This is a genomic window from Mycobacterium timonense (assembly GCF_025821985.1).
GTDB classification, from domain to species: Bacteria; Actinomycetota; Actinomycetes; order Mycobacteriales; family Mycobacteriaceae; genus Mycobacterium; species Mycobacterium avium.
In genome coordinates, this window is record NZ_JACKSY010000115.1 from 1 (window position 1) to 56955 (window position 56955).

The 56955-nt window shown below is 70.9% G+C and carries 51 protein-coding genes and 1 pseudogene (1 of these 52 only partly in view); 19 read left to right on the top strand and 33 right to left on the bottom strand.

Annotated elements, in window-relative coordinates:
* Positions 1-122 precede the first annotated feature (122 nt).
* Positions 123-476: pseudogene (locus H7I87_RS27610) on the top strand (integrase core domain-containing protein); the annotation flags it as partial.
* Here the strand turns inward: H7I87_RS27610 and H7I87_RS27615 are convergent.
* The 6 genes from H7I87_RS27615 to H7I87_RS27640 form a co-directional block, all read right to left on the bottom strand.
* Positions 473-1030 carry a pentapeptide repeat-containing protein gene (locus tag H7I87_RS27615; protein ID WP_011726006.1) on the bottom strand — a complete coding sequence of 186 codons (558 nt, stop codon included), beginning with the start codon at positions 1028-1030 and terminating at the stop codon, positions 473-475. The pseudogene H7I87_RS27610 and the gene H7I87_RS27615 overlap by 4 nt on opposite strands.
* Positions 1027-1614: a GTP-binding protein gene (locus H7I87_RS27620; protein ID WP_003874387.1), complete on the bottom strand. Its 588-nt coding sequence runs from the start codon at positions 1612-1614 to the stop codon at positions 1027-1029. Before H7I87_RS27620 ends, H7I87_RS27615 begins: the two co-directional genes overlap by 4 nt.
* Positions 1595-1969, bottom strand: coding sequence for a DUF742 domain-containing protein (locus H7I87_RS27625; protein WP_003874386.1), 375 nt, complete (start codon positions 1967-1969; stop codon positions 1595-1597). Before H7I87_RS27625 ends, H7I87_RS27620 begins: the two co-directional genes overlap by 20 nt.
* Positions 1970-1976: 7 nt before the next feature.
* Positions 1977-2399, bottom strand: coding sequence for a roadblock/LC7 domain-containing protein (locus H7I87_RS27630; RefSeq protein ID WP_009978855.1), 423 nt, complete (start codon positions 2397-2399; stop codon positions 1977-1979).
* Complete coding sequence (locus tag H7I87_RS27635; RefSeq protein WP_033726036.1) at positions 2396-5230, bottom strand: ATP-binding protein; 2835 nt, start codon at positions 5228-5230, stop codon at positions 2396-2398. Before H7I87_RS27635 ends, H7I87_RS27630 begins: the two co-directional genes overlap by 4 nt.
* A 255-nt stretch (positions 5231-5485) precedes the next feature.
* Positions 5486-6091, bottom strand: a complete 606-nt coding sequence (locus H7I87_RS27640) for a class I SAM-dependent methyltransferase (RefSeq protein WP_009978860.1) — start codon at positions 6089-6091, stop codon at positions 5486-5488.
* A 17-nt stretch (positions 6092-6108) separates the two neighbouring features.
* On the opposite strand from H7I87_RS27640, the gene H7I87_RS27645 reads away from it, so the two are divergent.
* On the top strand, positions 6109-6573 hold the full coding sequence (locus H7I87_RS27645) for a tRNA (cytidine(34)-2'-O)-methyltransferase (RefSeq protein ID WP_009978861.1): 465 nt from the start codon (positions 6109-6111) through the stop codon (positions 6571-6573).
* A 70-nt stretch (positions 6574-6643) separates the two neighbouring features.
* Here H7I87_RS27645 and H7I87_RS27650 read toward each other — a convergent pair whose 3' ends face one another.
* Both H7I87_RS27650 and H7I87_RS27655 read right to left on the bottom strand, forming a co-directional pair.
* Complete coding sequence (locus H7I87_RS27650; protein WP_009978862.1) at positions 6644-7291, bottom strand: nitroreductase family protein; 648 nt, start codon at positions 7289-7291, stop codon at positions 6644-6646.
* A 119-nt stretch (positions 7292-7410) separates the two neighbouring features.
* Positions 7411-10692 carry an error-prone DNA polymerase gene (locus H7I87_RS27655; RefSeq protein WP_023862272.1) on the bottom strand — a complete coding sequence of 1094 codons (3282 nt, stop codon included), beginning with the start codon at positions 10690-10692 and terminating at the stop codon, positions 7411-7413.
* Positions 10693-10863: 171 nt separating this feature from the next.
* On the opposite strand from H7I87_RS27655, the gene H7I87_RS27660 reads away from it, so the two are divergent.
* Both H7I87_RS27660 and otsB read left to right on the top strand, forming a co-directional pair.
* Positions 10864-12189, top strand: a complete 1326-nt coding sequence (locus tag H7I87_RS27660) for a wax ester/triacylglycerol synthase domain-containing protein (protein ID WP_033725834.1) — start codon at positions 10864-10866, stop codon at positions 12187-12189.
* Positions 12190-12232: 43 nt separating this feature from the next.
* Positions 12233-13408, top strand: coding sequence for a trehalose-phosphatase (gene otsB, locus H7I87_RS27665; protein WP_023862271.1), 1176 nt, complete (start codon positions 12233-12235; stop codon positions 13406-13408).
* Here otsB and H7I87_RS27670 read toward each other — a convergent pair.
* Positions 13405-14271 (bottom strand): MaoC family dehydratase, encoded by an 867-nt coding sequence (locus H7I87_RS27670; protein ID WP_003874377.1) that lies wholly within the window; start codon positions 14269-14271, stop codon positions 13405-13407. The genes otsB and H7I87_RS27670 overlap by 4 nt on opposite strands.
* Positions 14272-14364: 93 nt before the next feature.
* Here H7I87_RS27670 and H7I87_RS27675 point away from each other — a divergent pair, with 93 nt between their 5' ends.
* The 6 genes from H7I87_RS27675 (at position 14365) to H7I87_RS27700 (ending at position 21697) form a co-directional block, all read left to right on the top strand.
* Positions 14365-15078 (top strand): histidine phosphatase family protein, encoded by a 714-nt coding sequence (locus H7I87_RS27675; protein ID WP_023862270.1) that lies wholly within the window; start codon positions 14365-14367, stop codon positions 15076-15078.
* A gap of 87 nt (positions 15079-15165) precedes the next feature.
* Complete coding sequence (locus H7I87_RS27680; RefSeq protein WP_031348261.1) at positions 15166-17193, top strand: SDR family oxidoreductase; 2028 nt, start codon at positions 15166-15168, stop codon at positions 17191-17193.
* A 45-nt stretch (positions 17194-17238) separates the two neighbouring features.
* Positions 17239-17985, top strand: coding sequence for a 2OG-Fe dioxygenase family protein (locus H7I87_RS27685; protein WP_031348260.1), 747 nt, complete (start codon positions 17239-17241; stop codon positions 17983-17985).
* Between the two features lie 13 nt (positions 17986-17998).
* Positions 17999-19039: a nucleoside hydrolase gene (locus H7I87_RS27690; RefSeq protein WP_023862267.1), complete on the top strand. Its 1041-nt coding sequence runs from the start codon at positions 17999-18001 to the stop codon at positions 19037-19039.
* A gap of 162 nt (positions 19040-19201) precedes the next feature.
* Positions 19202-20461 (top strand): 3-oxoacyl-ACP synthase KasB, encoded by a 1260-nt coding sequence (gene kasB / locus H7I87_RS27695; RefSeq protein ID WP_011726014.1) that lies wholly within the window; start codon positions 19202-19204, stop codon positions 20459-20461.
* 57 nt (positions 20462-20518) lie between these two features.
* Positions 20519-21697, top strand: a complete 1179-nt coding sequence (locus tag H7I87_RS27700) for an alpha-hydroxy-acid oxidizing protein (protein WP_023862266.1) — start codon at positions 20519-20521, stop codon at positions 21695-21697.
* Here H7I87_RS27700 and H7I87_RS27705 read toward each other — a convergent pair.
* Together H7I87_RS27705 and imuA' are read right to left on the bottom strand one after the other, a co-directional pair.
* Positions 21688-23229 carry a Y-family DNA polymerase gene (locus H7I87_RS27705; RefSeq protein ID WP_031348259.1) on the bottom strand — a complete coding sequence of 514 codons (1542 nt, stop codon included), beginning with the start codon at positions 23227-23229 and terminating at the stop codon, positions 21688-21690. The two genes, H7I87_RS27700 and H7I87_RS27705, sit on opposite strands and share 10 nt — an antisense overlap.
* A gap of 48 nt (positions 23230-23277) precedes the next feature.
* Complete coding sequence (imuA', locus tag H7I87_RS27710; protein ID WP_009978879.1) at positions 23278-23967, bottom strand: DnaE2-dependent mutagenesis accessory factor ImuA'; 690 nt, start codon at positions 23965-23967, stop codon at positions 23278-23280.
* A gap of 206 nt (positions 23968-24173) precedes the next feature.
* Between imuA' and H7I87_RS27715 the strand changes: the two genes are divergently transcribed.
* Positions 24174-24332: a hypothetical protein gene (locus tag H7I87_RS27715; RefSeq protein ID WP_003874441.1), complete on the top strand. Its 159-nt coding sequence runs from the start codon at positions 24174-24176 to the stop codon at positions 24330-24332.
* 31 nt (positions 24333-24363) lie between these two features.
* Here the strand turns inward: H7I87_RS27715 and guaA are convergent, their stop codons facing one another.
* On the bottom strand, positions 24364-25941 hold the full coding sequence (guaA, locus tag H7I87_RS27720) for a glutamine-hydrolyzing GMP synthase (protein ID WP_003879026.1): 1578 nt from the start codon (positions 25939-25941) through the stop codon (positions 24364-24366).
* Positions 25942-26135: 194 nt separating this feature from the next.
* On the opposite strand from guaA, the gene H7I87_RS27725 reads away from it, so the two are divergent.
* From H7I87_RS27725 to H7I87_RS27735, 3 genes are read left to right on the top strand one after another with little or no spacing between them, the layout of a single operon-like run.
* Positions 26136-27713 carry a PPE family protein gene (locus tag H7I87_RS27725; protein ID WP_062909449.1) on the top strand — a complete coding sequence of 526 codons (1578 nt, stop codon included), beginning with the start codon at positions 26136-26138 and terminating at the stop codon, positions 27711-27713.
* A 42-nt stretch (positions 27714-27755) separates the two neighbouring features.
* Complete coding sequence (locus tag H7I87_RS27730) at positions 27756-28544, top strand: beta-phosphoglucomutase family hydrolase (RefSeq protein WP_019731770.1); 789 nt, start codon at positions 27756-27758, stop codon at positions 28542-28544.
* Entirely contained in the window at positions 28541-30916 is a 2376-nt protein-coding gene (locus H7I87_RS27735) for a glycoside hydrolase family 65 protein (protein ID WP_023862262.1), read from the top strand. The genes H7I87_RS27730 and H7I87_RS27735 overlap by 4 nt, the downstream gene beginning before the upstream one ends.
* On the opposite strand, the gene H7I87_RS27740 is transcribed toward H7I87_RS27735, so the two are convergent.
* Positions 30910-31485 carry a TetR/AcrR family transcriptional regulator gene (locus H7I87_RS27740; protein ID WP_009978885.1) on the bottom strand — a complete coding sequence of 192 codons (576 nt, stop codon included), beginning with the start codon at positions 31483-31485 and terminating at the stop codon, positions 30910-30912. The genes H7I87_RS27735 and H7I87_RS27740 overlap by 7 nt on opposite strands.
* Positions 31486-31559: 74 nt before the next feature.
* Here H7I87_RS27740 and H7I87_RS27745 point away from each other — a divergent pair, with 74 nt between their 5' ends.
* Positions 31560-32453 (top strand): TauD/TfdA dioxygenase family protein, encoded by an 894-nt coding sequence (locus H7I87_RS27745; RefSeq protein ID WP_009978887.1) that lies wholly within the window; start codon positions 31560-31562, stop codon positions 32451-32453.
* A gap of 2 nt (positions 32454-32455) precedes the next feature.
* Here H7I87_RS27745 and H7I87_RS27750 read toward each other — a convergent pair whose 3' ends face one another.
* From H7I87_RS27750 to guaB, 3 genes are all read right to left on the bottom strand, one after another.
* Positions 32456-34192: a GMC oxidoreductase gene (locus tag H7I87_RS27750; RefSeq protein ID WP_011726023.1), complete on the bottom strand. Its 1737-nt coding sequence runs from the start codon at positions 34190-34192 to the stop codon at positions 32456-32458.
* A gap of 169 nt (positions 34193-34361) precedes the next feature.
* Entirely contained in the window at positions 34362-35489 is a 1128-nt protein-coding gene (locus tag H7I87_RS27755) for a GuaB3 family IMP dehydrogenase-related protein (protein ID WP_003879524.1), read from the bottom strand.
* 7 nt (positions 35490-35496) lie between these two features.
* A complete protein-coding gene (guaB, locus tag H7I87_RS27760; RefSeq protein ID WP_003874394.1) occupies positions 35497-37092 on the bottom strand; it encodes an IMP dehydrogenase in 1596 nt (531 codons plus the stop codon).
* 161 nt (positions 37093-37253) lie between these two features.
* On the opposite strand from guaB, the gene H7I87_RS27765 reads away from it, so the two are divergent.
* Positions 37254-37667 (top strand): DUF5319 domain-containing protein, encoded by a 414-nt coding sequence (locus tag H7I87_RS27765; RefSeq protein ID WP_003879523.1) that lies wholly within the window; start codon positions 37254-37256, stop codon positions 37665-37667.
* Position 37668: 1 nt separating this feature from the next.
* On the opposite strand, the gene H7I87_RS27770 is transcribed toward H7I87_RS27765, so the two are convergent.
* From H7I87_RS27770 to H7I87_RS27780, 3 genes are all read right to left on the bottom strand, one after another.
* Positions 37669-38469 carry an anti-sigma-D factor RsdA gene (locus H7I87_RS27770; RefSeq protein ID WP_011726025.1) on the bottom strand — a complete coding sequence of 267 codons (801 nt, stop codon included), beginning with the start codon at positions 38467-38469 and terminating at the stop codon, positions 37669-37671.
* Positions 38456-39034 carry a sigma-70 family RNA polymerase sigma factor gene (locus tag H7I87_RS27775; RefSeq protein WP_011726026.1) on the bottom strand — a complete coding sequence of 193 codons (579 nt, stop codon included), beginning with the start codon at positions 39032-39034 and terminating at the stop codon, positions 38456-38458. Before H7I87_RS27775 ends, H7I87_RS27770 begins: the two co-directional genes overlap by 14 nt.
* A gap of 90 nt (positions 39035-39124) precedes the next feature.
* The gene (locus tag H7I87_RS27780) at positions 39125-39955 is read right to left on the bottom strand and encodes a hypothetical protein (RefSeq protein ID WP_011726027.1); all 831 of its coding nucleotides are present in this window, start codon (positions 39953-39955) and stop codon (positions 39125-39127) included.
* A 397-nt stretch (positions 39956-40352) separates the two neighbouring features.
* On the opposite strand from H7I87_RS27780, the gene H7I87_RS27785 reads away from it, so the two are divergent.
* On the top strand, positions 40353-40661 hold the full coding sequence (locus H7I87_RS27785; RefSeq protein WP_003874400.1) for a WhiB family transcriptional regulator: 309 nt from the start codon (positions 40353-40355) through the stop codon (positions 40659-40661).
* Between the two features lie 42 nt (positions 40662-40703).
* On the top strand, positions 40704-41468 hold the full coding sequence (locus H7I87_RS27790; RefSeq protein WP_011726029.1) for a superoxide dismutase family protein: 765 nt from the start codon (positions 40704-40706) through the stop codon (positions 41466-41468).
* A 155-nt stretch (positions 41469-41623) separates the two neighbouring features.
* Here H7I87_RS27790 and H7I87_RS27795 read toward each other — a convergent pair whose 3' ends face one another.
* The 14 genes from H7I87_RS27795 to glmS all read right to left on the bottom strand — a co-directional run bounded on the left by H7I87_RS27795 (position 41624) and on the right by glmS (position 56686).
* A complete protein-coding gene (locus tag H7I87_RS27795; RefSeq protein WP_023862261.1) occupies positions 41624-42823 on the bottom strand; it encodes an FAD-dependent oxidoreductase in 1200 nt (399 codons plus the stop codon).
* A gap of 113 nt (positions 42824-42936) precedes the next feature.
* Positions 42937-44553 (bottom strand): chaperonin GroEL, encoded by a 1617-nt coding sequence (groL, locus tag H7I87_RS27800; RefSeq protein ID WP_011726032.1) that lies wholly within the window; start codon positions 44551-44553, stop codon positions 42937-42939.
* A gap of 88 nt (positions 44554-44641) precedes the next feature.
* On the bottom strand, positions 44642-44944 hold the full coding sequence (groES, locus tag H7I87_RS27805) for a co-chaperone GroES (protein ID WP_003873391.1): 303 nt from the start codon (positions 44942-44944) through the stop codon (positions 44642-44644).
* A 205-nt stretch (positions 44945-45149) separates the two neighbouring features.
* Positions 45150-46175, bottom strand: coding sequence for a tRNA (adenosine(37)-N6)-threonylcarbamoyltransferase complex transferase subunit TsaD (tsaD, locus tag H7I87_RS27810; protein WP_003879516.1), 1026 nt, complete (start codon positions 46173-46175; stop codon positions 45150-45152).
* Positions 46172-46642, bottom strand: coding sequence for a ribosomal protein S18-alanine N-acetyltransferase (gene rimI / locus H7I87_RS27815; RefSeq protein WP_003873393.1), 471 nt, complete (start codon positions 46640-46642; stop codon positions 46172-46174). Before rimI ends, tsaD begins: the two co-directional genes overlap by 4 nt.
* Entirely contained in the window at positions 46639-47286 is a 648-nt protein-coding gene (tsaB, locus tag H7I87_RS27820; protein WP_224119967.1) for a tRNA (adenosine(37)-N6)-threonylcarbamoyltransferase complex dimerization subunit type 1 TsaB, read from the bottom strand. Before tsaB ends, rimI begins: the two co-directional genes overlap by 4 nt.
* Positions 47262-47741: a tRNA (adenosine(37)-N6)-threonylcarbamoyltransferase complex ATPase subunit type 1 TsaE gene (gene tsaE / locus H7I87_RS27825; RefSeq protein WP_003873395.1), complete on the bottom strand. Its 480-nt coding sequence runs from the start codon at positions 47739-47741 to the stop codon at positions 47262-47264. Before tsaE ends, tsaB begins: the two co-directional genes overlap by 25 nt.
* Positions 47734-48783: an alpha/beta fold hydrolase gene (locus tag H7I87_RS27830; protein ID WP_011726034.1), complete on the bottom strand. Its 1050-nt coding sequence runs from the start codon at positions 48781-48783 to the stop codon at positions 47734-47736. The genes tsaE and H7I87_RS27830 overlap by 8 nt, the downstream gene beginning before the upstream one ends.
* A gap of 52 nt (positions 48784-48835) precedes the next feature.
* The gene (gene alr, locus H7I87_RS27835; RefSeq protein ID WP_179295700.1) at positions 48836-50002 is read right to left on the bottom strand and encodes an alanine racemase; all 1167 of its coding nucleotides are present in this window, start codon (positions 50000-50002) and stop codon (positions 48836-48838) included.
* Between the two features lie 110 nt (positions 50003-50112).
* Positions 50113-51504 carry a glutamate decarboxylase gene (gene gad / locus H7I87_RS27840; RefSeq protein ID WP_019732664.1) on the bottom strand — a complete coding sequence of 464 codons (1392 nt, stop codon included), beginning with the start codon at positions 51502-51504 and terminating at the stop codon, positions 50113-50115.
* Positions 51505-51526: 22 nt separating this feature from the next.
* Positions 51527-52948: a bifunctional ADP-dependent NAD(P)H-hydrate dehydratase/NAD(P)H-hydrate epimerase gene (locus H7I87_RS27845; protein ID WP_011726037.1), complete on the bottom strand. Its 1422-nt coding sequence runs from the start codon at positions 52946-52948 to the stop codon at positions 51527-51529.
* Positions 52949-53011: 63 nt separating this feature from the next.
* A complete protein-coding gene (locus tag H7I87_RS27850) occupies positions 53012-53743 on the bottom strand; it encodes a rhomboid-like protein (RefSeq protein ID WP_023862258.1) in 732 nt (243 codons plus the stop codon).
* Between the two features lie 66 nt (positions 53744-53809).
* Complete coding sequence (locus H7I87_RS27855; RefSeq protein WP_011726039.1) at positions 53810-54697, bottom strand: DUF4436 domain-containing protein; 888 nt, start codon at positions 54695-54697, stop codon at positions 53810-53812.
* Between the two features lie 114 nt (positions 54698-54811).
* Positions 54812-56686, bottom strand: a complete 1875-nt coding sequence (glmS, locus tag H7I87_RS27860) for a glutamine--fructose-6-phosphate transaminase (isomerizing) (RefSeq protein ID WP_011726040.1) — start codon at positions 56684-56686, stop codon at positions 54812-54814.
* Between the two features lie 13 nt (positions 56687-56699).
* Between glmS and H7I87_RS27865 the strand changes: the two genes are divergently transcribed.
* Positions 56700-56955 carry the 5' portion of a hypothetical protein gene (locus H7I87_RS27865; protein ID WP_139800210.1) on the top strand. 47 nt of this gene lie beyond the right edge of the window, so 256 of the gene's 303 nt are visible here — the first part of the coding sequence; the start codon lies at positions 56700-56702; its stop codon lies off the right edge, out of view.

Here is a 56955-nt window from a genome sequence, read left to right on the forward strand (position 1 = left end):
GACGTCAGTGACCAAAGTGCCGAAACCATTGCCCCCACAGCCGCTCTCACGGCATAGTGGCTACCACAGAGCCACACGCGGACACGCGACCGCTCTTACACCACTCCACGGGACGTGACCCCGCAGCCTTCTGGCTTCGCGCGCAAGCCTGGTTCACCACATGCGGTTTTACGGTACGAAAAGTGTTGACCGACAACGGCTCCTGTTACCGATCACATGCGTTCAGGGACGCTCTTGGCGACATCGAGCACCGCCGAACACGCCCCTACCGCCCACAGACCAACGGAAAGGTGGAGAGATTCCACCGCACCCTGGCCGACGAATGGGCCTACGCACGGCTTTACCGCAGCGACGCCGAACGCTGCGCCGAGTTCCCCCGCTGGCTGCACACCTACAATCACCACCGCGGCCACACCGCACTCGGCGGCCAACCACCTGCCACCCGCGTACCTAACCTCTCAGGTCAGTACAACTAGCCGTCCCCGCCGTCCAGCCGCAGCCCGTGCGCCAGCGCGAAGGCGACGGCCTGGTCGACGTCGACGCGGGCCCCGGCCAGCGACGCCGTCGTCCACAGCGCCGGGTCCGCGGCGCCGCCGCACAGGTCGGCGTCGTCCAGCCGGGTGCCGGTGGTGCGCGCGCCGCGCAGGTCCGCGCCACGCAGCACCGCCTTGCGCAGGTCGGCCTCCACCAGCGAGGTCACCCGCAGCCGGCACCCGCTCAAATCGACGCCGCGCAGGTCGTTGCCGCCGAGCACCGCGAGCGTGAAGTCCACCTCATCGAACGTCACCGGCCGCAGCCGACACTGCTCGAACACCGACCCCAGCATGGTGCACTGCTCGAAAGTGCTGTGCCACAACGATGTTCGACGAAAGGTGCAGTTGCGGAAGGCCGACGCGCGGTGCCGCGACTCGGCCAGGTTGGCGCCGCTGAAATTGCATTCGGTGAACACCACCCGCTCGGTCGACAGCCCGACCAGGTCCTCGTCGGTGAAATCGTGCCGCTCGAATTCGCGGTCGACCCACGCGGTCAATTGGCCGACAGGCTGGCCAGCGCGTATTCGCTGACCGCGATCAGGGCGTCGGTCGCCGACCGGCGGTCCCTGGCGTCGACGGTGATCACCGGGATGTGCGGCGGCAGCGTCAGCGCCTCGCGCACCTCCTCGACCGGGTAGCGGGGCGCCCCGTCGAACTCGTTGACCGCGACCAGGAACGGCAGGTTGCGGTGCTCGAAGAAGTCCACGGCGGCGAAGCTGTCCTGCAGCCGCCGGCAGTCGACCAGCACCACCGCGCCGATCGCGCCGCGCACCAGGTCGTCCCACATGAACCAGAACCGGCGCTGCCCCGGCGTGCCGAACAGGTACAACACCAGATCGTCGGCCAGGGTGATCCGGCCGAAGTCCATCGCCACCGTGGTGGTCCGCTTGTCGGGCGTGGCCTCCAGCGCGTCCACGCCGGTCGAGGCGTCGGTGAGCATGGCCTCGGTGCGCAGCGGCATGATCTCCGACACCGCCCCGACGAACGTGGTCTTGCCGGCGCCGAATCCGCCGGCGATCACGATCTTGGTCGACGCGTGGTCGCCGGAGTCAAGCTGCACGTCAGAGTGCGCGTAAGCCACGCAGGGTCCTTCCTATCAGTTCGTGGCGCTCATCCCTGGTCGAACGCTCGGACAACGTCTTGTGCACCCGAAGGTAGCCGGACAACACCAGATCGCCGACCAGGACGCGCGCCACGCCCAGCGGCAGGTCCAGCCGGGCCGAGATCTCGGCGACCGACGGGCTGTCCAGGCACAGCCGCACGATCCTGCCGCGCGCGTCGCCGGGCGGCCACCGGTGCGTCAGGCCGGCCTGCAACGTCTGGATCGGCGCCTCCACCGGCAGGTCGACGGTGGTGTCGGTGCGCCCCGACGTCAGCGTGTACGGCCGGACCAGATTCCCGCTGCGGGAGGTCGGCCAGGTCTCGGGGGTGTCCATCGGGCGCTCACGAGACGCTGGACCGGCGGGTGGACTGCACCACCCCGCCCACCCGCTCGACGAGGACGGCCATCTCGTAGCCGATCTGACCGATGTCGCAGGACGCCGCGGCGAGCGTGGCCAAATGCGAGCCGTCCCCGACCTGCATCAGCAGCAGGTAGCCGTTGGACATCTCGACCACCGACTGCAGCACCTGCCCGCCCTCGAACAGCTGGGCGGCGCCCGTCGCGAGGCTGGCCAGCCCGGAGGCGACGGCGGCCAGCTGGTCGGCGCGTTCGCGCGGCAGGTGTTCGCTGGCGGCGACGGGCAGCCCGTCGACGGACACCAGCAGCGCGTGCGCGACGCCGGGGACCTCGCGGGCGAACTTCGTCACCAGCCAGTCCAGCGACCGGTCCGGGGCTGCAGACCAGGAATTGTCGGGTGCGGTCATTGTTGGTCGGGTCCTTCGCTGCTCTCCCGGGCGTGCGACCGTCCGGTGCGCACGCCACCGAAATGGCTACTGAACGAGGCGCGGACCGCCTCGGGGTCGCGGGCGACGGCGGCGTGCTGCGGCCGGCGCGGCGCGGGTGAGCGGCCGTTGAGCCCCGGCTCGTCGTCGGGTTCGGCCGCGGCCCCGTGGGCGCCGCCGGGCACCAGCCGGGCGCCGGGGGTGCGCACGGGCAGGCCGTGGTCGGTGGTGTGCGACTCGACGGGCTTGTCCTCGGCGGCGGCCGCCAGAGTCCAGCCTCGGTCCCACACCGACTGCCAGTCCAGGTCGGGGCTGTTGACCAGGTCGTGCGGGTCGCCCAGCATCTCCGAGAGCATGCGCCGGTAGATGACGTCGTCGTCGGCCGGGCCGGTGCTGGCGGCGGGCGGAATGGAGGCTTCCGGCTTCGGCTTCGGCTTCGGGGGCGGTTTCGGGGGCGCCTCGGGCGGCGTCTCGGTACGCGGGCGGGCGGCGAAGAAGGCCGAGGTGTCCGACGCCGCGCGGGCCGGCCGGGGCGCCGGCTGCTGCGGTTCGGGGGCCGGCTCGGGCGCCCGTTCCGGGGCCGGCCTGGGCGCCGGGCTGGCCTCCCACCAGGGCGTCGCCAACTCACGGCGCTGCCGTCGGGGCTGCGGTTCGGCGGGCGGGGCGGGAACCGCGGCAACATCCGCGATGCCGCTGGACCCAGGATTGCGGCGGGGCAGCAGGGTGACCGGCGGTGTGGACGCGTCGCCGGCGTTGCGGCTGCCGCGCGCGGCCGGCTGCTGGGTGCCGTCGTGCCGGCCGCCCTCCTCGGCGGGTGCGGCGATGGCGCTGGCGAGTTTGGCGCTCGGCGACGAGACCGCCCGGATGTGCCGGGGCCCGGACGGCTCGGCGACGACCCGGCCGGCGAGCACCGTCGGCGGCAGGTACACCTCGGCGGTGGTGCCCGAGCCGGATTCGTTGGCCGCCGGGCCGCGCAACCCCACCCGCATCCCGTGCCAGGCCGCGATCCGGCCCACCACGAAAAGGCCGAGATGCCGGGCGTTTTCGGGATGCGGGTCGGGGTTGGCGTCGCCGCTGGCCTGCAGCCGCATGTTGGCGATGCGCCGGTCGGCGTCGTTCATCCCCAGGCCGGAGTCGGCGATGCGCACCACCACTCCCCCGTCGCCGCCGCGCGACGCCGACACCCGGGCCGAGGTGGTCGGCGGCGAGTACCGCAGCGCGTTGTCGATCAGCTCGGCGAACAGGTGGATGGCGCCGCCGGCGGCCGCCCCGAGCAGCGAGCACTCGGGCAGCCCGGCGATCTCGACCCGGCGGTAGTCCTCCACCTCGGACACCGCGGCGTTGATCACGGTGGCAAGCGGCACCGGATCGCGCTGGTCGCGCGCCAGCTTCGCGCCGGCCAGCACCAGCAGGTTGGCGCTGTTGCGGCGCAGCCGGGCCGCCAGATGGTCCAGCCGGAACAGGTTGTCCAGCCGTTCGGGATTGTCCTCGTTGCGCTCCAGCCGGTCGATGAGTGCCAGCTGCTGGTCGACCAGCGAGCGGCTGCGCCGCGACATGGTCTCGAACATGTCGTTGACCAGCAGCCGCAGCCGCGCCTCGTCGCCGGCCAGCAGCAGGGCCTGGGTGTGCAGCTCGTCCACGGCGTGCGCGACCTGGCCGATCTCCTCGGTGGTGTACACCGGCAGCGGAGCCGGAATCGGTTCGGCCCCACCGGCTTTCACGTGTGCGATCTCCTCCTCGAGATCGGTGTGGGCCACCTTGAGCGCGCCGTCGCGCAGCGTGCGCAGCGGCCGCACCAGGGCCCGCGCCACCAGCAGCACCACCGCCAGCGCGATCACGATGGCGGCCAGCACCAGGGCGGTGTCCAGGATGGCCGAGTTGCGCCGTTCGGCGGCCTGCGCGTGCACCGACTTGGTCACCGACGCGGTGGTGTTCTTGATGACCTGGTCGGCAATGTCGTCGGTGGTCTGGATCGAGCGCAGCAGGTCGGGGTTGTCGACCAGCACGCTGGCCGGGTCGGACATGATCGCCATCCGGCTGACCATCTGCTGTTGCAGCGTCTTGGCCTCGGGCGATCCGGCGCCGAGCACCTCGCTCATGCCGAACAGCGTCGACGGTTCGGTGCCGGCCAGGGTGGCCATCGAGGTGCGCAGCTGCGGCTCGGGCAGCTCGGCTCCCCGGGTGACCAGGATCTTCTGCATGGTCATCTGCCCGCGGGCGCCGACCGCCCGGCTCAGGCCCTGGGCCTGCGCCCGGATCCGCTCGTCGTCGACCCGCACCGACGCGTTGATGACGTTTTCGGCGGTCAACAGGATCGGCGCGTAGAAGGTCACCCGTTCCCGTAGGCCGAGGCTGCCCTCGGCCACCTTGTTCACCAGCATCTGGCCGGTGTCCAGCAGGTTGTTCACCCCGGCGCGGACGTCGTCGGTGACGTCGGTGTCGCCCAGCCTGGTCTGCAGTTCGTTCTTGCGGGCCTCGTAGTTCTTCTTCGCGCCCTCGGCGTCGCGCCCGGCGGAGCCCGCCAGCAGCGCGACGTCCAGCGCCGACATGTACTTGGTGATCGCCGGGACGACGTCGGCGCGGGCGGCGGCCAGCCGCAGGCCCGCCGCGTTGGCCATCGCGCCGTGGATGCGCAGCACCCCGAACACCGTCGCCAGCATCAGCGGAACCAGGACGATGGCCAGCACTTTCCACCGCACCGGCCAGTTGCTCAGCGACCATGCCGGCGGGCGTTTGGCCGGCACGGCGCCGCCGCCCAGCGGTGCGGGCCCGGGGGCTTCCGCCGCGGCCGGTTCGGCCGGGCGGCTGAACATGGTCACGTCGTCGCGGCCGCGCGACCGGCCGCTGCGCTCAGTGCTGAAACAAACCCGAGGCTCATGAAACTTCCTGCTTTATTTCGCCATTTCGCCCGCCGCGCGCCAGATCGGCGTGTGCGTAAGTGTGGCAACCCGACGAGTATGACAGCCCGCGGCCCAGCCCACCAGAATCGTCACTGAGCAGACAGGTCCCTCCAAGGTGGCGCCGCCCGGCCGTCGTCGGCCCTGGCAAACACCGCGACGGGCGGAAGGTCAGGCCGGGCGCAGCACCGCGACCAGGAAGTCGGAGTCCTCGGTGAACGGCCGCAGGTCCCAGCTGGACAGCAGCAGATCGGGGGCGAACCCGGCGTCGGCCGCGTCGTTGAGGAAGTCGGTGAACTCGTACTCGCGGTAGGCGCCGAAGCCGATCGCGGCGCGGCCGTCGGCGGCCAGGTGTGCGCGCAGCCGGCTCAGCACCAGCACGCGGGTGCTGGGCGCCAGGAACGTCATGACGTTGCCGGCCGAGACGATCACGTCGAACGGGTCGGTGATGCCGCGGGCGGGCAGGTCGAGCTCGGCGAGGTCGCCGACCAGCCAGCGCGGCCCGGGATGGTCGTGCTCGGCGGCTTCGATCAGCGCCGGGTCGACGTCGACGCCGACCACCTGGTGGCCGGCCGCGGCGAGGTAGCTGCCCAGCCGGCCGGGTCCGCAGCCGGCGTCGAGGATGCGGGCGCCCCGGGGCGCCATGGCGTCCACGAACCGGGCCTCGCCGGCCAGGTCGTCGCCGGCGCGGGCCATGGCGCGGAAGCGCTCGATGTACCAGTGCGAATGCCCGGGATCGGCAGCGACCTTCTGCATCCAGATGCTCTGCTCGACCATGCGACCATTATCGCGTTGTGTTCAAGCTGATGTTCGTCTCCCCGCGCATCGCCCCCAACACCGGCAACGCCATCCGGACGGCGGCGGCGACCGGCTGCGAATTGCATCTGGTCGAGCCGATGGGCTTCGACCTGTCCGAACCCAAGCTGCGCCGGGCCGGGCTGGACTATCACGACCTCGCCTCGGTCACCGTGCACGCCTCGCTGGCCGCCGCGTGGGACGCGTTGACGCCGGCCCGGGTGGTCGCGTTCACCTCGCACGCCCCCGCGTCGTTCGCCGAGCTGCGCTACCGGCCGGGCGACGTGCTGATGTTCGGCCCCGAACCCACCGGGCTGGACGCGGCCACGCTGGCCGACCCGCACGTCACCACCCAGGTGCGCATCCCGATGCTGGCCGGGCGGCGCTCACTGAACCTGTCCAACGCCGCGGCGATCGCCGTCTACGAGGCGTGGCGGCAGCACGGCTACGCCGGGGCGACCTGATTTCGGCGACCTGATTTCATCGCGGCGACCCGCTTCGCCCGGCTGCGCCGCGCTTGCGATCGCCGCGGATTCACCAGCTGTCCCAGTGCGTGACCTGCTCGGCGGGCAGCCGCTTGGCCGGGCGGAAGTCGGTGCCCTTGGTGTAGGCGATCGGGAACAGCCCGCCCTGGCTGTAGCGGTCGTGCGGGATGCCGAGCAGCTCGGCGGCCTGCTTCTCGCCGTCGTTGATCAGGTGCAGCGTGGTCCAGCACGTGCCCAGCCCGCGCGAGCGCAGCGCCAGGCAAAAGCTCCACGCGGCCGGGAACAGTGACGCCCAGAACGACGCGCTCAGCCCCAGCGGCGCGTTCTCCACCCGCCCCTCCAGGCACGGGATCAGCAGCACTGGCGCCTCGTGCATGTGCTCGGCGAGGTAGACCGCCGAGTCCTTGACCTTGGGCATCCGCTCGCCGCGGGTGTCGCCCTCGGGGTACTCGGCGGCGGGCAGGCTCAGGTAGGCGCGGGCGTTGGCCAGGTAGATGTCGGCGATCGCCTTCTTCTTGTCGGCGTCCTCGACGAAAACCCATTGCCAGCCTTGGGCATTGGACCCGGTGGGCGCCTGCAGCGCCAGTTCCAGGCATTCCATCAGGACCTCGCGGGGCACCGGCTTGTCGAAGTCGAGCCGCTTGCGGACCGAGCGGGTGGTGGTCAGGACTTCGTCGACGGACAGGTTCAGGGTCATGCTTGGAGACTACCGTCGGCCGGCGGGTCGGCCCGTCGGTCGGCCCGTCGCCACCGAACGTGCACTCACGGTGACGTTCACGCGAAATTTTCGCCGCCAGTGCACGTTCGGCGGGCCGGTCAGCGGAAGTCGCGGGAGCGCGAGCCGACGGCCAGGGTGATGCGGCCCAACCGTTCGGCGACGACGGTGATGGCGCCGCTGGCGTTTTGCACCTGCCCGCGCACCAGCAACGCCGGCGCGGTGTTGGCCAGCTTGCGATGCCGCGCCCACACCCCCGGGGTGCAGAGCACGTTGACCATCCCGGTCTCGTCCTCGAGGTTGAGGAAGGTCACCCCCTGCGCGGTGCCGGGCCGCTGCCGATGCGTCACCGCGCCCGCGATCAGGACCCGGTCGCCGTCGGGCACCGACCCCAGCCTCGCCGCGGGCACCACCCCCATCGCGTCCAGGTCGTCGCGCAGGAACTGGGTCGGATAGCTGTCCGGGGAGATGCCGGTGGCCCACACGTCGGCGGCGGCCAGCTCCAGCTCGCTCATCCCCGGCAGCGCCGGGATGTGCGAGGACGAACCCACCCCGGGCAGCCGGTCTGGCCGCTGGGTGGCCGCCGCCCCGGCCGCCCACAGCGCCTCGCGCCGCGACATCCCGAAGCAGCCGAACGCCCCGGCGGTGGCCAGCGCCTCGGTCTGCGGCACCGAAAGCTGCAGCCGGGCGGTCAGGTCCAGCAGGGAAGCGAACGGGCCGTTGGCCTTTCGCTCCTGCACCAGCTTTTCGGCCAGGTCGTCGCCGATGTGGCGGACGGCACCCAGGCCGAGGCGCACCTCGGTGCCGGCGTTCTCCAGCGTGGCGTGCGCCAGGCTGGCGTTGACGTCCGGGCCGTGCACCGTCACGCCGTGCCGGCGCGCGTCGGCCACCAGCGACTGCGGCGAGTAGAACCCCATCGGCTGGGCGCGCAGCAGCGCCGCGCAGAACGCCGCGGGGTGGTGCAGCTTGAACCACGACGAGTAGAACACCAGCGACGCGAAGCTCAGCGCATGGCTTTCCGGGAAGCCGAAATTGGCGAACGCCTCCAGCTTTTCGTAGGTCCGGTCGATCACCTCGTCGGGGGCGCCGTGCAGCGCCCGCATGCCGTCGTAGAACCGGCCGCGCAGCCGTCGCATCCGCTCGGTGGAGCGCTTGGACCCCATGGCGCGGCGCAGCTGATCGGCCTCGGCAGCCGAAAAGCCAGCACAGTCCACCGCGAGTTGCATCAGCTGTTCCTGAAACAGCGGCACTCCCAACGTCTTTCGCAGCGCCGGCTCCATGGACGGGTGGTCGTAGAGTACCGGGTCCACCCCATTGCGCCGCCGGATGTAGGGATGCACCGACCCGCCCTGGATGGGCCCGGGACGGATCAGCGCCACCTCCACCACCAGGTCGTAGAACACCCGGGGCTTCAGCCGCGGCAGGGTGGCCATCTGCGCGCGCGACTCCACCTGGAACACGCCGACGGAATCGGCGCGGGCCAGCATCTCGTACACCGCCGGCTCGGACAGGTCGAGCCGCGCCAGGTCCACCTCGATCCCCTTGTGCTCGGCCACCAGGTCGATGGCGTAGTGCAGCGCCGAGAGCATGCCCAGCCCGAGCAGGTCGAACTTCACCAAACCGATTGCCGCGCAGTCGTCTTTGTCCCACTGCAGCACGCTGCGATTCTCCATCCGGGCCCACTCCACCGGGCACACGTCGGCGATCGGGCGGTCGCAGATCACCATGCCGCCCGAATGAATGCCCAGGTGTCGCGGCAGGTTGCGGACCTGGTTGGCCAGATCGATCACCTGCGGCGGGATGCCTTCCACGTCCGGGGAATCCGCCAGCCCGCTCCAGCTGCTGATCTGCTTGCTCCACGCGTCCTGCTGGCCCTGCGAGAAGCCCAGCGCGCGGGCCATGTCGCGCACCGCGATCTTTCCCCGGTAGGTGATGACGTTGGCGACCTGGGCGGCGTAGTCGCGGCCGTAGCGGTCGTAGACGTACTGGATCACCTTTTCGCGCTGGTCGGATTCGATGTCCATGTCGATGTCGGGCGGCCCGTCGCGGGCCGGCGACAGGAAACGCTCGAACAGCAGCTCGTTGGCCACCGGGTCCACCGCGGTGACGCCCAGGGCGTAGCAGACCGCGGAGTTGGCCGCCGATCCCCGGCCCTGGCACAGGATGTTGTTCTCCCGGCAGAACCGGGCGATGTCGTGCACCACCAGGAAATAGCCCGGAAACTGCAGTTGCGCAATGACTTTCAGCTCATGCTCGATCTGGGCGTAGGCCCGCGGCGCGTGCTCGGGTGACCCGTAGCGGTCGCGCGCCCCGGTCATGGTCAACTGCCGCAGCCAGCTGTCCTCGGTGTGCCCGTCGGGCACGTCGAACGGCGGCAGCTGCGGCGCGATCAGCGCCAGCTCGAACGCGCACTGCTCGCCCAGCTCGGCGGCGGCGGTCACCGCCTCGGGGCGCCACGCGAACAGCCGGGCCATCTCCTCGCCGGAGCGCAGGTGCGAACCGCCCAGCGGGGCCAGCCATCCGGCGGCCGAATCCAACGACTCCCGGGCCCGGATGGCGCCCACCGCCATGGCCAGCCGGCGCCGCGACGGCCCGGCGAAATGCGCGGCGGTGGTGGCGACGACGCCGACCCCGAAGCGCGGGGCCAGCGCGGCCAGCGCCGCGTTGCGTTCGTCGTCGAGCGGCTGGCCGTGCCGGGTCAGCTCGATGCTGACCCGCGCCGCGCCGAACCGGTCCACCAGATCGGCCAGCGCCCGCGCCGCCGCGTCCGGCCCGCCCTCGGAAAGCGCTTGGCGCACATGGCCTTTGCGGCAACCGGTCAGGATGTGCCAGTGCCCGCCGGCGGCCTCGGTCAGCGCGTCGAGATCGTAGCGGGGCTTGCCCTTCTCGCCGCCGGCCAGATGCGCCGCGGCCAGCTGCCGCGACAGCCGCCGGTACCCCTCGGGGCCGCGGGCCAGCACCAGCAGGTGCGGGCCGGGCGGGTCGGGCGCCTCGGTGCGCGCACTGGGGCCCAAAGACAGTTCGGCGCCGAACACGGTGCGCACGTCGAGTTCGGCCGCCGCCTCGGCGAACCGCACCGCCCCGTACAACCCGTCGTGGTCGGTGAGCGCCAGGGCGCGCAGGTCCAGCCGGGCGGCCTCCTCGACCATCTCCTCGGGCGTGCTCGCCCCGTCCAGGAAGCTGAACGCGGAATGCGCGTGCAATTCGGCATAGGGAACCGACGAACGGGCCGCCCGGCCCTCGTCCGGCGGCCGGTACGTCGCGCGCCCGCGCGACAGCGGTCCGTCTGGTTCCGGGGCCGGCGACTCGCCGGCGCGGCGCGGCTTGCTGTCGAGCACCCGCTCCATCTCCGCCCAACTCGGCGGCCCGTTGAACCAGCCCACAGACCCGAGTATATCGAACTGATGTTCGATTTAATCGCGGCCCGGTACAACCGTTGTTAAACCGATCTTCAACTCCTAAACAAGGTCTTAACGCTGCGGGGGTTACCGCGGGCGGGGCACTGGACGAATACTGGTACGGGTTCAAAAAAGCGGACACGGGCGGGACCGAGCATGGCGCAGACACTCGATACGGCGTTCCTCAAGGCCCACGATCCGGATCAGCACGCCAGCCTGGCGATCGGGGCGGTCGCCATCGTCGACGGCACCGTGCCCGACCCCGCGCAACTGGAACACCTTGTGGCAGAACGCATCCTGCCGATCGCGCGGTGCACGCAGCTGCTGCGGGCGCACCCGCTGAACCGGGAGTGGGTGGACTGCCCGGACTTCGATCTGGCCCGGCACCTGCGCCGGGTGGCGATCGCGGGCACCGGCGACGAGGCAGAGCTGTCGCGGGTGATCGGCCAGGCGCTGCGCCGGCCGCTGGACCCGGGTCGCCCGCCGTGGGAATGCTGGGTGATCGAGGGCTTGTGCGGCAACCGGTGGGCGATGTTGATGAAGACCCATCACGGCCTGCTGGACGGCAACCCGGCCGCCCGCCTGATCACCCGGCTCTGCGACGACGCCGACGCCGACATGTTCGCCAATAGCGTTGCAACACAACCAGTTTCATCCTCGACCGGCTGGCTCGACGCGCTGAGCCGGGTGTCGTCGCTGACCGGTGGGCTGCTCGGGGCGCTCCGGCTCGCCGGGCGGGCCGAGGCGGTGGCGCCGGTGCGCCGCTACGCCACGGTGCGGGTGCCGATCGCCGACGTCGACCGGGTCTGCCGCAAATTCGGTGTCAGCGCCAACGACGTCGCGCTGGCCGCCGTCACCGAGGGATTCCGCACGGTGCTGCTCGACCGCGGCGAGCAACCGCGGGCCGACTCGCTGCGCACCCTGGTCCCGCTGCCGGTCCGCTCGGCAGTGCTCTCGCACCTGCCCGTCGAACACGACGACCCGGTGCGCCGGCTGCAGACCGTGCACGCCCGGTGCAACCCCGCCGCCGGGACGCAGCCGGCCGGCATCGTCGAATCGGCGCTCGGACTGCTCCCGAACATGGTGCGCGGCAACCTGATCCAGCTGCTGTCCCGGCTGCCGCAGCGTGCCGTCGTCACGCTGGCCACCAACGTGCCCGGGCCGCGCCGACGGCTGCGGGTGATGGGCCAGACGCTGGAGCGGCTGCTGCCGGTCCCCCCGACGGCCACCCAGCTGCACACCGGGGTCGCGGTGCTCAGCTACGGCGACGAACTGGTTTTCGGCATCACCGCCGGGCCGGGCGACGGGTTCGACGTCACGCGGCTGGCCGCCGCCGTCGAGCTGGGCATGGCGCGGCTGGCGGCCCTCGGCGACGATTCCGTGCTGCTGTTCGCCGACCGGCGGCGCCGCCGCGCGGCCCGCCCGCCGCTGGGCCGGGTGCCGCCCGCGCACCCATCGGCGCCCGGACACGCACGTCACTGACCGGCTCGGGGCGCGACCGTGCCGCCGTGAGAAGGTTTTCCTCATGGGCGAATCGGGGCCGGTGGTGATCGACCCGCGCCGCCACGACGCGGTGCTGTTCGGGGTCGGCGACGCGCTGGGCTCGGCACTGACGAGCCAACTGGGACAGATCGGGGTGGGCACCGCGGCGATCGCGGCGGACGAACCGGCGGCGGCGGCCGACCGGCTGCGGGTCCGCCCGGGCCGCTGCGTGGTGGTGGCCGGCGACCCCGCGACCGTCGAGGCGGCCCGCACCGCCGGGTTCGCGTTGGTGATCGGACTGGCGCCCGACGGGCGCGACGGCGACGGGCTGCGCGCGGCCGGGGCCGACGCGGTGATCGCCGAGCTGGAACAGATCACCGTGCGCACCGGCGACCGCCGGATGTCTCAGCTGCCGGATGCCTCCCAGGCCCTGACCGGCGGCGCCGACGGGCTGGCCGGTCGGCACCCGGCGGTGTTCTTCGACTTCGACGGCACGCTGTCGGACATCGTCGACGATCCCGACGCGGCCCGCCCGGTGGCCGGGGCCACCGCGGCGCTGACCCGGCTGGCCGCGCGTTGCCCGGTCGCGGTGCTGTCCGGGCGCGATCTAGCCGACGTGACGAAACGCGTTGGGGTGCCGGGGATCTGGTATGCGGGAAGCCACGGCTTCGAGCTGACCGCACCCGACGGCAGCCACCACCAGAACGACGACGCCGCCGCGGCCATCCCGGTGCTGGCGCAAGCGGCCGGGCGGCTGAGCGACGAACTCGGCACGATCCCGGGTGTTGTGGTGGAGCACAAGCGATTCGGCGTCGCGGTGCACTACCGCAACGCGGCACGCGACCGCGTCGGCGAGGTGGCGGCGGCGGTGCGCGCCGCAGGCCGGCACGACGCGCTGCGGGTGACCACCGGCCGCGAGGTCATCGAGCTGCGCCCGGACCTGGACTGGGACAAGGGCAAGACGCTGCACTGGGTGATCGAGCACCTGCGCCGGTCCGGGTCGGGTGCGCTGACGCCGGTCTACCTCGGCGACGACATCACCGACGAGGACGCGTTCGACGCGGTGCGCGGCGGGCCCGTCCAGGGCGTGCCAATCCTGGTGCGGCACAACGACGACGGCGACCGCGCCACCGCGGCCCTGTTCGCGCTGGACAGTCCCGCGCGGGCCGCCGAGTTCACCGAGCGGCTGGCCGATCAGCTCGAACGCGGCGAGGGTTAGGCGTACTCCACCGCGCCGTCGTCGAGCACCACCCGGGTGTTGGAGCCGTCCGGGTTCGACGCCTCGGTGCGGAACACCGCCTTGCCCGGCTCGGTGCGCCAGATCAGCGTGGTCAGCGTCTCGCCGGGGAACACCGGCGAGGTGAACCGCGACGCGATCGAGGTGATGTTGGCCGCGACGCCGCCGCCGAGCTCGGCCACCAGCGCCCGCCCGGACACCCCGTAGGTGCACAGCCCGTGCAGGATCGGTTTGGGGAAGCCGGCCAGTTCCCGGGCGAACCACGGGTCGCTGTGCAGCGGGTTGCGGTCCCCGGAGAGCCGGTAGATCAGCGCCTGGTCCTCCCGGGTGGGCAGTGCGATCCGCGCGTCGGGCTCGCGGTCGGGGAATTCCGGCGCGATCGGCCGCTGCCCGGGCATCCCGCCGAACCCGCCCTCGCCCCGGATGACCAGGGTGGTCAGCGTCTCGGCGATCAGCTGCCCGGAGTCCGGCTCGGTGCCGCGGCCGCGCAACACCAGGATCGCGTTCTTGCCCTCGCCCTTGTCCTGGATGTCGGCGACCTCCGAGACCACCGAGAGCTTGCCCGCCGGCGGCAGCGGCGCGTGCAGCCGGATGCTCTGCGAGCCGTGTAACAGCATGGCCCAGTTGAACTTTCCGACCAGCCCGGCCGCGCCGAAGGCCGGGCAGCAGATCACCGCGTAGGTGGGCAGCACCTGCTGGTCGATGCCGTGGCTGTTCTCGGTGGTGAAGGCCAGGTCGTCGACCCCGGCGCCGACACCGAGCGCATAAAGCAGGGTGTCCCGGTCGGTCCATTCGAACAGCAGGGGTTCGGTCACCGCGCCGACGGCACTCGGGTCAATCGCCATGGGAGTCTCCTTTTCGCGGATTCGAGAGCTTTTCTCCCGCTAACCATCGCAAACCCTTCCCAGCGGAGCCGTCGGCAGGGCAGGCTATCTCTCATGCCCACGCGCAGCATGATCCGGAAGGTCTCGGTGGCGCTGGCCGCGCTCATCGCGACGGTGACCGTCGCCGCCTGCGGCGGCTCACCGCAGGCCCGGTCCATCACGGTGACCTTCGTCCGGCACGCCCAGTCCGAGGCCAACGCCAGCGGCACCATCGACACCGAGGTGCCCGGGCCGGGTCTGTCCCCGGAGGGCAAGGGGCAGGCCGAACAGGTCGCCCACCAACTCGGCCGCAAGGACTACGACAGCGTCTACGCCTCCACCATGACCCGGGCCCAGCAAACCGCGGCCCCGCTGGCCGCCGAGCTCGGCAAGCAGGTCGAGGTGCTGCCCGGCATCCAGGAGATCAACGCCGGCTGGTACAACGGCAAACCCGAGTCGATGGCGAAGTCGACCTACCTGGTGGCGCCGGCGAACTGGCTCAAGGGCGACGTCTCCGACAGCATCCCCGGCTCGATCAGCGGCAAGGAGTTCAACGACCAGTTCACCGCGGCCGTCAACAAGATCTACAACAGCGGCCACCGCAACCCGGTGGTGTTCTCGCACGCGAACTCGATCATGGTGTGGACGCTGATGAACACCCGCAACGCCAAGGACAGCCTGATGAACACCCATCCGCTGCCCAACACCGGCCGGGTGGTGATCAACGGCAACCCGATCACCGGCTGGACGCTGGTGGATTGGGACGGGATCCGCGACTTCCGCAGCTAGCCCCCGGCCGCCCCGAAGCTCGGCCCCCAAGCTCGCTCCCCAAACTCGGCGGTTGACGTGCGCGGCCGGCACCGCCACGATGTCTTCATGCGGTATGTCGTTACCGGCGGTACCGGGTTTATTGGTCGCCGCGTCGTCACTCGTCTTCTGCAAACCCGGCCCGACGCGCAGGTGTGGGTGCTGGTCCGCCGGCAGTCGCTGGGCCGGTTCGAACGGCTCTCGGCGCGGGGCGACACCCCGTGGGGCGACCGGGTGAAACCGCTGGTCGGAGAGCTGCCGGCGCTGGAGCTCAGCGACGAGACCCTGGCCGAGCTGGGACACGTCGACCACCTGGTGCACTGCGCGGCGATCTACGACATCACCGCCGGGGAGGCCGAGCAGCGGGCCGCCAACGTGGACGGCACCCGCGCCGTGATCGAGCTGGCGCAACGGCTCGGCGCCACCCTGCACCACGTGTCGTCCATCGCGGTGGCCGGTGACTTCCCCGGCGAGTACACCGAGGACGACTTCGACGTGGGCCAGCAACTGCCCACGCCGTATCACCAGACCAAGTTCGAGGCCGAGCTGCTGGTGCGCTCGGCGCCCGGCCTGCGTCATCGCATCTACCGCCCGGCGGTGGTGGTGGGCGACTCGCGCACCGGCGAGATGGACAAGGTGGACGGGCCGTACTACTTCTTCGGCGTACTGGCCAAGCTGGCGGTGCTGCCCAGGTTCACCCCGATGCTGCTCCCCGACACCGGGCGCACCAACATCGTGCCGGTCGACTACGTCGCCGACGCGCTGGTCGCGCTGATGCACGCCGACGGCCTGGACGGGCAGACCTTCCACCTCACCGCCGAGAAGACCATCGGCCTGCGCGGCATCTACCGGGGCGTGGCCAAGGCGGCCGGGCTGCCGCCGCTGCGCGGGTCGCTGCCCGGCGCGGTGGCCGCCCCGGTGCTCAAGGTGCGCGGCCGCGCCCGGGTGGTGCGCGACATGGCGGCCACCCAGCTCGGCATCCCCGCGCAGGTGTTCGACCTGGTCGACCTGGCCCCCACCTTCGTCAGCGAGAAGACGCGAAATGCGTTGGCGGGCACCGGAATCGAAGTTCCCGAGTTCGCCGGCTACGCGCCCAGGCTGTGGCGGTACTGGGCCGAGCACCTCGACCCCGACCGGGCGCGCCGCGACGATCCGCGGGGACCGCTGTACGGCCGGCACGTCATCGTCACCGGCGCCTCCAGCGGCATCGGCCGGGCGTCGGCCATCGCGATCGCGCAGCGGGGCGCCACCGTGTTCGCACTGGCCCGCAACGGCGCCGCACTGGACGCGCTGGTCGACGAGATCCGCGCCAATGGCGGTGCGGCCCATGCCTTTACCTGCGACGTCACCGATTCCGCGTCGGTGGAACACACCGTCAAAGACATCCTGGGCCGGTTCGACCACGTCGACTACCTGGTGAACAACGCCGGCCGGTCGATCCGCCGCTCGGTGGTCAACTCGACCGATCGGCTGCACGACTACGAACGGGTGATGGCCGTCAACTACTTCGGCGCGGTGCGGATGGTGCTGGCGCTGCTGCCGCATTGGCGGGAGCGGCGATTCGGTCACGTCGTCAACGTGTCCAGCGCCGGTGTGCAGGCACGCAACCCCAAGTACAGCTCCTATCTGCCGACCAAGGCGGCCCTGGACGCGTTCGCCGACGTGGTCGGCTCGGAGGTGCTGTCCGACCACATCACCTTCACCAACATCCACATGCCGCTGGTGCGCACCCCGATGATCGTGCCGTCGCACCGGCTCAACCCGGTGCGGGCGATCAGCCCGGAGCGCGCGGCGGCGATGGTGGTGCGCGGGCTGGTGGAAAAGCCGGCCCGCATCGACACCCCGCTGGGCACCCTGGCCGAGGCCGGAAACTACTTCGCGCCCAGGACTTCTCGGCGGGTCCTGCACCAGCTCTACCTCGGCTACCCGGACTCGGCCGCGGCGCGCGGGGTGGCCACCGAACCCCGGCCGGTGGAACACACCGAACGCACTGCACCCCGCAAACCGCGCCGGCCCGTCCGCGCCGTCACGCGCGGCCTGCGCACACCGCGCCCGGTCAGGCGGCTGGTGCGCCTGGTCCCCGGCGTGCACTGGTGATCCGCGCACACGTTTACCCGGGCGCGATCGCGGTACTCCGGCGCGATGGTAGGCAGTGCCGGCCGGACTGACATCGATCCCGTGAGAGCGGCCGCCGAACTGGTGGCCGCGACCGGCGCGGCGGTGCTGCCCGCGCTGAGTGTGACGCGCAGCCTGGGTGTGGGCCGCGAGGAGTGGACGCGGTTCGCCCGGCACTGGGACCGGCTGGCGCCCGACCCGTATGCGGCCGAACTGGGTGTCACCCGGCTGCGCCGGTACGGCCGGTACCTGCTGCGCGACGGCGTGCTGCACCCGATGGCCCACCGGGCCTTCGCGCAGCCCGACGACTCCAATCCGCTCTATGTCGGCCAGGACCGCGACTTCGCGCCGCTGACCGACGAGTTCGCCCGGGACCCATTGCTGCACAAGGTGATACGGCTGCTGTCCCGGATCGCCGCCGCCCTCGACGAGGTCGGCGAGTGGAACGTCCAGGTGCACCCGTTCCGCATCCGGTCGGCGCCGCAGGAGTGCGGCACCGGCGGACAACCGACGCCCGAGGGCCGGCACCGCGACGGTGTCACCCTGGTCAGCTCGCTGTTGGTGGCCCGGCGCAACGCCATCGGCGGCGAGAGCGCGGTGTACGAGGCCGACGGCCGGCGGCTGCTGGCGGCGACGCTGGCCGAGCCGGGCACCCTGCTGGTCAGCGACGACCGCCGCACCCTGCACCAGGTGTCGCCGATCCGACGCCCGAGGGCCGGCGGCCCGGCCCGCCGGGACGTCCTGGTGATCACCTTCGCGTCCGGCCGGCCCTGATCGTCGCGGTATCGTGGCCGCGGTGACTCCAGTTTTCGTCGATGTCGACACCGGCGTGGATGATGCGCTGGCGCTGATGTACCTGTTCGCCAGCCCGGACGCCGACGTGGTCGGCATCGCATCGACCGGCGGAAACGTTGCGGTGGAGCAGGTTTGCGAAAACAACCTGGGCCTGCTGCAGCTGTGCGGGCTGACCGGCATCCCGGTGTCCAAGGGGTCCGGGCAGACCCTGACCGGCCCGATGCGGCTGCCGTCAAAAGTCCACGGCCCCAGGGGATTGGGCTATGCCGAGCTGCCGCCCAGCGACCACCGGGTCACCGACCACGACTCGGCGAGCGCCTGGGTGCGCGCCGCGCACGCCCACCCCGGGGAGCTGATCGGGGTGGCGACCGGGCCGCTGACCAACCTGACGCTGGCGCTGCGGGCCGAGCCCGCGCTGCCGACCCTGCTGCGCCGGCTGGTGATCATGGGCGGCTCCTACGACCATCGGGGCAACACCACCGCGGTGGCGGAATGGAACATCAGCGTGGACCCCGAGGCCGCGGCCGAGGTGCTGGCCGGCTGGGGTGGCGCCGACGTCGTGCGGGAGCGGCTGCCGATCCTGTGCGGGCTGGACCTGACCCGCAAGGTGGCGATGACGCCGGATCACCTGACGCGGCTGGCCACCGCCGCGGACTCCGGCACCCGCCCGCTGAGCGCCGACGACGAACCCGGAACCCGGTCGGCGGCCGCCAACCCGCTGATCCGGGTGATCGAGGACGCGATGCGGTTCTACCTGGAGGCCTATCACGACCTCGGCCACGGCTATCAGGCGCACATGCACGACCCGTTGGCCGCCGCCGTCGCGCTGGACCCCACGCTGGTGGCCACCCGTCCGGCGACGGTGGAGATCGAGCTGACCGGCACCCTGACCCGCGCCATGACGGTCACCGACTGGTCGGGTCGTCGAGGACCCAACGCGCTCATCGGGATTGATGTGGACTCGGCGGCATTCTTCGACCGGTTCATCGAACGGGTGGGGCCGTTCGCCCGCCGGGTGGGCGGCGGCCGGTGACGACGGTATCCGCGAAACGAAGGCGGGCCGTCACACGAAAATCGGCGGTTGCCGGTCACCTGCGCCGGTGACGTCGGCGGATTGTGTTTTCATGAAGATGGACGAGTGGGGGCGCGACGTCACGCGTGGACGGCTCCCGTCAAGTGAAAGGTATCGAGTGTCATGACGGAGCTGGTTACCGGGGAAACGCTGCCGAACGTGGTCGTCACTGGCATCGCCATGACGACCGCGCTGGCAACCGACGCCGATACCACCTGGAAGCTGTTGCTGGACAGTCAAAGTGGTATCCGCAAGCTCGAGGATTCCTTTGTCGAGGAGTTCGACCTGCCGGTGCGCATCGGCGGACATCTGTTGGAGGATTTCGACGACGGGCTGACCCGGGCCGAGCGGCACCGGATGGGCTACCTGCAGATGATGTCGACGGTGCTGGGCCGGCGGGTCTGGGAGAACGCCGGCTCGCCCGAAGTTGACAGTAACCGGCTCATGGTGTCCATCGGCACCGGCTTGGGCTCGGCGGAGCAGATCGTGTTCAGCTACGACGACCTGCGTGCGCGGGGCATGAAGGGGGTCTCGCCGCTGGCGGTGTCGAAGTACATGCCCGACGGCGCGGCCGTCGCGGTGGGCCTGGAACGGCACGCCAAGGCCGGCGTCATCACGCCGGTGTCGGCGTGCGCGTCGGGCTCCGAGGGCATCGCCCAGGCGTGGCGCAACATCGTCTTCGGCGAGGCCGACATCGCGATCTGCGGCGGCGTGGAGGTCCGCATCGAGGCGGTGGCGATCGCGGCGTTCGCCCAGATGCGCATCGTGATGTCGACCAAGAACGACGACCCCGTCGGCGCCTGTCGCCCGTTCGACCGGGACCGCACCGGCTTCGTGTTCGGCGAGGCCGGCGCGCTGATGGTGATCGAAACCGAGGAACACGCCAAGGCCCGCGGGGCCAACATCCTGGCCCGCATCATGGGGGCCAGCATCACCTCCGACGGCTACCACATGGTCGCCCCGGACCCCAACGGCGAACGCGCCGGACACGCCATGAGCCGCGCTATCCAGCTGGCCGGGCTGACCCCGAAAGACATCACCCACGTCAATGCGCACGCCACCGGCACCTCGGTGGGCGACGTGGCCGAGGGCAAGGCCATCAACAACGCGCTGGGCCCGCACGGCGGCAACGCCGCCGTCTACGCCCCCAAGGCCGCGCTCGGCCACTCGGTCGGCGCGGTCGGCGCGGTGGAGTCCATCCTGACCGTGCTGGCCCTGCGCGACCAGGTCGTCCCGCCCACCCTGAACCTGGAAAACCTCGACCCCGAAATCGATTTGGACGTGGTGGCGGGCAAACCGCGACCGGGCAACTACCAGTACGCGATCAACAACTCGTTCGGCTTCGGCGGCCACAACGTCGCCATCGCCTTCGGACGGTACTGACCCCGCCGTCGCGCCGGCCCTCGTTTGGTGATCCGAGCAGAGGGTAAAGCAGCGACTATGGCCTTCGCCGAGTATCAGAACGAGCTCTACGACCAGTCGTTGCACGGCAACCAGCCGCAGTATCCGATCAGATTCGAGGAGCTGGAGGCCAAGGCGTCGGCGGCGATGACCCCGAAGGTGCTGGGGTATGTCGCCGGCGGCGCCGGCGACGAGCACACCCAGCGGGCCAACTGCGAGGCGTTCAAGCGGTGGGGCTTGTACCCGCGGATGGGGATCGCCCCCGAACAGCGCGACATGTCCGTCGAGCTGTTCGGCACCCGGTTCCCGTCGCCGATATTCATGGCGCCCATCGGCGTGATCGGGGTGTGCGACCCCGACGGCCACGGCGACCTGGCCTGCGCCCGGGCCTCGATCCGCACCGGCGTCCCGTTCTTCGTGGGCACGCTGTCGGCCGATCCGATGGAGGACCTGGCCGACGAATTGGGCGACACCCCAGCGTTTTTCCAGCTCTACACCCCGCCGGACCGCAAGATGGCCGCCAGCCTGGTGCACCGGGCCGAGGCGGCCGGCTTCAAGGGCATCGCCGTCACCCTGGACACCTGGGTGACCGGCTGGCGGCCCCGCGACCTGAGCGGCGGGAACTACCCCCAGGTGCCCAGCGGGTGCCTGGCCAACTACACCAGCGATCCGGTTTTTCGCGCCGGCTTGAGCCGCGGCGAAGACCCCACCGAGGCGGCGGTGCGCAAGCTGCCGATCTTCGGCGGGCCGTTCCGGTGGGAGGACCTGGAATGGCTGCGGTCGCGGACCAGCCTGCCGCTGATGGCCAAGGGCATCTGCCACCCCGACGACGTGCGCCGCGCCAAAGACATTGGGGTGGATGCCATTTACTGCTCCAACCACGGCGGCCGGCAAGCCAACGGCGGGTTGCCCTGCCTGGACTGCCTGCCCGGGGTGGTCGAGGCGGCTGACGGGTTGCCGGTGCTGTTCGACTCGGGTGTGCGCAGCGGGGCCGACATCGTCAAGGCGCTGGCGCTGGGGGCGACCGCGGTCGGCATCGGCCGCCCCTACGCCTACGGGCTGGCGCTCGGGGGCGTCGACGGCATCGTGCACGTGCTGCGCTCGCTGCTGGCCGAGGCCGACCTGATCATGGCCGTCGACGGCTACCCCTCGCTGAAGGACCTGACGCCGGACGCGCTTCGCCGCGTCGAACATGTTGCACCACAACGTTATTCGTAGCTTCCCTCCAAATACCACCTCCTTTGCCGGTAGCACAGCAGCAGCGCGCGTTCGCTTTCCAGCAGAACCTGCGCGCGGGCGGTACGGCCCCCACCCTGACCCCGGTCGTCCCACCACCGCTCGTCGACCGGCCAGGGCCCGCCCCACCAGCACAGCCGCTCGCCCCGGCCGTGGACGACCAGGCGCGCAGGGTCGGCGGAGAACAGCCCCCGACTGCTGACACGTATCGGATTGTTTTGGGCGTCAAGCAATTCCACCGGATCGTCGAGCAACACCGCCGGTGACGGCTCGGGCAGCCGGCCGGGCCACGGCAGGTCGGGATCGGCCTGCGGCACCGGCTCGTCGCCGAGCGGGATCAAGGTGATGCGCCCGGCTGGGCCGCGGCCACCGGACAGCACCGGCACCTGCACCGCCTCCGGGCCGAGCAAGCCCTGCACCCGCACCAGCGCCCGGCGGGCCCGCAGCCGGTCCTCCTCCCCCAGGCCGCCCCAGAGCGGCAACTGCAGCGCCTCGGCGGAGACCACCTCCACCGCCCGCAGCCGCAACAGCGTCACCGGGGCGGTGGGACGATCGCGCGCGGTGCGGTTGCTCAACCAGCCGTCCAGTTGCCAGCGCACCCGGTCGGCGGTGGCGTCCTCGGTCAACGGCTCGGCGCACCGCCACACCCGGTGGCGTTCTTCGCCGCTCCCGGTGACGGCGTGAATGGCCAGCCGGGTGCAGCCCACACCGGCGGCCATCAGCGCCTGATGCAGCGTGCCGGCCAGCGAGCGCCCGGCGAACGCCGCGGCGTCCACCCGGTCGATCGGCGGGTCGCAGTCCAGCACGGCCTCGAGCTCGGCCGGGGGTTCCCGCCCGGAGGGCGGCCGTTCGGGTTCGCCGCGGGCCAGCCGGTGCGCGGCCACCCCGTCGGCGCCGAACCGGGACGCCACGTCGCCGCGGGCCAGCGCGGCGAACTGTCCGATGGTGCGAATTCCCATCCGCCACAACAGGTCCGTCAGCTCTTCGCGGCCGGGGCCGGACAGGCTCGGCTCGGTGGCGAGTTGGCGGACGGACAGCACCGACAGGAACTTCGCGTCGCCTCCCGGCTCCACGATCCGGCCCGCCCGCGCCGCCAGGACCGCGGTAGACAACCGGTCGGCGATCCCGACCTGGCACTCGGCGCCGGCCACCGAGCTCACGGCCACCGCGTCGACCAGCCGCTCGGCCGCGGCCTCCTCGGACCCGAAGTAGCGGGCCGCCCCGCGCACCGGCAGCACCAGCAGCCCGGGCCGCAGCACCTCGGCGCGGGGCACCAGGTCGTCCACCGCCGCGATCACCGCTTCGAAGAAGCGGGCGTCGCGGTCCGCGTCGGCGGTGCTGACATGCAGTTGCGGGCACCGGGCCGCCGCCTCCCGGCGGCGCAGGCCTCGCCGCACCCCGGCCGCGCGGGCGGCCGACGAGCAGGCGATCACCCGGTTGGCCAACGTGACCGCGACCGGGGCGGTGGCTGGCAGCTCCGCGGCGGCCGCCGCCGCCACCGCGGGCCAGTCCATGCACCAGATCGCCAAAACCCTTGAACCAGAAGGGGTTACCACCGGAATTCACCCCGCCCGCGCCTGGGCCGCCACCCGCCGTCCCGCGCACATCCCGCTGACCTGCAGCCGCACCCCGCTGATGCGCCCGAACCCCGGGGCGGGTTTTCCCCACTGGGCCGGTGTGACCTCATAGCCACAGACCCGGGCCGCGAGCCGCGTCGGCGCGCCCTGCCAATCGCCGCCGGTGACCAGCAGGGTGCAGCCCTTGCTGCGGGCCCGCGCCACCACCGCCCGGGCCCGGGTCGGCGGCACCCGGCGCCCGCCCAGCCCGAGAACCACCAGGTCCATGCCGTCGACCAGCACCGCGGCCACCTCCACCGGATCGGTCCCGGGGTCCGGGATCACCGCGAGCCGGCTCAGGTCCGCCCCCATCTCGGCGGCGGCCAGCAGCCCGATGTCCGGCTGGCCGACGATCGCGGCGTTGCCCCCGGCCGCCGTCACCGCGGCCACCATGCTCAACAGCAGCGACCGGGCGCCCGAGAGCACCGCCACCGACCCCCGGGGCACCCGCACCGATTCGGCCAGCCACCGCGGCAGGGCCAGCAAAGATTCCGCGCCCAGCAGGTCGGCGGGGGCGGCGGCGCCGGATGCCGCCCCGGACATCCTCCCGGACATCTCCGCCATCCGCCGGCGCAGCGATTCCAGCCGCTCGGCGCGGGTTTCTTCGTGGCGACTGGAGGCGAAAGCCGCGGTCATGACCAGCCTCCTGTCGCCACTCGTCGCCCGAATATTTCGAACGCATGTTCGATTCACTGGGGAGTAAACACCCACCCTCCGACAACCGTCAAGAAACGTAAGGGGCAGCCTTATGCGCTCGGTGCCGGTGGGACGGATGGTGCTTTTTTGCCCCGAGTGGCAATGCCGGGCCGGGCCGGTAGAAAGCCGGTGGAAGCCGCACCGTCGTGCACGGCGACGAGCACGTCATCAAATTCACCGAGGCCTGCTACCGGGAAAACGCCCTCCAGCCCGACCCGCGGTTCGCCGCGGCCGTGCAGACCGCACAGCGCCGGATCGCGCCGCGCGCCCTCGGCGGCGGCGCGGCGACCATCCCGTCCGGCTGACGGCAGCCCGAGCCCATTTCCGGCGGGGCGGCTACTCCCACTCGATGGTGCCGGGCGGCTTGCTGGTGATGTCCAGCACCACGCGGTTGACCTCGGGGACCTCGTTGGTGATGCGGGTCGAGATCCGCTCCAGCACCTCGTAGGGGACCCGGGTCCAGTCCGCGGTCATGGCGTCCTCACTGGTCACCGGCCGCAGCACGATCGGATGTCCGTAGGTGCGGTTGTCGCCCTGCACCCCCACCGAGCGGACCTCACCGAGCAGCACCACCGGGCACTGCCAGATCAGCGAGTCCAAGCCGGCGGCGGTGAGTTCCTCGCGCGCGATCGAGTCCGCCCGCCGCAGCGTGTCCAGCCGCGTCGCGGTGACCTCCCCGACGATCCGGATGCCCAGGCCGGGACCCGGAAAGGGTTGGCGCGCAACGATTTCCTCCGGCAGCCCCAGTTCCCGGCCGACCGCGCGCACCTCGTCCTTGAACAGCAGCCGCAGCGGCTCGACGAGGGTGAACTTCAGGTCGCCGGGCAGCCCCCCGACGTTGTGGTGGCTCTTGATGTTCGCGGTGCCGCTGCCCCCGCCGGACTCCACCACGTCGGGATACAGCGTGCCCTGCACCAGGAACTCGACCGGCTTGTCCCCCAACACATCTCGCACCGCGCCCTCGAACGCCCGGATGAACTGCCGGCCGATGATCTTGCGCTTGCCCTCCGGGTTGGTCACCCCGGCCAGCGCCTGCAGGAAGGTGTCCGCCGCGTCGACGGTGACCAGGTTGGCGCCGGTGGCGGCCACGAAATCGCGCTGCACCTGCGCGCGTTCGCCGGCACGCAACAACCCGTGGTCGACGAACACACACGTCAAGCGATCGCCGATGGCGCGCTGCACCAGGGCGGCGGCCACCGCGGAATCCACCCCGCCGGACAATCCGCAGATCGCGTGGCCGTCGCCGATCTGCGCGCGGACCTGCTCCACCAGCACACCGGCGATGTTGGCGGCCGTCCAGTCCGCGCCCAGCCCGGCGAAGTCGTGCAGGAACCGGCTCAGCACCTGCTGGCCGTGCGGGGTGTGCATCACCTCCGGGTGGTACTGCACCCCGGCCAGGCGGCGGGCCCGGTTCTCGAACGCGGCCACCACGGCGCCGGGGCTGCTGGCCACCACCTCGAAACCGTCCGGCGCGGCGGTGACCGCATCACCGTGGCTCATCCAGACCGGCTGCACGCCCGGTAGCCCCGAATGCAGTTCGCCGCCAAGCACTTTCAGCTCGGTGCGACCGTATTCGCTGGTGCCGGTGTGCGCGACGGTGCCGCCCAAAGCCTGCGCCATGGCCTGAAATCCGTAGCAGATGCCGAACACCGGCACCCCCAGGTCGAACACCGCCGGATCCAGTTGCGGGGCGCCCGGCTCGTAGACGCTGGACGGGCCGCCGGAGAGCACCAGCGCCCGCGGCTGGCGGGCCTTGATCTCCTCGATCGTCGCGGTGTGTGGAATGACCTCGGAGAAGACCCGCGCCTCACGCACCCGCCGGGCGATCAGCTGCGCGTACTGGGCACCGAAGTCGACCACCAACACGGGTCGAGCGGGCGGTTCGGGCACCTCGGTGGGGGGGGATTCGGCCACGCCAGAAGTCTAGTGGCCGCCTCCGCCGGCCCCGGCCCCCGAGGCCCGCAGCGAAAGCGCGGCACCGAGCGAATTCTATGCCTTCGATATGAGCCTCCCGGCCGCTGCTGATAACGATAATCATTTTCACTTATCTTTTCGGTGATTCCGCAAGCCCAACCAGCCCAGGAGTTGCCGTGACGACAGTGCCCGCGATGACCGCACCGATCTGGATGGCGTCCCCGCCGGAGGTGCACTCGGCGTTGTTGAGCAGCGGCCCCGGGCCGGCGTCGGTGTTCGCCGCCGCGGCGGCGTGGAGCGCGTTGGGCGCCGAATACGCCTCGGCGGCAGAGGAACTCAGTGGGTTACTGGCATCGGCGCAGGCCGGCGCGTGGCAGGGGCCGAGCGCCGAATCCTATGTCGCCGCGCACGGCCCGTATCTGGCATGGTTGACGCGGGCCAGCGCGCACAGCGCGGCGGCGGCCGCCCAGCACGAGACCGCGGGCACCGCCTATACCGCCGCGTTGGCGGCGATGCCGACGCTGCCGGAGCTGGCCGCCAACCACGCCGTCCACGGCGCGCTGGTGGCGACGAATTTCTTTGGGATCAACACCATTCCGATCGCCGTCAACGAGGCCGACTATGCGCGGATGTGGGTCCAGGCCGCCGGCACCATGGCGACGTATCAAGCGGTCTCCACCGCGGCGGTGGCAGCCGTCCCGCAGCCGGACCCGGCGCCGTCCATCCTGAAATCCACCGCGGCGCACGACCACGACGACCACGAGCACGGGGATGACCACGATCACGACCACGGGTTCGACAGCCCGCTCAACCAGTTCGTCGCCCAGATCCTGCGGCTGTTCGGCATCGACTGGGACCCGGTCGAGGGCACCCTCAACGGGTTGCCGTACGAGGCCTACACCAGCCCCGCCGACCCGCTGTGGTGGGTGGTGCGGGCCCTGGAGCTGTTTTCCGATTTCCAACAGTTCGGGGCCCTGCTGCAGGAAAACCCCGCGGCGGCTTTCCAATTCATCACCGAACTGGTGCTGCTCGACTGGCCGACCCACCTGGCCCAGCTCGCCAGTTGGCTTCCGACGCAACCCCAGCTGCTGTTGGTGCCCGCGCTCGTCGCCGCGGCGCCGTTCGGGGCGCTGGCCGGCTTCGCGGGCGTGGCCGGGCAGCCGCCCCTCCCCGCGCCGGTCGCGGAGCCGGCGACCCCATCCGCCGCGGCGCCGACCGGCCTGCCGGCGACGGCCGGCGCGACCCCGATCGCCGCTTCGGCCGCGGCTTCGGTGCCGGCGCCCGCGCCCACGCCTGCTCCTACGGCGGCCACCGTGTCCAGCCCGGCACCGCCGGCGCCACCGGCCCCGGGCGCGGCCCCGTTTGCGCCTCCCTACGCCGTCGCACCGCCCGGTGTTGGGTTCGGCTCGAAAGCGAGAGCGAGCGTCGACGCCCGCGCGAAAAGCAAGTCACCCCAACCGGATTCGAATGCGGTCGGCGCCGGGGCGGCCGTCCGGGAGGCGGCACATGCCCGGCGCCGCCAGCGGTCGCGGCGCCGCGGCGACGAATTCATGGACATGAATGTCGGCGTCGATCCGGACTGGGACGAGCCGGCGACGACGGCGTCCCCGCGCGGTGCCGGAAACCTGGGCTTCGCCGGCACGGCGCCCCGGGAAACCGTTGCGGCCGCGGGCCTGACCCAGCTGGCCGGGGATGAGTTCGGCGGCGGGGCCGGCATGCCCCTGCTCCCGGGCAGCTGGGCCCCGCCGGACCCGCGCGACAGCGGGGTCTGACGTCCGGCGCGCCGGCGATCGGTGGCGACATGTCCCTTCCGCATGGTGGAGTGGATACCGCCCGACCCCAACCACCGGAAGCGAGTGCCCGTGCTGGGTCTGCCCGAGAAAGTGCACGCCTGCCTGTTCGACCTCGACGGCGTGCTCACCGACACCGCCAGCGTGCACACCAAGGCCTGGAAGGCGATGTTCGACGCCTACCTGGCCGACCGGGCCAAGCGCACCGGCGAGACGTTCGTCCCGTTCGACCCGGCCGCCGACTACCGCAAATACGTCGACGGCAAGAAGCGCGAGGACGGGGTGCGGTCGTTCCTGCAGAGCCGCGGCATTCACCTGCCCGACGGCAGCCCGGACGACGCGGGAGACGCGGAGACGATCTACGGCCTGGGCAACCGCAAGAACGACATGTTCCAGAAGGTCCTCAAACAGGACGGCGTCAAGGTGTTCGACGGGTCGCGGCGCTACCTCGAGGCGGCCTCGGCCGCCGGCCTGGGCATCGCGGTGGTGTCGTCCAGCGCCAACACCCGCGACGTGCTCGAGGTCACCGGCCTGGACCGGTACGTGCAGCAGCGGGTGGACGGCATCACGCTGCGCGAGGAACACCTAGCCGGCAAGCCGGCGCCGGACTCCTTCCTGCGCGGGGCGCAGCTGCTCGACGTCCCCGCCGGCGCGGCGGCGGTGTTCGAGGACGCCTTGTCCGGGGTGGCGGCGGGGCGGGCCGGTAATTTCGGTTTCGTGGTAGGTGTCGACCGGGTGGGCCAGGCCGAGGATTTGCGCCGCAACGGCGCCGACGTGGTGGTCAGCGATCTCGCCGAGCTGCTGGCGTCATGATCGCCGACGAATCGTTTCCCGTCGACCCCTGGCACGTGCGCGAGACCCAGCTCAACCTCAACCTGCTGGCCCAGTCGGAATCCCTGTTCACCCTGTCCAACGGGCACATCGGGCTGCGCGGCAATCTGGACGAGGGCGAGCCCTACGGGCTGCCGGGCACCTACCTGAACTCCTTCTACGAGATCCGGCCGCTGCCCTACGCCGAGGCCGGCTACGGCTACCCGGAGGCCGGCCAGACGCTGGTCGACGTCACCAACGGCAAGATCATCCGGCTCCTGGTCGAGGACGAGCCCTTCGACGTCCGCTACGGCGAATTGCTTTCCCACGAGCGCACTCTCGACCTGCGCGGCGGAACGCTGACGCGAAGCGCGTACTGGCGCTCGCCCGCGGGCAAAGAGGTCAAGGTGGTCTCCACCCGGCTGGTGTCGCTGGCCCAACGCGGCGTCGCCGCCATCGAGTACGTCGTGCAAGCCGTCGGCGACTTCGTCCGGGTGACGGTGCAATCCGAATTGGTCACCAACGAGGACCAGCCGCAGACCTCGGGCGACCCGCGGGTGTCGGCCATCCTGGAGAACCCGCTCGAAGAGGTCGACCACGAAAACACCGACACCGGTGCGCTTCTCATGCACCGCACCCGCAGCAGCGCGCTGATGATGGCCGCCGGCATGGACCACGAGGTCGAGGTTCCCGGACGCGTGGAGGTCAGCACGGATTCGCGGGCCGACCTGGCGCGGACCACGGTGATCTGCGGGCTGCGCGCGGGACAGAAACTGCGCATCGTCAAATACCTCGCCTACGGGTGGTCGAGCATGCGCTCGCGGCCGGCGCTGCGCGACCAGGTGGCCGCCGCGCTGCACAGCGCCCGCTACACCGGATGGCCGGGGCTGCTGGAATCGCAACGCAAGTACCTGGACAACTTCTGGGACTGCGCCGATGTCGAGGTGGAGGGCGACCCCGAATCCCAGCAGGCCGTCCGCTTCGGGCTGTTCCACCTGTTGCAGGCCAGCGCCCGCGCCGAACGCCGCGCGATCGCCGCCAAAGGGCTCACCGGAACCGGGTATGACGGCCACGCCTTCTGGGACACCGAGGGATACGTGCTGCCGGTGCTGACCTACACCGCGCCGCACACCGTCGCCGACGCGCTGCGGTGGCGCGCCTCCACCCTGGACCTGGCCAAGGAGCGCGCGGCCGAGCTGGGCCTGGAGGGCGCCGCGTTTCCGTGGCGCACCATCCGCGGACAGGAATGCTCGGCCTACTGGCCGGCCGGCACGGCGGCCTGGCACATCAACGCCGACATCGCGATGGCCTTCGAGCGCTACCGCATCGTCACCGGCGACGACGACCTGGAGGCCGAGTGCGGGCTGCCGGTGCTGGTCGAAACCGCCCGGCTGTGGCTCTCGCTGGGCCACCACGACCGGCACGGCGTCTGGCACCTCGACGGCGTCACCGGCCCCGACGAGTACACCGCGGTGGTCCGCGACAACGTCTTCACCAACCTGATGGCCGCGCACAACCTGCGCGTCGCGGCCGAGGCCTGCAACCGCCACCCCGACGGGGCCAAGGCGCTGGGCGTCACCACTGAGGAGACCGCGGCGTGGCGCGACGCCGCCGACGCCGTCAAGATCCCCTACGACTCCGGCCTGGGCGTGCACCAGCAGTGCGAGGGCTTCACCACCTTCGCGGAATGGGACTTCGAGCACAACACCACCTACCCGCTGCTGCTGCACGAGGCCTACGTGCGCCTCTACCCGGCGCAGGTGATCAAGCAGGCCGACCTGGTGCTGGCGATGCACTGGCAGAGCCACGCGTTCACGCCCGAGCAGAAGGCCCGCAACGTCGACTACTACGAGCCGCGGATGGTGCGCGACTCGTCGCTGTCGGCGTGCACGCAAGCGGTGATGTGCGCCGAGGTCGGGCATCTGGAACTGGCCCACGACTACGCCTACGAGGCCGCCCTGATCGACCTGCGCGACCTGCACCACAACACCCGCGACGGCCTGCACATGGCCTCGCTGGCCGGCGCGTGGACGGCGCTGGTGTCCGGGTTCGGCGGGCTGCGCGACGACGAGGGCGTTCTGTCGCTGGATCCCCAACTGCCCGACGGGATTTCGCGGTTGCGGTTCCGGCTGCGGTGGCGCGATTTCCGGGTCACCGTGGACGTCAACCACGCCGATGTCACCTACACGCTGCGCGACGGGCCCGGCGGCGAGCTGACCATCCAGCACGCCGGCGCCGAGCTGGAGCTCAGCACCCAGTCCCCGACCACCGTCGCGGTGCGTCCCCGCAAGCCGCTGCTGCCGCCGCCGCAGCAACCGCCGGGCCGCGAGCCCACCCACCGGCGGGCGGTGTCGCGGTCGTCGCCGGGTCAGTGAGGGTCGGGGGACCTCAGGATCCGCTCCACCTCGGCGCCGGCCGCCCGGCGTAGCTCGGCGTCGGTCAGCTCCTCGATCCCCGTCGCCGCCCGCAGGATGGGCGCGAACAGCCGCCAACCGAACTGCAGCGCAAGGGCATTGGCGACGGCCAGGCGCGCGTGCAGCTCGTCGTCATGCAGCGGCCGCACCCCGTCGAGCAGGGTGGCGATGTTGGGAAAGCGCTTCTGCAGCTGTCCGGCCGGATACCCGTCGAGCACGGTGCGGGCCATCACCCGCATCTGCCGGTCCAGTGACTGCTCCACCACCTCCGCGGGCGTGTCGGTCGCCAGCAGGGCGCTCAGGTTGGCGCCCAGATGGTCGAGCACCGCGCCGACCAGTTGCTCCTTGGTGCCGAAGTGGCGGAACACCAGCCCGTGATTGACCCCGCAGCGCGCGGCGATGTCGCGGATCGACGTCGCGGCTGGTCCCCGTTCGGCGAACAGATCGGTGGCGGCCTCGAGGATCGCCGCGGCCACTTCCGCCCGGCCGGTGGGCGGTTTCCGGGGACGGGTTGCGGAAGTTGTAGTCATCTGACTACAGTAGCATTTGTAGTCAGTTGACTACACCCGTTTTGGGTCCCCTCTTCGAGCCAAGGACGACGACAATGACAGGTCAGATAACCGTCACCAAGCTGGGCAGCCGGATCGGCGCCCGGGTGGACGGGGTGCGCCTCGGCGGCGACCTCGACGACGCCACGGTCGAGCAGATCCGCCGCGCGCTGTTGACCCACAAGGTGATCTTCTTCCGTCACCAGCACCACCTCGACGACTCCCGGCAGCTCGAGTTCGCCAGGCTGCTGGGCACCCCCATCGGGCACCCGGCCGCCTCGGCGCTGGCCGCCAAGCACCTTCCGGTGATCACGCCCATCGACTCCGAGTATGGCAAGGCCACCCGCTGGCATACCGACGTGACGTTCGCCGCCAACTATCCGGCGGCCTCGATCCTGCGGGCGGTCACCCTGCCCAGCTACGGCGGCTCGACGCTGTGGGCCTCCACGGTCGCGGCCTACCAGCAGCTGCCCGAGCCGCTGCGGCACCTGACCGAAAACCTGTGGGCGCTGCACACCAACCGCTATGACTACGTGCGCACCGACCCCATGAACGACACCCAGCGGGCGTTTCGCCAGGCGTTCGAGAAGCCGGACTTTCGCACCGAGCACCCCGTGGTGCGGGTGCACCCGGAGACCGGGGAGCGCGCCCTGCTGGCCGGGGATTTCGTGCGCGGTTTCGTCGGCCTGGACGGCCACGAGTCCAGCGTGCTGCTGGAGCTACTGCAGCGGCGAATCACCATGCCGGAGAACACCGTTCGCTGGAGTTGGGCGCCGGGGGACGTCGCCATGTGGGACAACCGCGCCACCCAGCACCGGGCGATCGACGACTACGACGACCAGCCCCGGCTGATGCACCGCATCACATTGATGGGCGACGTGCCGGTCAACGTGCACGGCGAGCGCAGCCGGGTGATCAGCGGCGCCCCGCTCGAGGTGCTGGCCAGCTAGCGCTAGCTGGCCGAGCTGACCGGCTTGGTCGGTGTCCAGCGCAGCGCGCCCGGCGCCTCGGCCGGGACCACCGGCGCCTTGGGCGCGATCGGATCCATCCGCCGATACGGCTCGCCCTGCGCGGGGCGCTGGTCGTTCTCGCCGTTGTTGGGCCACAACGCCGCCGCCCGCTCGGCTTGGGCGGTGATGGACAGCGAGGGGTTGACGCCCAGGTTGGCCGAGATGGCGGCGCCGTCCACCACATACAGCGTCGGATAGCCGTAGACCCGGTGGTAGGGGTCGATGACGCCGTGCTCGGCGTCCTGGCCGATCACCGCGCCACCCAGGAAGTGCGCGGTCAGCGGGATGTTGAACAGCTCCCCCCAGGTGCCACCGGCCACGCCGTCGATCTTGGCGGCGATGCGCCGCGTGACCTCGTTGCCGACCGGGATCCAGGTGGGGTTCGGCTCGCCGTGGCCCTGTTTGCTGGTGTACCAACGGATTCCGAGCCTGCCGCGCTTGGTGAAGGTGGTGATCGAGTTGTCCAGGTGTTGCATCACCAGCGCGATCAGGGTGCGCTCGCTCCACTGATGGACATTGAGCAACCGCATCAACCGGCGCGGATCCTCGCGGGCCTGGTCCAGCAACTGCTTCCAGCGCGGCACGTCGGTGCCCTGCGGGCCGGCGCCGTCGGTCATCAGCGTCTGCAGCAGACCCATCGCGTTGGAGCCCTTGCCGTAGCGGACCGGCTCGATGTGGGTGTCCGGCGTCGGATGGATCGACGACGTGATGGCCACCCCGTGTGTCAGGTCCAGGTTGGGGTCGACCTCGAGCTTTCCGGCGCCGACGATGGACTCGGAGTTGGTGCGGGTCAGCACGCCCAGCCGGTTGGACAGCCGGGGCAGCCGGCCCTCGTCGCGCATCTTGAACAGCAGATGCTGGGTGCCCCAGGTGCCGGCGGCCAGGATCAGGTGCTTGGCGGTGTAGGTGCGCCTGTCGCGGCGCACCCAACTGCCGGTGCGCACCGTGCGGACCTGCCACAGCCCGTCCGGGCGTTGCTCGAACGCCTTCACCGTCGTCATCGGAAGCACTTGCGCCCCAGCCGATTCCGCGAGACCCAGGTAGTTCTTCAGCAGGGTGTTCTTGGCGCCGTAGCGGCAGCCGGTCATGCAGCAGCCGCACTCCAGGCAGCCGGTGCGTTCCGGCCCGGCGCCGCCGAAGTACGGGTCCGGCACGGTCTTGCCGGGGGCCTTGGTGCCGTCGGGGCCGAAGAACACTCCGACCGGGGTGGGCACGAACGTGTCGCCGCAGCCCATCTCGTCGGCGACCTCTTTGACGATCCGGTCGGCGTCGGTGAAGGTCGGGTTGGTCACCACGCCCAGCATCCGCTGGGCCTGGTCGTAGTGCGGCATCAGCTCGTCGCGCCAGTCGGTGATGTGCGCCCACTGCTGGTCTTTGAAGAACGGCTCCGGCGGCACGTAGAGGGTGTTGGCGTAGTTCAGCGAGCCGCCGCCCACCCCCGCGCCGGCCAGGATCAGCACGTTCTTGAGCGGGTGGATGCGCTGGATGCCGTAGCAGCCCAGCTTCGGCGCCCACAGGAACTTGCGCAGGTCCCAGGATGTCTCGGCGAAATCCTCGTCGGCGAACCGGCGGCCGGCCTCCAGCACGCCCACCCGGTAGCCCTTCTCGGTCAGCCGCAACGCGCTGACGCTGCCCCCGAAACCCGAACCGATGATCAGGACGTCGTAATCCGGCTTCATCGCACCAGTATGGCCTTACCCGCCGGTAACAAGCCAGGGGCCTCCGGCCGCCGCGCCCGAGCGTCACGCTGGCGTGACGCTCGGCGCCGGCCGTCACGCCAGCGTGACGGCCGGCCGGTGGCCCAAGGCGCAAGGGCGGCCCAAGGCGGAAGGGCGCCTCAAGGCGCGACTAGCTGCCGACCGTCAGGCCCACCTTCTGGAATTCCTTGAGATCGCAGTAACCGGCCTTCGCCATCGACCGGCGCAGCCCGCCGACCAGGTTCAGCGAGCCGAACGGGTCGTCGGACGGCCCGTTGAGCACCTGGCGCAGCGGCGGGCGCTCCCCGATCGCGACCTGCAGCAGCGCGCCGCGCGGCAGCGACGGGTGCGCGGCGGCGGCCGGCCAGAACCAGCCCTCGCCGAGCGCCTCGGCGGCCTCGGCGAGCGGGGTGCCCAGCACCACCGCGTCGGCGCCGCAGGCGATCGCCTTGGCCAGCTCGCCGGAGGTGTGGATGTCGCCGTCGGCCAGCACGTGCACGTAGCGGCCGCCGGTCTCGTCGAGGTACTCCCGGCGCGCGGCGGCGGCGTCGGCGATCGCGGTGGCCATTGGCACGCTGATGCCCAGCACCTCGTCGCTGGTGGTCACGCCGCGGGTGGCGCCGTAGCCGACGATGACGCCGGCGGCGCCGGTGCGCATCAGGTGCAGCGCGGTGCGGTGGTCCTGCACGCCGCCGGCGACCACCGGCACGTCGAGCTCGGAGATGAAGGTCTTGAGGTTCAGCGGCTCGCCGTCGCTAGCCACTCTTTCGGCGGAGACGATGGTGCCCTGGATGACCAGCAGGTCGATGCCGGCCTGCAGCAGGACCGGGGTGAGTGCCTGGGCGTTTTGCGGGCTGACCCGCACCGCGGTGGTCACCCCGGCCTCCCGGATGCGGGCGACGGCCGAGCCCAGCAGGTCGGGGTTGAGCGGCGCGGCGTGCAGCTCCTGCAGCAGCCGGATCGCCGCGGAGGGTTCGGGTTCCTTGCTGGCGGCCTCGACCAGCTGAGCGATCTTGGCCTCGACGTCGGCGTGCCGGCCGATGAGGCCCTCGCCGTTGAGCACGCCCAGGCCGCCGAGTCGGCCCAGCTCGATGGCGAACTCCGGTGACACCAGCGCGTCGGTCGGGTGCGCCAGCACCGGGATCTCGAACCGGTAGGCGTCCAGCTGCCAGGCCGTCGACACGTCCTGCGAGGAGCGGGTGCGCCGGGAGGCCACGATGCTGACTTCGCTCAGTTCATAGCTGCGACGGGCGGTGCGGCCCATCCCGATCTCGACCATGTGGGCCTCAGCGCGCGTAGTAGTTGGGGGCTTCGACGGTCATGGCGACGTCGTGCGGGTGGCTTTCCCGCAGGCCCGCCGCCGTGATCCGGACGAACTGCGCCTGTTGCAGCGCCTCGATGGTCGGTGAGCCCGTGTAACCCATCGCCGCCCGCAGGCCGCCGGTGAGTTGGTGGATCACCGAGGACAGCGGGCCGCGGAACGGCACCCGGCCCTCGATGCCCTCGGGCACCAGCTTGTCCTCGGAGAGGGCGTCGTCGGCGAAGTAGCGGTCCTTGGAGTAGGACTTGCCGGCGCCAGAACCGCGGCCGGCCATCGCGCCCAGCGACCCCATGCCGCGGTAGCTCTTGAACTGCTTGCCGTTGACGAAGATCAGCTCGCCGGGCGCTTCGGCGGTGCCGGCCAGCAGCGAGCCCAGCATGGCCGTCGACGCGCCGGCGGCCAGCGCCTTGGCGATGTCGCCGGAGTACTGCAGCCCGCCGTCGGCGATCACCGGCACGCCCGCCGGCCCGCAGGCAGCCACGGCTTCCAGGATCGCGGTGATCTGTGGCGCGCCGACGCCGGCCACCACCCGGGTGGTGCAGATCGAGCCGGGCCCCACCCCCACCTTCACCGCGTCGGCGCCGGCGGCCACCAGGGCGGCGGCCGCGGCCCGGGTGGCGACGTTGCCGCCGATCACCTCGACGCGCTCGCCCACCTCGGCCTTGAGTTTGCCGACCATGTCGAGCACCAGCCGGTTGTGCGCATGCGCGGTGTCCACGACCAGCACGTCCACCCCGGCGTCGACCAGCATCATGGCCCGCACCCAGGCGTCGCCGCCGACCCCGACGGCCGCGCCGACCAGCAGCCGGCCGTCGCTGTCCTTGGTGGCCAGCGGGTGCTGTTCGGTCTTGACGAAGTCCTTGACGGTGATCAGCCCGGTGAGCCGGCCGTGCCCGTCGACGATGGGCAGCTTCTCGATCTTGTTGCGCCGCAACAGCCCCAGCGCCGCGTCGGCGGACACGCCCTCCTGGGCGGTGATCAGCGGGGCCTTGGTCATCACCTCGGCGACCTTCTTGGTCTGGTCGACCTCGAACCGCATGTCGCGGTTGGTGATGATGCCGACCAGCGCGCCGGAGTCGTCCACCACCGGCAGCCCGGAGATGCGGAACCGCGCGCACAGCGCGTCGACCTGGGCCAGCGTGTTGTCGGGGCGGCAGGTGACCGGGTCGGTGACCATGCCGGCCTCGGAGCGCTTGACCATCTCGACCTGGCCGGCCTGTTCGGCCACCGGCAGGTTGCGGTGCAGCACGCCCATGCCGCCCGCCCGGGCCATCGCGATGGCCATCCGCGACTCGGTGACGGTGTCCATCGCCGAGCTGACCAGCGGCACCTTGAGCCTGATCTTCTTGGTGAGCTGGCTGGAGGTGTCGGCGGTGGCGGGCACCACGTCGGAGGCCGCGGGCAGCAGCAGCACGTCGTCGAACGTCAGGCCGAGCATGGCGATCTTGTGCGGGTTGTCGCCCCCGGTGGGCACCGGATCGTCGACGAGGCCACCCACCCGCACGTAGGCACTGCCAACCAGGTCAGAGCTGTCTTCCAGGTGGGACGTGCCACGGGTCATCAGTGGGGTCCTCCATACGATGCGGGGTGAGAGACCCATCCTATCGGCTCGGCCGCCCCGGCAGTCCGCTTGCTCGGGCGCGCCGCGCGGGCCAAACGGAACCCGAACGGCGGGTTGCTCCCTGCTGGCGTTATCCCGGCCGGGCTGCGTAGGCTAGAGGCGTGCGCGACCACCTCCCACCGGGTTTGCCGCCCGATCCTTTCGCCGACGACCCCTGTGATCCGTCGGCGGCGCTGGATGCCGTCGAGCCGGGACAGCCGCTGGATCAGCAGGAGCGGATGGCCGTCGAGGCCGACCTCGCCGATCTGGCCGTGTACGAGGCGCTGCTGGCGCACAAGGGTATTCGCGGACTCGTGGTGTGCTGCGACGAGTGCCAGCAGGATCACTACCACGACTGGGACATGCTGCGGGCCAACCTGCTGCAGCTGTTGATCGACGGCACCGTGCGCCCGCACGAGCCCGCCTACGACCCCGAGCCGGACGCCTACGTGACGTGGGATTACTGCCGGGGCTACGCCGACGCCTCACTCAACGAGGCGACGTCGGACGCCGACGGCTTCCACCGCCGGCACTGATTCACTGATTCGGATTCACCGGCGCCACCGCGGGTGGCTGGCCGTGGTGGTGATGCTTGCCCACTGACGGGCTCGGCGACGGGGTCGACACGGGCGCCGGACTGAGCGGGGCGGGCGGTGCCGCCGGGGTCGGCGCGATCGACGCGGCCGGCGGCGGCGCGGCCGGCACGGCGACCGACGGGGCCATCGAGGGGGCCGCCGCGGGCAGCGTGGCATTGGGGTTGCGCGTGTCGACCTTGGCGTTGAGCAGGTTCAGCTGCGTCATCAGGTCCTGTTTGGTGGCCGGGTCGTCGATCGAGGCGACCAGGCTGCTCACCTCGGTCAGCTGCGTGCGGGCCTGATCCCACTGCCCCTTGTCGATCGATTCGGCCACCTTGGCGAGGTCGGCCTTGGCCGCCAGCATGACCTGGTCCTTTTCGTTGACCCGCGGCTGGTCGAAGAACATCGCGTGCAGCCCGTACAGGGTGCTGCCGGGGCGGGCCTCGACCACCATCGCGCCGAAGCCGCTGAGCAGCATCAGCGTGGCCGCGACGGACCCCACCACGGCCAGGCCGCGGTGGCCGCGGCGGCGTTCGGCCAGGCCGGCGCGCAGCGCGTTGACCGCCTCCTCGGGCGTCACCAACGCGCTGGCCGGCGGCCACCGCAGGTTGTCGCGCCAGTCCTCCAGCAGGGTGGTCAACATCTGGAAGTCGGGGTCGTCGGGGTCCTCGACCTGTCCCCGGGGAACCGGCCGGCGCTGGGCGAGCGCATCGAGGAGCAGGTCGGTGCGGGCGAATTCATCCAGGGATTCAGGCACAGTCACCTGCCGCGATCATCTCGGACTTCAACCGCGACAGTGCGCGGTGCTGGGCGACGCGGACCGCGCCGGTGGTGCTGCCGACGGCGGCCGCGGTCTCCTCGGCGGACAGGCCGACCACGACGCGCAGGATCAGGATCTCGCGCTGCTTGGCCGGCAGGATTTCCAACAGTTCACTCATCCGGCTCACCGAATCCGCTTCGATGGCAAGCTGTTCGGGCCCCGCATCGTTGGACCAGCGATCGGGGATGGACTCGGTCGGGTAGGCGAGGTCGCGGCCGGCGGCCCGGTGCGCATCGGCCACCTTGTGGGCCGCGATGCCGTACAGGAAAGCCAGGAAGGGGCGCCCGCGGTCGCGATACCGCGGCAGCGCCGTGATGGTCGCCAAGCACACCTCCTGTGCCACGTCGTCGGCTGACAGGCCACCCCGCTCGACCGTGCCGACGCGTGCCCGGCAATATCGCACGACGATCGGGCGGATGGTCTCCAGCACCTCCCGGAGTGCGTTGTGGTCTCCCGTCACGGCCTTGGCGACCACAGCATCGAGACGTTCCCCTGCTGGAATTGTCATCGACGGTGATATCTCCAACGTTACGAAGCGGACACATCGCGGGCCAACCGGGCTAACTAACGAAATGACAATAACGGGCCGACGGCCGTTTCAAGCGGAACGCCACGTTCCACCGGCGCGCCGCACCTGGCCTGCGCAGACTTCCCGGATTTCGTGCAGTTGCCGTGACGAAAACTCCACACTTCCGATATCGATCAGCAAGCACGCCAGCGCCCAGCGCAGCGGCACCAGCCGCAGCCGGGCGGTGGTGTGCAGCGCGGTGTCGGCGACCGCGCGGGCCCGCTCGATATCCCCGGCGCTGCACAGCGCGGCGGCCAGCACCACCTCGCTTTTGACCTGGTGGCGCGCCGCCGCCCCGGCCGCACCCAAGGCCGTGGCCGCCGCCGCCTCGACCGCCTCCCCGGCGCGCCGGACGGCGAGTTCGCCGTCGCCGCGGGCCATCGCGAGTTCGGCGGCCACCCAACCGCGGCGCACCGAAATACGCTGGGGCACAATGTTTTCCGAGTCCAGCAGCGGCTCGACGCGGGCCAGCAGCGCCGCCGCGGCCGCGAAGCGGCCGACGCCCAGCGCATCGGCGGCCAGCCCGATCAGCGCGTCGGCGCCCGCCTCGGGGTCGTCGCCGGCCAGCGCCAGGGCGCGTCCGTCCCAGCCCCGCGCCAGCGCGTGCCACCCGAGTTGGCGCAGGAACGACCCCTGGGTGCTGTGCGCCAGCGAGGCGAGCCGCCCAGCGGTCGCGGTGCGGCGCAGCCGGGCCAGATCGTGCAGCGCGGCGCCGTAACGTCCCTGTCCCCCGGCGGCGACGGCGCGCAACCACAGCTGCGCGGGCGTGCCCGCCGCGGGCAGGGGCCAGCGGTCGGGCCGGTCGCCGAATGCGGCCTCGGCCAACAACCGGTCGACGGAGCCGTCAACGTTGGCCTGCACCGCGCCCCCGACCGCCGAAGTGTGACGAGTTTCAATCACAATGATGTAGTAAACAGTTTGTGGTCTTCTTGTTACCGATCCGTTAATGACTATAGCCCATGGATAAATTCCACCGGACCGTCGCCCGCGCGCTGAGCTGGGAAATCACGTTTCGATCAAGTGCCTGGTAGCACGGTATTGCTTTGGCAATTTCAGCGGACATGAACGCAACGTTAATTTTGCGCGGACGGACACATACTTTGCCGGGCTAAGTGGCTATTGACGGAAATTCGCCGTCCCCCCTACCGTCTAGGCGAGACGGGTAGTCATCGGGGACTCCGCTCCACTTAATTTAAGTTGCACACCATCGCTTTCACGACCTGACCTCGAGTGGGCGGTGCAGAGAGGGAACGAACCAATGCCACAGCCGGAGCAGCTACCTGGGCCCAACGCCGACATCTGGAATTGGCAATTGCACGGCTTGTGCCGCGGTGTCGACTCGTCGATGTTCTTCCATCCCGACGGCGAACGCGGCCGCGCCCGCATGCAGCGCGAGCAGCGGGCCAAGGAAATGTGCCGGCAGTGCCCGGTCATCCAGGAGTGCCGCTCGCACGCGCTGGAAGTCGGCGAGCCGTACGGGGTTTGGGGCGGCCTGTCGGAATCCGAGCGTGACCTGTTGCTCAAGGGCGAGATCGGCCGCGGGCGCGGTATCCGCCGCTCGGCCTGAGACCGCCGTTTCGGCCTGCGCCGATCCGGGTAGGCAGCGCCCATGCACAAGGGCGCAACCTTCGCGGTGGTGGCGGTCACCGCGGCCATCGCACCGCTGGCCGCCTGCGCGAACCAGCAGAGCAGCCAACCCAACACCGCACCGCTGACCAGCTCGGTGCCCGGATCGGAGCGGTTGACCACCCAGCTCAAGACCGCCGAGGGGATCCCGGTCGCCAACGCCAGCTTCGAATTCGCGAACGGCTATGCGACGGTGACCGTGGAAGCCGGCCCGAACCAGGTGCTGAGCCCCGGGTTCCACGGCCTGCAGATCCACGCGGTGGGCAAGTGCGAGGCGAATTCGACTGCGCCGACGGGCGGTTCGACCGGTGACTTCGAATCCGCCGGCGCCGTCTATCAGGCGCCGGACCACACCGGCTATCCCGCCAGCGGCGATCTGACCGCGCTGCAGGTGCGCTCCGACGGCTCGGCGAAACTGGTCACCACCAGCAACGCGTTCACCGCCGCGGACCTGAGGACCAGCTCGGGCAGCGCGCTGATCCTGCACCAGAACGCGAACAACCTGGCCAACACGCCCGCCGCCGATTCCGGTAAACGGCTGGCCTGCGGGGTAATCGCGGCGTCGTCGGCCACCTCCACCACGACCACGCCGACGACCAGCGTCACCACGAGCACCACCACCGTCGCGGTGCCGCCGCCGTCGACGAGCACGAGCACCAGCACGGTCACGGTCACCGGCACCCCGACCGCGACGTCCACCCCGACCACCACCGTGACCACGCCGCCCAGCCTGCCGCCCGGGCGGTGACGCTCAAGCCCACGGGCTGCTCACCGGGTGCTGCTCGGCCTGCTGTGGCCGCACCTCCACTTGCCGGCGCCTGGGGCGTCACGGCGGTGGCCCTTGTCCCTCTCGGTGTGCATCGTGGTGGGCATCGTCATCAGCATCATTGGGCTCTGACGGCGCTACCGCGCGTGCACGTCCGGCGTGCGGACATGCTCGGGACGGAAACCGCGGCCGACCACAAGTGGCGGAATGGCTTGCAGCGGACCAAAACCCACGATCTTCGGGACGTGGATCGGGGATAGGTCACCGTTCAGGTTCGGCGCGATCGCGTTGTCCTGCATCAGGACCTGGACGGCCTGCACGATGCGGGTGGGCAGTTCGCGTCGCCGCTGCACCTTCGCCAGATCGCGATCGGTCACCCGGCCCTGTTGCAGCGGCGCGCACAGGATGTTGGCGGCGGCCACCGCGTCGGCGACGGCGAGGTTGATCCCGACGCCGCCGGCCGGCGACATGGCGTGCGCGGCGTCGCCGATGCACAAAAGGCCGGTGCGCCACCATGTTTCGAGCCTGTCCACCCGGACGTCGAGCTCGCTGGTGTCGTCCCACGAGGTCAGGTCGTTCACGTGTTCGCGCAACCGCGGCTGCGCGGTGACGATCCGTTCCTTGAACTCCTCCAACGATCCGCCCTTGGGGCTGGCGCCCTTCGGCATCAGATAGGCGACTTGCCAGTAGTCGCCGCGGTAGATCATGGCCATCATCAGGCCCTTACGGAACACGCCGAACAGCTCCCGGGGGTCGCCCGGACGCCATTTCAGCCGAAACCACAGCACGTCCATCGGCGAGTGCGCCTGGGCCGTCCGCAGCCCCGCGGCGGCGCGCACCGCGGATTTGCGTCCGTCCGCGGCGATCACCAGATCCGCTCGCACCTCGTCGTGGGGGGTGCGCACGCCGGCCACTCGATCGTCCTCGAGGATCAGGTCGGTCACTTCGGCGTTGCGGATAAGCGTGAATTCCGGGTAGGCAGAAGCCTTTTCGGCGATGAAGTCGAGAAAGTCCCACTGCGGCATCATGGCGATATAGGGCTGGTTGAAACCGAGCCGCTTGAGCACTTTGAAGTTGCCGAAGGTGCGAATCGAGCCGTCGGTGTCGAAGGCGACGGTGTCGATCTTGGTGTGCGGCAGGCGCAGGAACTCGTCGATGAGGCCCAGCTCGTCCATGATCCGCAGCGTGGTCGGATGCACGGTGTCGCCGCGGAAGTCGCGCAGGAAGTCGTTGTGCTTTTCCAAGACGACGACCGGGATTCCGGCCCGGGCGAGCAGCAGCGCGTGCACCATCCCGGCGGGACCGCCCCCGGCAACGCACACTTGAGTCCGGATCACTTGCGCAGGCTACCTCAGGCCGCGATCCGGTCCGGGCTCATCCGGCACGACCCGCCGCCCGAAACGAAACACCCCCGATCCCGAACGGACCGGGGGTGTTTCGCACCGCCTACTCAGTGATGGTGATGACCGTGGCCGTGGTCGTCGGCCTCCTCGGCCGGCTTGTCGACAACCGCCGTCTCGGTGGTGAGCACCATCCGCGCCACCGAGGCCGAGTTGAGCACCGCCGAGCGGGTCACCTTGACCGGGTCGATGACGCCGTCGGCGATCAGGTCGCCGTAGCTGAGCTTCTCGGCGTTGAGCCCATGACCGGCGGGCAGCTCGGCGACCTTGTGCACGGCCACCGCGCCGTCCAGCCCGGCGTTGCTGGCGATCCAGTACAGCGGCGCCCCCAGCGCCTCGGCGAAGACGTCGACGCCCAGGGCCTGATCGCCGCTCAGCGATCCGCGCAGCTCGTCGAGGGCCTTACGGGCCTGCAGCAGCGCCGACCCGCCACCGGCGACGATGCCCTCCTCGACGGCGGCCTTGGCGGCCGCCACCGCGTCCTCGACGCTCTCCTTGCGTTCCTTGAGCGCGGTCTCGGTGGCCGCACCGACCTTGATCACCGCCACGCCGCCGGCCAGCTTGGCCAGCCGCTCCTGCAGCTTCTCGCGGTCCCAGTCGGAGTCGGTCTTCTCGATCTCGGCGCGCAGCTGCTTGATCCGATTGGCCACGGCGTCTTTGGCGCCGCCGCCGTCGACGATGATGGTGTCGTCCTTGCTGACCACCACCCGCCGGGCCGAGCCGAGCACCTCGGTGCCGACCTCGCGCAGCAGCAGGCCGGTGTCGGGGTTGATCACCTGGCCGCCGGTCACGATGGCCAGGTCCTCCAGGAACGCCTTGCGCCGGTCGCCGAAGAACGGCGCCTTGACCGCAACGGCTTTCAGCGTCTTGCGAATGGAGTTGACGACGAGGGTGGCCAGCGCCTCGCCCTCGATGTCCTCGGCGATGATCAGCAGCGGTTTGCCCGACTCGGCGACCTTCTCCAGCATCGGCAGCAGGTCGGGCAGCGAGCTGATCTTCTCCTGGTGCAACAGGATCACCGGGTCATCCAGCACGGCCTGCTGGGCGTCGAAGTCGGTGACGAAGTAGGCCGACAGGAAGCCCTTGTCGAAGCCGACGCCCTCGGTGAACTCCAGCTCGGTGTTCAGCGTCGAGGACTCTTCGACGCTGACCACGCCGTCGACCCCGACCTTGGTCATCGCCTCGCCGACCAGCTCGCCGAGCACCTGGTCGCGCGACGACACGGTCGCCACCTGGGCGATCGCGTCCTTGCCGGACACCGTGGTGGCCGAGGCCAGCAGCGCCTCGGACACCGCGTCGGCGGCCTTGGAGATTCCGGCACCGAGCTCGATGGGGTTGGCGCCCGCCGCCACCAGCCGCAGGCCGCCCTTCACCAGCGCCTGCGCCAGCACGGTCGCGGTGGTGGTGCCGTCGCCGGCGACGTCGTTGGTCTTGGTCGCCACCGACTTCACCAGCTGGGCGCCCAGGTTCTCGAACGGGTCCTCCAGGTCGATTTCCCGCGCGACGGTGACGCCGTCGTTGGTGACGGCCGGGCCGCCGAATGCCTTGGCCAGCACCACATGCCGGCCCCGCGGACCCAGCGTCACCCGGACCGCGTCGGCAAGCGTGTTGACGCCGGCCTCGATGGCGCGGCGCGCGGTCTCGTCGTACTCAATGATCTTGCTCATCAGGCTCCTTCAAACCGGGCTGTAACGCATGCCGCCCCGGAAATCACCCGCGTGGGGGCGCGGGGATCGCCGGGGCGGGACACGGTTGTTACTTGGAGACGACAGCCAGCACGTCGCGCGCCGACAGGATCAGGTACTCCTCGCCGTTGTACTTGATCTCGGTGCCGCCGTACTTGCTGTAGATGACGGTGTCGCCTTCCGAGACGTCCAGCGGAATGCGCTTCGCGCCGTCGTCGTCCCACCGGCCGGGACCGACGGCGACGACGGTGCCTTCCTGCGGCTTCTCCTTGGCGGTGTCGGGAATGACCAGACCGGATGCGGTCGTGGTCTCGGCCTCGTTGGCCTGCACGAGAATCTTGTCCTCGAGTGGCTTGATGTTCACCTTCGCCACGATTGGAGCCCTCCAGTGTTTGGGTCGGGTCCGGGGCGCGCCCCGAACATGCCGAATAATCAGGTGTTCGGCATTCGTCCATGCCCGAGCGCCGTCGTCGCGGGTGCCGACACCGGGCTTGGTCGATTGCCACCTAGCACTCTATACATGCGAGTGCTAGCACTCAAGGGCACTCCGCTGCTTCTCGTGTGTTCGCCGTCGGCGATCAGCTGACCTGCGCTTTCACCACCGGCAAGCCCGGATCGGTGGGCACGTCCAACGGCGACGGCGGCGCCCCGGCGGCCACCAGATGCGCGGCGAACGACGCGATCATCGCCCCGTTGTCGGTGCACAGCCCCGGCCGGGGTATGCGCAGCGTCAGCCCGGCCGCCGCGCAGCGCTGCTCGGCCAGCTCGCGCAGCCGCGAGTTGGCGGCCACTCCTCCGGCGATCAGCAGGGTGGTGACGCCGAGGTCGGTGGCCGCGCGCACCGCCTTGCGGGTCAGCACGTCGGCCACGGCCTCCTGGAAGCCGGCCGCGACGTCGGCGTTCACCGCGTCCGGGTGGCTTTCCAGGTACCGCGCCACGGCCGTCTTGAGCCCGGAGAAACTGAACGCGTACGGGGCGTCACGCGGGCCGGTCATGCCGCGCGGGAACACGATCGCCTCCCGGTCGCCGGTGCGGGCCAGCTCGTCGAGCACCCGGCCGCCCGGGTAGCCCAGCCCCAGCAGCCGCGCCACCTTGTCGTAGGCCTCGCCCGCGGCGTCGTCGACGGTGCTGCCCAGCTCGACGATCGGGTCGCCGAGCGAGCGCACCTGCAGCAGGTGGGTATGGCCGCCGGAGACCAGCAGCGCGACGCACTCGGGCAGCGGCCCGTGCTGGTAGACGTCGGCGGCCAGGTGCCCGCCCAGGTGGTTGACGGCGTAGAACGGCACCCCCCAGGCCGCCGAATACGCTTTGGCCGCAGCGACTCCCACCAGCAGGGCACCGGCCAGCCCGGGCCCGATGGTGGCCGCGACGACGTCGGGTTTGGTCACGCCGGCGGCGGACAGGGCGCGGCGCATGGTGGGCCCCAGGGCCTCCAGGTGTGCGCGCGACGCGATCTCGGGCACCACGCCGCCGAACCGCACGTGCTCGTCGACGCTGGAGGCGACCTCGTCGGCCAGCAGGGTCACCGCACCGTCGGCGTCCAGCCGCGCGATGCCGACTCCCGTTTCGTCGCAAGAGGTTTCGATCGCCAGGATGGTCGTCATTGCCGGGCCTTTCTGCGCATGGTGTAGGCGTCGGCGCCGCTGATGCGGTAATAGCGCCGGCGCAGGCCGATCTGCTCGAACCCGACGCTGCGATACAACCCGATGGCCGGCTCATTGTCGGTGCGCACCTCCAGATACACCACACCGCCGTCGGCGAACTCGAGCAGCCGGTCGAGCATCAGGCGGCCGATGCCCCGGCCCTGATATGCCGGGTCCACGCCGATGGTGTGGATCTCGTACTCGTACGGCGGAACCCGGCCCAGCCGGGAGATGCCGGCGTAGCCGACCAGTGTGTCGCCGACCCGCGCGCCGACGTAATGGTTGTGCGCACTGGCCAATTCGCGGTGGAACGCCGCGGCCGGCCACGGGTCGTCGCCGTCGAAGAGCTGCGCCTCCAGTTCGGCGCAGCGCCGTGCGTCGGCCCGCGTCAAGGCGCCGACGGTGACCGGTTCGCCGCCCGCGGTCATGGCCGGGCCGCCCGCGGTGTGGCGTCCGGGCGGCGCAGATACAGCGGCACCAGCGGCTGCGGCCGGACCGACCAATCGCCGACTGCCGCAACCAGTCCGGCCGGCGTCGGGTGCGCGGGTCCGGTGACCGGCAGGCCGAACAGGCGCGCGTGCTCCGGGGAGCCGGCCACCGCCTCGGCCCCACCCGGGTCGACGTCGGCGGGGGCGGCGACGGCCGGACCATCGGTGCGCACCCCGTCGCGGTAGCGGGCCCAGTACACCTCGCGGCGCCGCGCGCCGGTGACCACCAGCGTGTCGCCGGTGGTCTGCCCGCCGATGGCGTCCAGGCTGCACACGCCATGCACCGGGATGCCCAGCGCGTGGCCGTAGGCGGCGGCGGTGGCCATCCCGGCCCTCAGGCCGGTGAACGGGCCCGGGCCGCAGCCCACCACGACGGCCGCCAGATCCGTCATATTCAGCCCCGAATCGTGCAGGGCAGCAAGCACATTCGGGGTGAGCCGTTCGGCGTGCGCCCGGGCGTCCACGGTGATCCGCTGGGCCAGCACGGACAGATCGTCGCGGCGCACGATGCCGGCGGTCACCGCCGGCGTGGAGGTGTCCAGGGCCAGCACCAGCGGGCTCATGACGGCTCCCCGCCGGCCCAGCGCCAGGTCGCGATCCGCACGTCGGATCCGCTGACCCGCTCCAGCCGGATGTCCAGGTGCCGCGGCGCGAGGCGCTCGACCAGGCCCTCACCCCACTCCGCCACCACGACGGCGTCGTCCAGATCGCTGTCCAGGTCCAGCGAGTCGAGCTCACCGAGCAGGTCGGCACCCTGATTGCCGGTGTGGTCGAGCAACCGGTACAGGTCGACGTGGATCATCGTCGGCGCGCCGGGCCGCCGCGGCGGGTGCACCCGGGCCAGCACATAGGACGGCGAGGTGACCGGGCCGTCGACATCCATAGCCGCGGCAATTCCCTTGGCCAGCACCGTCTTTCCAGCACCGAGGGGGCCGGAGAGCACCACCACGTCGCCGGCGCGCAGCTGCTCGGCCAGCCGCGCGCCGAGCGCGGCGGTGTCCTGCGCGGTGGGCAGCGTCGCGGTGCCGGATTCAGCCACGGCGCCACAACCTTTCCCCGATTCGCCGCAGCGCCAGTGCGGCCCGGCTCGGGGTGGCGCGGCGGACCAGCCGCACCAGCCCGCCGTTGATGGCCTCCGGCTTGTCCAGCAGCGCCAGGTGACTGGCCCCGGCGACGATGACGAGCTCGGACTGCGGCAGGCTGGCAGCCATCTTGCGGGAATACTCGTCCGGGGTGAGCAGGTCGTGGTCGCCGCAGGCGATCAGGGTGGGGACCCGCAGCAACGTCCACAGCCCGGCGGTCTCGTCGTGGTGTTCCAATGCGTCCAAAAAACCCACCATGGTCGGGATGGGGGTGCTGTTCATCATCCGCTGGGAGAACGCGTCCAGGCTCCGGCTGACCTGCAGGTCGCTGAAGGAGGCGGCCCGCAACACCGGGCCGATCAGCGAGCGGGACACGTTGCGGCCCCGGTGCATCAGCTTGGGCGCCGACCGGGCCGCAACCCGAACCGCCTCCAGCGCAGGGTTTTTCAGGATCTCACCCAGCGGCGACCGCGAAACCCCTTCGGCCGCAGAGGAAATCAGCGCGGCACCGACGATCCGGCGGCCGTACTGCTCGGGGAACTGGCGGGCGTGCGAGAGCACGGTCATGCCGCCCATCGAGTGGCCCACCAGCACCACCAGTCCGCGCGGCGCCACCACCTGCAGCACGGTTTGCAGGTCCCGGCCGAGCTGGGTCAGCGTGTAGCTCTCGGGTGCGGCCTCCCCGGATCTGCCGTGCCCGCGCTGGTCGTAGAAGACCATCCGCACGTCGGGTCCCAGCTGTTCGGGCAGCCGGGTCCGCTGAAAATGGAAGGCGCCCATCTGCAGACAGAACCCGTGGACGAACACCATGGTCAGCGGCGCGTCGGGCGGGCCGGCTTCGCGGACCGCCAGCGGCACCCCGTCGGGCGTGGTTACCACCAGGGCGCGGTCGCCATCGAAGGTGTTGAAATCCTCGTCGGCGTAAGGGTCTTCGATGGTGGCCCGCTGGGTCATGGACCGGCGGGCCGAGGCCCCGACGATGGTGGCGACCGCGGTCACCCCCGCGCCCCCCGCAAGCCAGGTCCTGCCCTTGTGGCGCTTGCGGGTTCGGTCAGGACTCAACGGTGTGCGCCTCGCGGTAGGTCCTGGTGATCCGCCCGCGGGGGCTGGTCACCACTTCGTAGTGGATGGTGCCGAGCAGATCGGCCCAATCCTGGGCGGTGGGTTCACCGTTGCTGCCCGGCCCGAACAGGATCGCCTCGTCGCCCTCGGCCACGTCGGGGCGGCCCGGGCCCAGGTCGACGACGAACTGGTCCATGCAGATCCGGCCGACGCCCGGCCGCCGCCGGCCGTTGATCGACACCTGCAGCCGCCCGCCCAGCGACCGGAAGATGCCGTCGGCGTAGCCCACCGGCAGCAGCGCCAGGTTGGTGTCGCGCTGCGCCGTCCAGGTGTGTCCGTATGACACGCTTTCCCCCGCACGTATCGACTTCACCAGTGCCACAGTACATTTCACCGTCATCGCGGGCACCAGGCCCATGTCGCCCAGCTCGGGGACAGGGCTGAGGCCGTACACCGCGATACCCGGGCGCACCATGTCGAAGGCCAGGTCGGGACGCGACATGGTGGCCGACGAATTCGACAGGTGGGCCACCTCGAAGCGCACCCCCTGCTCGCGCGCCTGGGCCAGCATGTCGGTGAACCGTTGCGCCTGAACGTCATTCACCGGGTTGGCGGGTTGGTCGGCGTACACCATGTGAGACATCAGGCCGCGCGGCACGATGGCCTCCTCGGCGACGGCGCGGCGCAGCGCGGTCAGCATCGACGGGTACTGCGCCGGCGGCACGCCGTTGCGGTTCAGCCCGGTGTCGACCTTGACGGTGACCGTGGCGGTCCGGCCGGTGTCGCGCACCGCGGCCAGCAGCTCGTCGAGCTGGCGCTGCGAGGACAGGCCGATCTGCACGCCGGCCAGCAGCGCGGGCCGGAAGTCGATGCCGGGCGGATGCAGCCAGGCCAGCACCGGTGCGCTGATCCCCGCGGCGCGCAGCGCCAGCGCCTCGTCGACGGTGGCCACGCCCAGCTCGGCGGCCCCGGCGGCCAGCGCGGCACGCGCCGTCTGCACGGCCCCGTGGCCGTAGCCGTCGGCCTTGACCACGGCCATCACCTGCGCGCCGCGGGCCTGCTCGCACAGCAGCCGCACGTTGTGCTCGATGGCGCCCAGGTCGACCAGCGCCTCGGCGAGGACGCCCCGGGTCAGGGATATCGGCGTAACGGCCACGGCGGCCATTGTCCCAGAAACGCGCGCGTGCTCTCTCCCAGTGCCCAACGTGCGCTCATGGCGAAAAAATCGCGGAAAACTCGCCGTGGCTGCACGCTCGGCGCAAAGTCTCAGTGCGCGAAGTGCTGGGCGTCGTAGTGGCCGCCCGGCTTGACCTTGTCCAGCGAGGTCAGCGCCGAGACGGCGTCGTCGTGCAGCGCCCGGGCCAGGTCGGCCGACAGCCCCTCACGCACCACGATGCGCAGCACCGAGACGTCGGTGGCGTTGTCGGGCATGGTGTAGGCGGGCACCTGCCAGCCGTAGGTGCGCAGCTCGTGGGAGACGTCGAACTCGGTGTAGCCGCGGTCCTTGGCCAGCCGGAAGGCGACCACCGGGATCGCCGACCCGTCCGAGATCAGCTCGCAGTGCTCGCTGACCCGCAGCTGCTCGCCCAGCCAGCGCGCCGTGCCGGACAGCGTCTGCATCACCTTGGTATAGCCCTCGCGGCCCAGCCGCAGGAAGTTGTAGTACTGGCCGACCACCTGGTTGCCGGGGCGCGAGAAGTTCAGCGTGAAGGTCGGCATGTCGCCGCCCAGGTAGTTGACTCGGAACACCAGCTCGTCGGGCAGGTATTCCTTGCTGCGCCACACCACGAAGCCGACGCCGGGATAGGTCAGCCCGTACTTGTGCCCGCTGACGTTGATCGACACCACCCGGGGCAGCCGGAAGTCCCACTTGAGCTCGGGGTGCAGGAACGGCACCACGAACCCGCCGCTGGCGGCGTCGACGTGCACCGGGACGTCCACGCCGCCGGCTGATGCTGGTTTGAGGGCCAGCTTGTCCAGCGCGCCGCAGATGTCGGCGACCGGTTCCAGCTCGCCGGTGTAGGTGGTGCCCAGGATGGCCACCACGCCGATGGTGTCCTCGTCGACGGCGTCGACGACCTGTTCGGGGGTGATGACGTAGCGGCCCTCCTCCATCGGCAGGTAGCGGGGCTCGACGTCGAAGTAGCGGCAGAACTTCTCCCAGACCACCTGGACGTTGGAGCCCATCACCAGGTTCGGGGTGCGCTTCTTCCAGTCCTTGGTCTTGGCGCGCCACCGCCACTTCATCGCCAGCCCGCCCAACATCACCGCCTCGCTGGACCCGATGGTGGACACCCCGCAGGCGCTGTACGGGTCGGCGTCGTTCAGACCTTCGGCGTGGAACAGGTCGGCGACCATGCACACGCAGCGCTGCTCGATGGCCGCGGTGGCCGGGTATTCGTCCTTGTCGATCATGTTCTTGTCGAACGTCTCGGCCATCAACCGCCCGGCCTCGGGGTCCATCCAGGTGGTGACGAAGGTGGCCAGGTTCAGCCGGGAGCTGCCGTCGAGCATCAGCTCGTCGTGGATGAACCGGTAGGCGGCGTCGGGATCCATCGACTCGTCGGGCATCCGCAGCGCGGGCACCGGCGCGGTGAACAGCCGGCCGGTGTAGGCCGGGGCGATGGCATGCGCGGGCAGCGAAGGATGTTGGGGCACTGGGGAATTCCTCTCTATAGGTCTACAGGGCGGCCAGGGCGCCCCGGATGTGCGGAACCATGCGCGACGAGGAGGTGGGCGCCTCGCCGGGGCCGGGGTCGGCGGCCGACGACGCCGCGGCGCGGGCGTGCACGAAGGCCGCGGCCGCGGCGGCCTCGCCGGCCGGTAATCCGGAGGCGAGCAGCGCGCCGATCATCCCGGACAGCACGTCGCCGGAGCCGGCGGTGGCCGCCCAGGATTGGCCGGCCGGGTTGAGGTAGACGGGGCCGCCGGGGTCGGCGATGACGGTGACATTGCCCTTCAGCAGCACGGTGACACCCAGGGTGTCGGCCAGTTTGCGGGTGGCGCCGACGCGGTCGTCGCCGGGCGGGCTGCCCGCCAGGCGGGCGAATTCCCCGGCGTGCGGGGTCAGCACCGTCGGCGCCGCCCGGTTGGCCACCAGCTCGGGGTGGGCCGCCAGCATGGTCAGCCCGTCGGCGTCGACGATCACCGGCAGGTCGGTTTCCAGGGCGAACCACAGCGCGGCGGCCCCGGCGTCGTCGGTGCCCAGCCCCGGGCCGACCACCCAGGACTGCACCCGCCCGGCCGACGCCGGGGTGGGCGACGCGATCACCTCGGGCCAGTGCGCGAGCACCTCCCGGTGCGCGCTGCCGGCGTAGCGGACCATCCCGGAGGTGGCCGCGACGGCCGCGCCGGTGCACAGTACGGCCGCGCCGGGATAGGTGGCCGAGCCGGCCATCACGCCGGTGACGCCCTGGGTGTACTTGTCGTCGTGCGGCCCGGGCACCGGCCAGCGGGCGGCCACGTCGGCGGCCTCGAACCCCAGCACGTCGGTCTGCGGCAGGTCGAGCCCGATGTCGATCAGCTTCACCCGTCCGCAGTCGCCCAGCGCGTGCACGGGTTTGAGCCCGCCGAAGGTGACGGTCAGCACCGCGTGCACGGCGGGGCCGCTTGTCGCCCCGGTCGCCGCGTCGATGCCGCTGGGGATGTCGACGGCCACCACCGGAATTCCCGCGTCGTCGACGGCGGCGAACACCTCGGCCGCGGCGGGCCGCAGCGCCCCCGAGCCGGAGATGCCCACCACCCCGTCGATGACGAGATCCGTCGTCGGCGAAACGCTTTCGACGATGCGACCACCGGCCTTTCCGAACGCGGCCAGGCCCTTGCGGTGGGCGCGCTCGGGGTTGAGCAGGATGGCGTCCGCGGCGGCGCCGCGCCGGCGCAGGAAGGTGGCCGCCCACAGCGCGTCACCGCCGTTGTCGCCGGAGCCGACGACCGCGCACACCCGTCGCCCGGCCACCCCGCCGGTGCGGGCGGTCAACTCGGCGGCGATCTCGGTGGCCAATCCGAAGGCCGCCCGGCGCATCAGGGCGCCGTCGGGTAGGCTGGCCAGCAGCGGCGCCTCGGCCGCACGGATCGCGTCCACGCTGTAGTAATGCCGCATCAGAGCCAGATTACGTGCACGTGCTTGGCGCGCGGCACCTTTCGTTACCGGCCGGAGTCGTCGTTACCGGCCGGAGTCGACGTCGGGCCGGGCCGGCGGCGCCACGCGCCGGCGCAGCATGGTGCGCAGCCGCGCCGGGCTGAGCTGCCGCCCGCCCTTGGCGCGGGTCATCGGGTAGAAGCACAGGCCGATCAGGATCGAGGTGAAATGCCCGATCGCGGTGAAGTTCAGCTCGACGCGGTCCATGGTGAGCAGCGGGAAACCGAAGATGAGGAACAGCACCCCGAGATAGCCCCACCGCCACGGCCGGGCGATGTGGAAAGTCAGCACCGCCATCACCCCGACCAGGAAGTAGCTCACCCCGATGTCGCGGGCGTGCACCAGCCGCTCCGACGCGTCGTGTTTCTCGATGGCGAAGTAGAGAATGCCCTCGCTGATGTAGGTGGCCAGGATGTGCGAGCTCAATCCCACGGTGAGCCAGCGCAGCTGACCGAGCCAGTGTTCGGCCGGCGCCAGGAACAGGGTGAACAGCAGCAGGTAGGGCTCGAAGTTCTTGCCGTCGATCCACAGCAGGCTGGAAAACAGGACGTCCAGCGGGTCCCGGCCCAGCTCGTGAATGTTGGTGGAGCGGTGCAGCAGTACCGAATGCAGCTGCCGGCCGGTGAGCTGGTTCTGGATGATGGTGGTGATCATCAGCACCAACAGCCAGCCGTAGGTCAGCGGGGCACTGATGACGAAGTGCCACACCGCCCGCGTCATGCCGCGCACTCGCCCCCGAACCGATGCCTGCCCCACAACATCAACCTTGGCATGCGTGGCATGTCATGCGTACGACTTCGGGGGCGAACACGCCGCCGCTCGTCAGCCGCCTGTCGTCGCGGGGGCCGGCTGGGCCGGCGCGGCGGCCGGCGGGTTCAAATGCCGCCACCAGCAGCCGATGTAGAGCACCATCGAGATCGCCAACGCGACCAGCACCCAGATCACCACGGTGATGTCGACCCAGCTGCCGAACGGCGGCGAACCGGGCAGCGCGTTGCGCAGCGGCACCACCGCGAACAGCATCGCCGCGTACCAGGTCGTCATCGGCGGCTGGAACGGCCGCCGGTCCCGGGTGGTCTGGATCGCCACGAACAGGGCCAGGCTGGCGATCGCGATCAGCACGCCGAGGATGACGATGGCGAACGCCGCGGTGCTCATCGAGCGCCGCACGTGCAGCCGGTAGGGGCCGTCGGCCTGGGGCCGGGTCGCGGTGAGCTGCCAGCCGGACAGGTGGTCGACGAAGGTGACGGGGACGTGGTCGGGGTCCCGGTCGGTGTCCGGGCCGTAGAAGATCTCGACTTCCAGCGGGCCCGAGTGGTATTGGTCGAACGGCCAGCGCTCGATCTGGCCGGCGATGGTCAGCGGGACGGCCATCAGGCCAGGCAGCATGCCCTTGGTCCAGGTGTGCCGGGACGGCATCGCCGAGGAGCGGACCCGCAGGCTCAGATCCTCCTTGAGGTGGTGGGTCTTCGGATCCAGCAGTGCCGACCCGGGATTGAAGGCCAGGTTGACGGCGAGCACGCTGTTGTTCGACTGGATGTCTTCGACGTTGATCGTCGCCGACGGCCGGTCCCCGTCCATCGTCGGGTTGGCCTCGTCGATCCGGCGTCCGGTGCCGCTTTGCGCGTACAGCACGACCGAGCCGATGTATGCGGCCAGGACGAGCACCACCAGGCCAACGACGCCGTATCTCATGCCGGCCGATCGCATACTTCCTCCCGAACGGGCATGGGCGCCTTGCTCACTGGCGCCGAAATGCTGTCCCAGGGCAATGTAATCGATCGACCGCGGATGCGCGGCTTATCCGGGCGAAGCCGTTGCCGGCTATTCCACAGTGACGGACTTGGCCAGGTTCCGCGGCTTGTCCACGTCGTAGCCGCGGGCCTGGGCCACCGACGCGGCGAACACCTGCAGCGGGATGGTCGACAGCAGCGGCTGCAGAAGCGTTGACACCGAGGGGATTTCGATCAGGTGATCGGCGTACGGCCGCACCGTGTCGTCGCCCTCCTCAGCGATCACGATGGTGATCGCGCCGCGGGCCTGGATTTCGCGGATGTTGGACAGCAGCTTGGCGTGCAGCACGGCCGACCCTTTGGGCGACGGCATGATGACGATGACCGGCAGGTCGTCCTCGATCAGCGCGATGGGCCCGTGCTTGAGCTCGCCGGCGGCGAATCCCTCGGCGTGCATGTAGGCCAGTTCCTTGAGTTTGAGCGCGCCTTCCAGCGCCACCGGGTAGCCGACGTGGCGGCCCAGGAACAGCACGGTCGGCGACTGGGCGAACCGCTGGGCCAGCGCGGCCACCGGTTTGATCGTCGCCAGCACCCGCGCCACCAGGTCCGGCATGGCTTCCAGCTCGTGGTATTCCCGCTCGACCTCGTCGGGGTATTTGGTGCCGCGGGCCTGCGCCAGCGCCAGGCCGACCAGGTAGTTGGCGGTGATCTGGGCCAGGAACGTCTTCGTGGAGGCGACGCCGATCTCCGGTCCGGCGCGGGTGTAGAGCACGGCGTCGCATTCGCGCGGGATCTGGCTGCCGTTGGTGTTGCAGATCGCCAGCACCTTGGCCTTCTGCTCCTTGGCGTGCCGCACCGCCTCCAGGGTGTCGGCGGTCTCGCCGGACTGCGAGATGGCGACCACCAGGGTACTGCGGTCCAAAACCGGGTCTCGGTAACGGAATTCGCTGGCCAGCTCCACTTCCACCGGCAGCCGCGTCCAGTGCTCGATCGCGTACTTGGCCAGCAGCCCGGAGTGGTAGGCGGTGCCGCAGGCCACCACGAACACCTTGTCGACCTCGCGCAGTTCCTGATCGGACAGCCGCTGCTCGTCGAGCACGATGCGGCCGTCGACGAAATGGCCGAGCAGCGTGTCGGCCACCGCGGCGGGCTGCTCGGCGATCTCCTTGAGCATGAAGTACTCGTAGCCGCCCTTCTCGGCGGCGGCCAGATCCCAGTCGATGTGGAATTCGCGGTACGCCCCGGGCCCCAGGTCGTCGTTGCCGTCGAAGTCGGTGATGCGGTAGCCGTCCGCGGTGAGCACCACGGCCTGGTCCTGGCCGAGCTCGATGGCGTTGCGGGTATGCGGGATGAACGCCGCCACGTCGGAGCCGACGAACATCTCGCCGTCGCCGATGCCGATCACCAGCGGGGTGGAGCGGCGGGCGGCGACGATGGTGCCGGGTTCGTCGGCGTTGGCGAACACCAGGGTGAAGTGGCCGTCGAGGCGACGCAGCACGGCGAGCACCGACGCGGCGAAGTCGCCGGCCGTCAGGCCGTGCCGGTAGGCCTGCGCCACCAGGTGCACGGCGACCTCGGTGTCGGTGTCGCTGGCGAACTCCACGCCGTCGGCCTCCAGCTCGTGGCGCAGGCCGGCGTAGTTCTCGATGATGCCGTTGTGCACCACGGCGATTTTGCCGGCGGCGTCGCGGTGCGGGTGCGCGTTGCGGTCGGTGGGCCGGCCGTGGGTGGCCCACCGGGTGTGGCCCAGGCCGGTGGTGCCGGTCAGCGCCGACGGCGGCAGCTGCGCCACCGCCTCCTCGAGGTTGGCCAGCCGGCCGGCGCGGCGGCTCACCGTCAGGGTGCCGTCGCCGTTGACCAACGCGACTCCCGAGGAGTCGTAACCGCGGTACTCCATGCGGCGCAGCGCGGCCATGACGACCGCGCAGGCGGGCTGCTGCCCGACGTAGCCGACGATTCCGCACATTCTGCTCAGGGTAGTGCAGGCGCAGGGCCGGGCCGCCAGTCCGCGGGTGCCCGCGGGCGCCGCCGCGGCCGTCATGACCGTCGCTGCCCCCGGGAAAATGTTTTCACCTGATGTCTTTGTGACGTTTTCGTTCGCTTCATCGGGTTCGCGGTGCGTGTTTCTAACATTCGAAGGGAAAGCACCGTCGGCGAGTACCGAGGCAACCGGAAAGGACGAGCTGCTTGAAGCCCGCCCGATCGCGATTCCGCAGCGTGCCGGCCACGAAACCG

What these genes read in the sequence shown, in the direction of transcription:
- H7I87_RS27680 (WP_031348261.1), top strand. Translation starts at nt 15,166, where the DNA reads ATGCGGTATGTCGTTACCGGCGGTACCGGGTTTATTGGTCGCCGCGTC.
- H7I87_RS27650 (WP_009978862.1), bottom strand. Translation starts at nt 7,291, where the DNA reads ATGACCCTGAACCTGTCCGTCGACGAAGTCCTGACCACCACCCGCTCG.
- H7I87_RS27735 (WP_023862262.1), top strand. Translation starts at nt 28,541, where the DNA reads ATGATCGCCGACGAATCGTTTCCCGTCGACCCCTGGCACGTGCGCGAG.
- H7I87_RS27785 (WP_003874400.1), top strand. Translation starts at nt 40,353, where the DNA reads ATGCCACAGCCGGAGCAGCTACCTGGGCCCAACGCCGACATCTGGAAT.
- H7I87_RS27750 (WP_011726023.1), bottom strand. Translation starts at nt 34,192, where the DNA reads ATGAAGCCGGATTACGACGTCCTGATCATCGGTTCGGGTTTCGGGGGC.
- H7I87_RS27755 (WP_003879524.1), bottom strand. Translation starts at nt 35,489, where the DNA reads ATGGTCGAGATCGGGATGGGCCGCACCGCCCGTCGCAGCTATGAACTG.
- H7I87_RS27790 (WP_011726029.1), top strand. Translation starts at nt 40,704, where the DNA reads ATGCACAAGGGCGCAACCTTCGCGGTGGTGGCGGTCACCGCGGCCATC.
- H7I87_RS27630 (WP_009978855.1), bottom strand. Translation starts at nt 2,399, where the DNA reads ATGACCGCACCCGACAATTCCTGGTCTGCAGCCCCGGACCGGTCGCTG.
- H7I87_RS27660 (WP_033725834.1), top strand. Translation starts at nt 10,864, where the DNA reads ATGGCGCAGACACTCGATACGGCGTTCCTCAAGGCCCACGATCCGGAT.
- imuA' (WP_009978879.1), bottom strand. Translation starts at nt 23,967, where the DNA reads ATGACCGCGGCTTTCGCCTCCAGTCGCCACGAAGAAACCCGCGCCGAG.
- guaB (WP_003874394.1), bottom strand. Translation starts at nt 37,092, where the DNA reads ATGACCCGTGGCACGTCCCACCTGGAAGACAGCTCTGACCTGGTTGGC.
- rimI (WP_003873393.1), bottom strand. Translation starts at nt 46,642, where the DNA reads ATGACCGCGGGCGGCGAACCGGTCACCGTCGGCGCCTTGACGCGGGCC.
- H7I87_RS27775 (WP_011726026.1), bottom strand. Translation starts at nt 39,034, where the DNA reads ATGACAATTCCAGCAGGGGAACGTCTCGATGCTGTGGTCGCCAAGGCC.
- glmS (WP_011726040.1), bottom strand. Translation starts at nt 56,686, where the DNA reads ATGTGCGGAATCGTCGGCTACGTCGGGCAGCAGCCCGCCTGCGCGGTC.
- kasB (WP_011726014.1), top strand. Translation starts at nt 19,202, where the DNA reads ATGACGGAGCTGGTTACCGGGGAAACGCTGCCGAACGTGGTCGTCACT.
- H7I87_RS27635 (WP_033726036.1), bottom strand. Translation starts at nt 5,230, where the DNA reads ATGTTCAGCCGCCCGGCCGAACCGGCCGCGGCGGAAGCCCCCGGGCCC.
- tsaD (WP_003879516.1), bottom strand. Translation starts at nt 46,175, where the DNA reads ATGACGACCATCCTGGCGATCGAAACCTCTTGCGACGAAACGGGAGTC.
- H7I87_RS27700 (WP_023862266.1), top strand. Translation starts at nt 20,519, where the DNA reads ATGGCCTTCGCCGAGTATCAGAACGAGCTCTACGACCAGTCGTTGCAC.
- H7I87_RS27685 (WP_031348260.1), top strand. Translation starts at nt 17,239, where the DNA reads ATGGTAGGCAGTGCCGGCCGGACTGACATCGATCCCGTGAGAGCGGCC.
- H7I87_RS27640 (WP_009978860.1), bottom strand. Translation starts at nt 6,091, where the DNA reads ATGGTCGAGCAGAGCATCTGGATGCAGAAGGTCGCTGCCGATCCCGGG.
- groL (WP_011726032.1), bottom strand. Translation starts at nt 44,553, where the DNA reads ATGAGCAAGATCATTGAGTACGACGAGACCGCGCGCCGCGCCATCGAG.
- H7I87_RS27625 (WP_003874386.1), bottom strand. Translation starts at nt 1,969, where the DNA reads ATGGACACCCCCGAGACCTGGCCGACCTCCCGCAGCGGGAATCTGGTC.
- H7I87_RS27675 (WP_023862270.1), top strand. Translation starts at nt 14,365, where the DNA reads ATGCCCACGCGCAGCATGATCCGGAAGGTCTCGGTGGCGCTGGCCGCG.
- H7I87_RS27740 (WP_009978885.1), bottom strand. Translation starts at nt 31,485, where the DNA reads ATGACTACAACTTCCGCAACCCGTCCCCGGAAACCGCCCACCGGCCGG.
- otsB (WP_023862271.1), top strand. Translation starts at nt 12,233, where the DNA reads ATGGGCGAATCGGGGCCGGTGGTGATCGACCCGCGCCGCCACGACGCG.
- H7I87_RS27745 (WP_009978887.1), top strand. Translation starts at nt 31,560, where the DNA reads ATGACAGGTCAGATAACCGTCACCAAGCTGGGCAGCCGGATCGGCGCC.
- H7I87_RS27725 (WP_062909449.1), top strand. Translation starts at nt 26,136, where the DNA reads ATGACCGCACCGATCTGGATGGCGTCCCCGCCGGAGGTGCACTCGGCG.
- H7I87_RS27705 (WP_031348259.1), bottom strand. Translation starts at nt 23,229, where the DNA reads ATGGACTGGCCCGCGGTGGCGGCGGCGGCCGCCGCGGAGCTGCCAGCC.
- H7I87_RS27855 (WP_011726039.1), bottom strand. Translation starts at nt 54,697, where the DNA reads ATGCGATCGGCCGGCATGAGATACGGCGTCGTTGGCCTGGTGGTGCTC.
- H7I87_RS27730 (WP_019731770.1), top strand. Translation starts at nt 27,756, where the DNA reads ATGGTGGAGTGGATACCGCCCGACCCCAACCACCGGAAGCGAGTGCCC.
- H7I87_RS27670 (WP_003874377.1), bottom strand. Translation starts at nt 14,271, where the DNA reads ATGGCGATTGACCCGAGTGCCGTCGGCGCGGTGACCGAACCCCTGCTG.
- H7I87_RS27845 (WP_011726037.1), bottom strand. Translation starts at nt 52,948, where the DNA reads ATGCGGCATTACTACAGCGTGGACGCGATCCGTGCGGCCGAGGCGCCG.